General features: G+C 28.9%; 53 protein-coding genes, 6 tRNA genes and 3 rRNA genes (2 of these 62 only partly in view). 38 read left to right on the top strand and 24 right to left on the bottom strand.

Annotation, left to right across the window (positions count from 1 at the left end):
• The 17 genes from ACKU3H_RS15105 to rrf form a co-directional block, all read left to right on the top strand.
• Positions 1 to 1,308, top strand: the 3' portion of a protein-coding gene (locus ACKU3H_RS15105) for a deoxyribodipyrimidine photo-lyase (RefSeq protein WP_320034694.1). It extends 33 nt beyond the left edge of the window; 1,308 of the gene's 1,341 nt are visible here — the last part of the coding sequence; its start codon lies off the left edge, out of view; it ends in the stop codon at positions 1,306 to 1,308.
• A complete protein-coding gene (locus ACKU3H_RS15100) occupies positions 1,295 to 2,710 on the top strand; it encodes an NAD(P)-binding protein (protein WP_320034693.1) in 1,416 nt (471 codons plus the stop codon). Before ACKU3H_RS15105 ends, ACKU3H_RS15100 begins: the two co-directional genes overlap by 14 nt.
• A complete protein-coding gene (locus tag ACKU3H_RS15095; protein ID WP_320034692.1) occupies positions 2,703 to 3,695 on the top strand; it encodes a histidine kinase in 993 nt (330 codons plus the stop codon). The genes ACKU3H_RS15100 and ACKU3H_RS15095 overlap by 8 nt, the downstream gene beginning before the upstream one ends.
• 1 nt (position 3,696) lies before the next feature.
• The gene (locus tag ACKU3H_RS15090) at positions 3,697 to 4,407 is read left to right on the top strand and encodes a LytTR family DNA-binding domain-containing protein (RefSeq protein ID WP_320034691.1); all 711 of its coding nucleotides are present in this window, start codon (positions 3,697 to 3,699) and stop codon (positions 4,405 to 4,407) included.
• Positions 4,408 to 4,484: 77 nt separating this feature from the next.
• Positions 4,485 to 5,339 carry a TIGR01777 family oxidoreductase gene (locus tag ACKU3H_RS15085; protein WP_320034690.1) on the top strand — a complete coding sequence of 285 codons (855 nt, stop codon included), beginning with the start codon at positions 4,485 to 4,487 and terminating at the stop codon, positions 5,337 to 5,339.
• Between the two features lie 3 nt (positions 5,340 to 5,342).
• Complete coding sequence (locus tag ACKU3H_RS15080) at positions 5,343 to 5,798, top strand: SRPBCC family protein (RefSeq protein ID WP_320034689.1); 456 nt, start codon at positions 5,343 to 5,345, stop codon at positions 5,796 to 5,798.
• Positions 5,799 to 5,861: 63 nt separating this feature from the next.
• A complete protein-coding gene (gene hemH, locus ACKU3H_RS15075; RefSeq protein ID WP_320034688.1) occupies positions 5,862 to 6,803 on the top strand; it encodes a ferrochelatase in 942 nt (313 codons plus the stop codon).
• 64 nt (positions 6,804 to 6,867) lie between these two features.
• Positions 6,868 to 7,419, top strand: coding sequence for an OmpA family protein (locus ACKU3H_RS15070; RefSeq protein WP_320034687.1), 552 nt, complete (start codon positions 6,868 to 6,870; stop codon positions 7,417 to 7,419).
• A gap of 6 nt (positions 7,420 to 7,425) precedes the next feature.
• Complete coding sequence (locus ACKU3H_RS15065) at positions 7,426 to 8,397, top strand: tetratricopeptide repeat protein (protein WP_320034686.1); 972 nt, start codon at positions 7,426 to 7,428, stop codon at positions 8,395 to 8,397.
• A gap of 19 nt (positions 8,398 to 8,416) precedes the next feature.
• On the top strand, positions 8,417 to 8,995 hold the full coding sequence (locus tag ACKU3H_RS15060; protein WP_320034685.1) for a peptidylprolyl isomerase: 579 nt from the start codon (positions 8,417 to 8,419) through the stop codon (positions 8,993 to 8,995).
• A gap of 123 nt (positions 8,996 to 9,118) precedes the next feature.
• The gene (gene fabD, locus ACKU3H_RS15055; protein ID WP_320034684.1) at positions 9,119 to 10,051 is read left to right on the top strand and encodes an ACP S-malonyltransferase; all 933 of its coding nucleotides are present in this window, start codon (positions 9,119 to 9,121) and stop codon (positions 10,049 to 10,051) included.
• Position 10,052: 1 nt separating this feature from the next.
• Positions 10,053 to 10,748: a 5'-methylthioadenosine/adenosylhomocysteine nucleosidase gene (locus ACKU3H_RS15050; protein ID WP_320034683.1), complete on the top strand. Its 696-nt coding sequence runs from the start codon at positions 10,053 to 10,055 to the stop codon at positions 10,746 to 10,748.
• A gap of 451 nt (positions 10,749 to 11,199) precedes the next feature.
• Positions 11,200 to 12,717: ribosomal RNA gene (locus ACKU3H_RS15045) — 16S ribosomal RNA — on the top strand.
• Positions 12,718 to 12,820: 103 nt separating this feature from the next.
• Positions 12,821 to 12,897 (top strand) — tRNA-Ile (locus ACKU3H_RS15040).
• Between the two features lie 22 nt (positions 12,898 to 12,919).
• Positions 12,920 to 12,995 (top strand) — tRNA-Ala (locus ACKU3H_RS15035).
• 373 nt (positions 12,996 to 13,368) lie between these two features.
• A 23S ribosomal RNA gene (locus tag ACKU3H_RS15030) occupies positions 13,369 to 16,250 on the top strand.
• A 147-nt stretch (positions 16,251 to 16,397) separates the two neighbouring features.
• Positions 16,398 to 16,513: ribosomal RNA gene (gene rrf / locus ACKU3H_RS15025) — 5S ribosomal RNA — on the top strand.
• The 16S, 23S and 5S rRNA genes sit together here with 2 tRNA genes alongside, the layout of an rRNA operon.
• Before the next feature lie 252 nt (positions 16,514 to 16,765).
• On the opposite strand, the gene ACKU3H_RS15020 is transcribed toward rrf, so the two are convergent.
• A complete protein-coding gene (locus ACKU3H_RS15020) occupies positions 16,766 to 16,930 on the bottom strand; it encodes a hypothetical protein (protein WP_320034682.1) in 165 nt (54 codons plus the stop codon).
• A 137-nt stretch (positions 16,931 to 17,067) separates the two neighbouring features.
• On the opposite strand from ACKU3H_RS15020, the gene ACKU3H_RS15015 reads away from it, so the two are divergent.
• Positions 17,068 to 17,143: transfer RNA gene (locus ACKU3H_RS15015), tRNA-Thr, on the top strand.
• 3 nt (positions 17,144 to 17,146) lie between these two features.
• On the opposite strand, the gene ACKU3H_RS15010 is transcribed toward ACKU3H_RS15015, so the two are convergent.
• The 11 genes from ACKU3H_RS15010 to ACKU3H_RS14960 all read right to left on the bottom strand — a co-directional run bounded on the left by ACKU3H_RS15010 (position 17,147) and on the right by ACKU3H_RS14960 (position 26,368).
• Positions 17,147 to 17,590 carry a PAS domain-containing protein gene (locus ACKU3H_RS15010; RefSeq protein WP_320034681.1) on the bottom strand — a complete coding sequence of 148 codons (444 nt, stop codon included), beginning with the start codon at positions 17,588 to 17,590 and terminating at the stop codon, positions 17,147 to 17,149.
• Positions 17,591 to 17,974 carry a chaperone NapD gene (locus ACKU3H_RS15005; protein WP_320034680.1) on the bottom strand — a complete coding sequence of 128 codons (384 nt, stop codon included), beginning with the start codon at positions 17,972 to 17,974 and terminating at the stop codon, positions 17,591 to 17,593. It lies immediately after the preceding gene.
• Between the two features lie 10 nt (positions 17,975 to 17,984).
• Positions 17,985 to 18,926: a WD40 repeat domain-containing protein gene (locus ACKU3H_RS15000; protein ID WP_320034679.1), complete on the bottom strand. Its 942-nt coding sequence runs from the start codon at positions 18,924 to 18,926 to the stop codon at positions 17,985 to 17,987.
• A 9-nt stretch (positions 18,927 to 18,935) separates the two neighbouring features.
• On the bottom strand, positions 18,936 to 19,214 hold the full coding sequence (locus tag ACKU3H_RS14995) for a hypothetical protein (protein ID WP_320034678.1): 279 nt from the start codon (positions 19,212 to 19,214) through the stop codon (positions 18,936 to 18,938).
• A complete protein-coding gene (locus ACKU3H_RS14990) occupies positions 19,215 to 19,703 on the bottom strand; it encodes a ferredoxin-type protein NapF (RefSeq protein WP_320034677.1) in 489 nt (162 codons plus the stop codon).
• Positions 19,704 to 19,705: 2 nt separating this feature from the next.
• Positions 19,706 to 20,335, bottom strand: coding sequence for a nitrate reductase cytochrome c-type subunit (locus ACKU3H_RS14985; RefSeq protein WP_320034676.1), 630 nt, complete (start codon positions 20,333 to 20,335; stop codon positions 19,706 to 19,708).
• A 1-nt stretch (position 20,336) separates the two neighbouring features.
• Complete coding sequence (napH, locus tag ACKU3H_RS14980; protein ID WP_320034675.1) at positions 20,337 to 21,152, bottom strand: quinol dehydrogenase ferredoxin subunit NapH; 816 nt, start codon at positions 21,150 to 21,152, stop codon at positions 20,337 to 20,339.
• Positions 21,145 to 21,939 (bottom strand): ferredoxin-type protein NapG, encoded by a 795-nt coding sequence (gene napG, locus ACKU3H_RS14975; RefSeq protein ID WP_320036488.1) that lies wholly within the window; start codon positions 21,937 to 21,939, stop codon positions 21,145 to 21,147. The genes napH and napG overlap by 8 nt, the downstream gene beginning before the upstream one ends.
• 53 nt (positions 21,940 to 21,992) lie before the next feature.
• Positions 21,993 to 24,803, bottom strand: a complete 2,811-nt coding sequence (gene napA, locus ACKU3H_RS14970) for a nitrate reductase catalytic subunit NapA (protein WP_320034674.1) — start codon at positions 24,801 to 24,803, stop codon at positions 21,993 to 21,995.
• A gap of 185 nt (positions 24,804 to 24,988) precedes the next feature.
• Entirely contained in the window at positions 24,989 to 25,966 is a 978-nt protein-coding gene (gene moaA / locus ACKU3H_RS14965; RefSeq protein WP_320034673.1) for a GTP 3',8-cyclase MoaA, read from the bottom strand.
• Between the two features lie 66 nt (positions 25,967 to 26,032).
• Positions 26,033 to 26,368, bottom strand: coding sequence for a nitrous oxide-stimulated promoter family protein (locus ACKU3H_RS14960; RefSeq protein WP_320034672.1), 336 nt, complete (start codon positions 26,366 to 26,368; stop codon positions 26,033 to 26,035).
• Positions 26,369 to 26,463: 95 nt separating this feature from the next.
• Here ACKU3H_RS14960 and ACKU3H_RS14955 point away from each other — a divergent pair, with 95 nt between their 5' ends.
• Positions 26,464 to 27,126: a Crp/Fnr family transcriptional regulator gene (locus ACKU3H_RS14955; RefSeq protein WP_320034671.1), complete on the top strand. Its 663-nt coding sequence runs from the start codon at positions 26,464 to 26,466 to the stop codon at positions 27,124 to 27,126.
• Between the two features lies 1 nt (position 27,127).
• The gene (locus ACKU3H_RS14950; RefSeq protein ID WP_320034670.1) at positions 27,128 to 28,117 is read left to right on the top strand and encodes a type IV pili methyl-accepting chemotaxis transducer N-terminal domain-containing protein; all 990 of its coding nucleotides are present in this window, start codon (positions 27,128 to 27,130) and stop codon (positions 28,115 to 28,117) included.
• Here ACKU3H_RS14950 and ACKU3H_RS14945 read toward each other — a convergent pair.
• The 5 genes from ACKU3H_RS14945 to cmoA all read right to left on the bottom strand — a co-directional run bounded on the left by ACKU3H_RS14945 (position 28,114) and on the right by cmoA (position 32,721).
• Entirely contained in the window at positions 28,114 to 28,911 is a 798-nt protein-coding gene (locus ACKU3H_RS14945) for a YihY/virulence factor BrkB family protein (RefSeq protein WP_320034669.1), read from the bottom strand. The two genes, ACKU3H_RS14950 and ACKU3H_RS14945, sit on opposite strands and share 4 nt — an antisense overlap.
• Before the next feature lie 5 nt (positions 28,912 to 28,916).
• The gene (locus ACKU3H_RS14940) at positions 28,917 to 30,305 is read right to left on the bottom strand and encodes an FAD-linked oxidase C-terminal domain-containing protein (protein ID WP_320034668.1); all 1,389 of its coding nucleotides are present in this window, start codon (positions 30,303 to 30,305) and stop codon (positions 28,917 to 28,919) included.
• Complete coding sequence (locus tag ACKU3H_RS14935) at positions 30,305 to 31,384, bottom strand: plasminogen-binding N-terminal domain-containing protein (protein WP_320034667.1); 1,080 nt, start codon at positions 31,382 to 31,384, stop codon at positions 30,305 to 30,307. The genes ACKU3H_RS14940 and ACKU3H_RS14935 overlap by 1 nt, the downstream gene beginning before the upstream one ends.
• Positions 31,384 to 31,890: a peroxiredoxin gene (locus tag ACKU3H_RS14930; RefSeq protein ID WP_320034666.1), complete on the bottom strand. Its 507-nt coding sequence runs from the start codon at positions 31,888 to 31,890 to the stop codon at positions 31,384 to 31,386. The genes ACKU3H_RS14935 and ACKU3H_RS14930 overlap by 1 nt, the downstream gene beginning before the upstream one ends.
• Before the next feature lie 120 nt (positions 31,891 to 32,010).
• Complete coding sequence (gene cmoA, locus ACKU3H_RS14925; RefSeq protein ID WP_320034665.1) at positions 32,011 to 32,721, bottom strand: carboxy-S-adenosyl-L-methionine synthase CmoA; 711 nt, start codon at positions 32,719 to 32,721, stop codon at positions 32,011 to 32,013.
• A gap of 118 nt (positions 32,722 to 32,839) precedes the next feature.
• On the opposite strand from cmoA, the gene ACKU3H_RS14920 reads away from it, so the two are divergent.
• Complete coding sequence (locus tag ACKU3H_RS14920) at positions 32,840 to 36,193, top strand: ABC transporter substrate-binding protein (protein WP_320034664.1); 3,354 nt, start codon at positions 32,840 to 32,842, stop codon at positions 36,191 to 36,193.
• Between the two features lie 7 nt (positions 36,194 to 36,200).
• On the opposite strand, the gene ACKU3H_RS14915 is transcribed toward ACKU3H_RS14920, so the two are convergent.
• Positions 36,201 to 37,037, bottom strand: a complete 837-nt coding sequence (locus tag ACKU3H_RS14915; protein WP_320034663.1) for a bifunctional riboflavin kinase/FAD synthetase — start codon at positions 37,035 to 37,037, stop codon at positions 36,201 to 36,203.
• Positions 37,006 to 37,713 carry a TlyA family RNA methyltransferase gene (locus tag ACKU3H_RS14910; RefSeq protein WP_320034662.1) on the bottom strand — a complete coding sequence of 236 codons (708 nt, stop codon included), beginning with the start codon at positions 37,711 to 37,713 and terminating at the stop codon, positions 37,006 to 37,008. Before ACKU3H_RS14910 ends, ACKU3H_RS14915 begins: the two co-directional genes overlap by 32 nt.
• Positions 37,714 to 37,770: 57 nt before the next feature.
• On the opposite strand from ACKU3H_RS14910, the gene ACKU3H_RS14905 reads away from it, so the two are divergent.
• Together ACKU3H_RS14905 and ACKU3H_RS14900 are read left to right on the top strand one after the other, a co-directional pair.
• On the top strand, positions 37,771 to 38,346 hold the full coding sequence (locus tag ACKU3H_RS14905) for a YigZ family protein (RefSeq protein ID WP_320034661.1): 576 nt from the start codon (positions 37,771 to 37,773) through the stop codon (positions 38,344 to 38,346).
• 45 nt (positions 38,347 to 38,391) lie between these two features.
• Positions 38,392 to 39,834, top strand: a complete 1,443-nt coding sequence (locus tag ACKU3H_RS14900; RefSeq protein ID WP_320034660.1) for a secretin N-terminal domain-containing protein — start codon at positions 38,392 to 38,394, stop codon at positions 39,832 to 39,834.
• A 1-nt stretch (position 39,835) separates the two neighbouring features.
• Here the strand turns inward: ACKU3H_RS14900 and ACKU3H_RS14895 are convergent, their stop codons facing one another.
• The 3 genes from ACKU3H_RS14895 to murA form a co-directional block, all read right to left on the bottom strand.
• Complete coding sequence (locus ACKU3H_RS14895) at positions 39,836 to 40,456, bottom strand: hypothetical protein (RefSeq protein ID WP_320034659.1); 621 nt, start codon at positions 40,454 to 40,456, stop codon at positions 39,836 to 39,838.
• A 10-nt stretch (positions 40,457 to 40,466) separates the two neighbouring features.
• Complete coding sequence (locus ACKU3H_RS14890; protein ID WP_320034658.1) at positions 40,467 to 41,564, bottom strand: DUF5644 domain-containing protein; 1,098 nt, start codon at positions 41,562 to 41,564, stop codon at positions 40,467 to 40,469.
• Between the two features lie 63 nt (positions 41,565 to 41,627).
• On the bottom strand, positions 41,628 to 42,893 hold the full coding sequence (gene murA / locus ACKU3H_RS14885; protein WP_320034657.1) for a UDP-N-acetylglucosamine 1-carboxyvinyltransferase: 1,266 nt from the start codon (positions 42,891 to 42,893) through the stop codon (positions 41,628 to 41,630).
• A gap of 155 nt (positions 42,894 to 43,048) precedes the next feature.
• Here murA and ACKU3H_RS14880 point away from each other — a divergent pair, with 155 nt between their 5' ends.
• The 8 genes from ACKU3H_RS14880 to pyrF all read left to right on the top strand — a co-directional run bounded on the left by ACKU3H_RS14880 (position 43,049) and on the right by pyrF (position 50,212).
• Positions 43,049 to 43,933 (top strand): DMT family transporter, encoded by an 885-nt coding sequence (locus ACKU3H_RS14880; RefSeq protein ID WP_320034656.1) that lies wholly within the window; start codon positions 43,049 to 43,051, stop codon positions 43,931 to 43,933.
• Positions 43,934 to 44,011: 78 nt separating this feature from the next.
• The gene (locus tag ACKU3H_RS14875; protein WP_320034655.1) at positions 44,012 to 45,760 is read left to right on the top strand and encodes an FMN-binding glutamate synthase family protein; all 1,749 of its coding nucleotides are present in this window, start codon (positions 44,012 to 44,014) and stop codon (positions 45,758 to 45,760) included.
• Complete coding sequence (locus ACKU3H_RS14870) at positions 45,747 to 46,124, top strand: DUF6394 family protein (RefSeq protein ID WP_320034654.1); 378 nt, start codon at positions 45,747 to 45,749, stop codon at positions 46,122 to 46,124. Before ACKU3H_RS14875 ends, ACKU3H_RS14870 begins: the two co-directional genes overlap by 14 nt.
• Before the next feature lie 7 nt (positions 46,125 to 46,131).
• Positions 46,132 to 47,823, top strand: coding sequence for an NAD-binding protein (locus ACKU3H_RS14865; protein WP_320034653.1), 1,692 nt, complete (start codon positions 46,132 to 46,134; stop codon positions 47,821 to 47,823).
• Positions 47,820 to 48,620 carry a 3-deoxy-8-phosphooctulonate synthase gene (kdsA, locus tag ACKU3H_RS14860; protein WP_320034652.1) on the top strand — a complete coding sequence of 267 codons (801 nt, stop codon included), beginning with the start codon at positions 47,820 to 47,822 and terminating at the stop codon, positions 48,618 to 48,620. Before ACKU3H_RS14865 ends, kdsA begins: the two co-directional genes overlap by 4 nt.
• A 31-nt stretch (positions 48,621 to 48,651) precedes the next feature.
• Positions 48,652 to 49,122: a 6,7-dimethyl-8-ribityllumazine synthase gene (gene ribH, locus ACKU3H_RS14855; protein ID WP_320034651.1), complete on the top strand. Its 471-nt coding sequence runs from the start codon at positions 48,652 to 48,654 to the stop codon at positions 49,120 to 49,122.
• A gap of 2 nt (positions 49,123 to 49,124) precedes the next feature.
• Positions 49,125 to 49,523 (top strand): transcription antitermination factor NusB, encoded by a 399-nt coding sequence (nusB, locus tag ACKU3H_RS14850; protein ID WP_320034650.1) that lies wholly within the window; start codon positions 49,125 to 49,127, stop codon positions 49,521 to 49,523.
• Between the two features lie 2 nt (positions 49,524 to 49,525).
• The gene (pyrF, locus tag ACKU3H_RS14845; RefSeq protein WP_320034649.1) at positions 49,526 to 50,212 is read left to right on the top strand and encodes an orotidine-5'-phosphate decarboxylase; all 687 of its coding nucleotides are present in this window, start codon (positions 49,526 to 49,528) and stop codon (positions 50,210 to 50,212) included.
• Here the strand turns inward: pyrF and ACKU3H_RS14840 are convergent.
• Positions 50,198 to 51,676, bottom strand: coding sequence for a diguanylate cyclase (locus ACKU3H_RS14840; protein ID WP_320034648.1), 1,479 nt, complete (start codon positions 51,674 to 51,676; stop codon positions 50,198 to 50,200). The genes pyrF and ACKU3H_RS14840 overlap by 15 nt on opposite strands.
• A 147-nt stretch (positions 51,677 to 51,823) precedes the next feature.
• On the opposite strand from ACKU3H_RS14840, the gene ACKU3H_RS14835 reads away from it, so the two are divergent.
• The 6 genes from ACKU3H_RS14835 (at position 51,824) to ACKU3H_RS14810 (ending at position 56,047) form a co-directional block, all read left to right on the top strand.
• Positions 51,824 to 51,914: transfer RNA gene (locus tag ACKU3H_RS14835), tRNA-Ser, on the top strand.
• Between the two features lie 22 nt (positions 51,915 to 51,936).
• A tRNA-Ile gene (locus ACKU3H_RS14830) sits at positions 51,937 to 52,013 on the top strand.
• Between the two features lie 20 nt (positions 52,014 to 52,033).
• Positions 52,034 to 52,110 (top strand) — tRNA-Gly (locus tag ACKU3H_RS14825).
• A 100-nt stretch (positions 52,111 to 52,210) separates the two neighbouring features.
• Positions 52,211 to 52,774 carry an ABC transporter substrate-binding protein gene (locus ACKU3H_RS14820; RefSeq protein ID WP_320034647.1) on the top strand — a complete coding sequence of 188 codons (564 nt, stop codon included), beginning with the start codon at positions 52,211 to 52,213 and terminating at the stop codon, positions 52,772 to 52,774.
• On the top strand, positions 52,755 to 53,474 hold the full coding sequence (locus ACKU3H_RS14815; protein ID WP_320036487.1) for an ABC transporter substrate-binding protein: 720 nt from the start codon (positions 52,755 to 52,757) through the stop codon (positions 53,472 to 53,474). Before ACKU3H_RS14820 ends, ACKU3H_RS14815 begins: the two co-directional genes overlap by 20 nt.
• A complete protein-coding gene (locus ACKU3H_RS14810; RefSeq protein ID WP_320034646.1) occupies positions 53,471 to 56,047 on the top strand; it encodes a PAS domain S-box protein in 2,577 nt (858 codons plus the stop codon). Before ACKU3H_RS14815 ends, ACKU3H_RS14810 begins: the two co-directional genes overlap by 4 nt.
• Before the next feature lie 127 nt (positions 56,048 to 56,174).
• On the opposite strand, the gene ACKU3H_RS14805 is transcribed toward ACKU3H_RS14810, so the two are convergent.
• Positions 56,175 to 56,615 (bottom strand): hemerythrin family protein, encoded by a 441-nt coding sequence (locus ACKU3H_RS14805; protein WP_320034645.1) that lies wholly within the window; start codon positions 56,613 to 56,615, stop codon positions 56,175 to 56,177.
• Between the two features lie 102 nt (positions 56,616 to 56,717).
• Here ACKU3H_RS14805 and ACKU3H_RS14800 point away from each other — a divergent pair, with 102 nt between their 5' ends.
• Positions 56,718 to 57,671, top strand: partial view of a sensor domain-containing diguanylate cyclase gene (locus tag ACKU3H_RS14800; protein WP_320034644.1) — the 5' portion only. It continues 489 nt past the right edge of the window; only the first 954 of its 1,443 coding nucleotides appear in the window; its start codon is at positions 56,718 to 56,720; its stop codon lies off the right edge, out of view.

The following is a 57,671-nucleotide window of genomic DNA, read 5'->3' as shown; positions in this document are numbered from 1 at the left end:
AGAGTTGAAGATTCAGCTCTATTAGAAAATGCCAAGGGTGAAGTTTTACCAATATTCATATTTGATGAAGAGATATTAAAATCTTTACCTGCTGATGATAAAAGAGTTACTTTTATTTATCAGTCTGTAATTGATTTAAAATTAAAACTTTTAAAAATGAATTTAGATTTGGCTATTTTTTATGGAAAACCTAAAGAGATATTTTCAAAATTAAAAAAATTTGGTTTTGATGAAGTCTTATGCTCAGTTGATTTTGATTCTTATGCAAAAAAAAGAGATGATGAGATAGACAAAATAATTCCTTTAAAAAGATTCATTGATTCTTTTATACTAGATCCTTCAAAGCATTTAAAAAATGATGGAACACCTTATAAAGTTTTTACTCCATTTTATAAATCATTGAACCTATTAACTCAATCAAATCATATAGAACAAAGGGCTATTTCTGATAATATACTTTTATACCCTTTTGCTTATATTGAAGTTCCTACTTTAGAGAGTATGGGGTTTAAAACTGCTACTTTACCTGAAATATTAACTAAAGGTGTTAAAAAAGTATTAGAAGAGATTCCTAAAAAATTGAGTAATTATAAAGAAGACAGAGATTTCTTCTATAAAGATGCAACTTCAAATCTATCTGTTTTTTTACGTTTTGGTATTATTTCTCCTATTATGGTATTTAATTATGTAAGAAATATGAAAGATAGTGAGTTTTTTATAAGAGAATTGTTTTGGAGAGAGTTTTACAATTATATTTTATTTCATTTTCCTAATTCTGAATTTGACAATTTTAGTGGGATTGATATTAACTGGAATGAAAATGAAGATGATTTTATAAGATGGTGTGAAGGAAATACAGGAGTTCCAATTATTGATGCAGCTATGAGACATTTAAATGAAACTGGTTTTATGCATAATAGATTAAGAATGATTGTTGCTTCTTTTTTAACTAAAAATTTATTTATTGACTGGAAAAAAGGTGAAAAGTATTTTGCTTTAAAGTTATTAGATTATGAAGCTAGTTCAAATATAGGTTCATGGCAATGGGGAGCAAGTACAGGAGCTGATGCCGCACCATATTTTAGAGTCTTTAATCCTTATACCCAATCAAAAAAATTTGATGAAAAAGGGATTTTTATCAAATCAGTTATTAAAGAGTTAAAAGATTTGGATTCAAGATTGTTTCATATAGAAAATGGTGTGCATTCAGACCTATTCCTTTCATATCCTAAAGCTATGGTTGATATATCATTATCAAGAAAAAGAGCAATAGAAAAATTTAAAGAGGCTAGAAATGAAACTTTATGATTTAGCTGTTGTTGGCTCAGGTATAGGTGGAAGTATGATTGCCTCACTAAATAAAGATAAAAATACAATAGTTTTTGAAAAAGATAAAAATCTTGGAGGATGTGCTAGTACCTATAAAAGATATGGCTCATATTTTAATACAGGGGCTACAACATTTGTAGGTTATGAAGATAATCATCCTATAAAAGATATTTTTGATAAGGCAAATTATAAACCAGATATTATTAAAAGTGAAGTTGCTATTAGAATAATACAAAATAAAAAAATAATAGATAGGGTTAAAGATTTTGATAGATTTTTAGAAGATATAAATAAAGCATATCCAAATAAAAATAATAAAATCTTTTGGCAAAAGATTAAAGATATTGATGAAAAATTTTGGCAATTAAAAAAGCTCTTCTATTCAAAATACTCATTAAATGCATATATAAAAACAGCAAACTCTTTTATAGAGCTTTTTTTTAACTTTAATACATATACATTTAAAAGTGCAAAAAGTTTTATAAAAGAGATTTTAGGTGATATCTCTAAAGAGTATCAAGATTTTATTGATGCCCAATTACTAATTACACTTCAAACTACTTCAAAAGAGATACCAGTATTATCTTTAGCTTTGGGATTAGCATATCCATTTCATGATGTTTTTTATGTAAATGGTGGAATGGGAAGTTTATTTGAAGGATTGTTAAAAGATATTGAGCTAAAAAGAAAAGAACAAATCATAAAAGTAATAAAAGAAAAAGATAAATATAGACTCATATCAAAAAAAGATGAATATTTAACTTCAAATTTAATTTTAAATTCAACTGTATATGATAGTGCAAATTTATTTGAAGATAAAAAGATTCAAGAATATTATCAGCAATTCACTTTTAATAATCAAAGTGCCTTTGTTATAAATTTTAATTTACAAACTAGTGAAGAACCTCTTCATCATTATCAAATAATTTTAGATTCACAGATTCCAAATACAATTTCCAACTCTTTTTTTATCTCATTTTCTTCAAAAGATGACAAAGTGATGAGTAAAAATGGTTATAGCGTTACAATATCAACACACACAAATGCTACTTATTGGGAAAATATAAATAAAGATGAATATATAAAACAAAAAGCTGTTTGTGAAGAATTTATTATAAACTCTTTTTTAGAACATTTTGAGAATATTAATAAAAAAGATATAATTAATATATCAAGTGCCACTTCAAAAACTTTTAGAAGATATATAAATAGAGCAAATTGTGGTGGAAATGCAATAACAATTAAAAACATACTTAATTTACCAAGTTGTACAACTCCTTTTAAAGGTTTATATAATGTGGGAGATACAATTTTTGCTGGGCAAGGTTGGCCTGGGATTGCAATTGGTGTGAAAGTATTAAATGAGGAATTAAATGGATAGTGTAAAGTTGAAAATTTCTTATAAAGATTGGCTTTATATTATTTTAATTGGTGCACTTTTTGGATTTTTAATATCTTTTTTCTTTTTATTTTTAGATAAAAGTTTACGTGGGATAAGTACAGTAGTTTTTAGCACATGTAGTGCAATTAGTATCTCTTTTTTTGCTTTTATTTTTATAACTTTATCAAACGAATTAGTTTTACCAAAAATCAAAGAGAAATTTTGGATACTTATGAGTTTTATTTTCTCTTTTCTTTCAGGGTTTTTAGGTTTTTGTTTTAATTATTATTTATTTAGTAAAACTGATTTTACGATTATTGAGTATATCTCAGATTTTTGGTTTTATATAAGTATTATAAGTGGTTTTTTAACCTTTTTAATTGGTTTGATTCTTCATCAGTTTATAGCAATGAAATATAAAAATGAGAGTATAAATAGTGAAATTTTAGAGAGTAAAATAAAAGCATTAGAGAGTGAATTAAATCCACATTTTCTTTTTAATGCACTAAATTCCATATCAGAACTAATCTATCTTGATAAACAAAAAGCAGAAAAAGCAACATTAGATTTATCCAAATTTTTAAGAAATGCTATAAATAAAGATAGCTTAATACCATTAAAAACTGAACTTGAGATGGTAAAAACATATGTTGGTATTGAAAATATTAGATTTGATAATAATATTGAGCTTATAATTATTTCAAATATAAAAAATAAAGAGATAATAGTACCTAAATTTTCTATACAACTTTTGGTTGAAAATGCTATAAAACACGGATATGACTCAAAAAAGTTAAATATTGAGATAAAAATTGATAATGATACTATTATAGTACTAAATAACGGTAAAATAAGTGAAAAGCTTATATTTGGTACAGGACTTAGTAATTTAGAGCGAAGATTAGTTTTATTAAAAGTTGGAAAGTTAAGCTACAATACTAAGAATGATAAAATGAACTTTGTTATAAGTTTGGAGGGAAAATAGTTTGAAAGTATTAATTGTAGATGATGAAAAATTAGCTTTAAGTAGATTAAAAAGACTTTTAACTGAACAAGGAATAGATGATATAGTAGAGTGTGATTCTCCTATTAAAGCTATTACAGAAGTTGCTAAACAAAAAATAGATATAGCTTTTTTGGATATCTCTATGCCTTCAATGAGTGGTTTAGAATTGGCAAATAATCTTTTAGATATTAATCCAAATATTTTTATTGTATTTCAAACAGCTTATGAAGAGTATGCTTTAGAAGCATTTGAGTCAGGTGGAATGGGCTATATCCTAAAACCTATATCTAGTGAATCTATAAAAAGAAGTCTTGATAAAATATATAAATATACAAATGCAAAAGTTGATGAAACAAAAAAAATTGTTGCAAAAAGAGGAAATAAAATCTATTTGATAGATATTAATGATATATATTATATAAAAGCTGATTTAGATGAAGTGATAATAAAAATCAAAAATGCAGATGCTTACTTAAGAAAAAAAATTGGTGATATGGAAAATATATTAAAAGATAAGAATTTTTTTAGAGTACATAGGTCATATATAGTAAATGTGGATAAAATAAAATCAATGCAAAGTGTAGAACAATCAAAACTAGAGATTAGTTTTGAAGATATTGATGATGTTGTTACAAGTTCAAAAGATGGTGCAAAGGAATTTAGAGAATACATAGAAAGCCGAACACTTTAAGTATTAACTTACAGAAAAGATATACTAAATTATTTGGATAGATATATAATAAAATAGACCTAAAAAAGGAGTTTATTATGAAAACAATAGCAATAACAGGTTCAAGCGGATTTGTAGGAACAAGTCTTAAAAACTTTTTTTCAAATATAGGTTTTGAGGTAAGAGGAATAAAACGTGAAGAGTTAAAAGATTCAAAAAAACTTATTGATATAGTAGAAAATTCAGATTTTATTATAAATTTAGCTGGAGCAAATATTATAAATAGATGGACTGATTCATATAAAAAACTTCTTTATACAAGTAGAATAGATACAACAAAAGCTTTAGTTGAAGCTATGAAAAATGCAAAAGTAAAACCTGAGTTATTTATTTCAACTTCTGCTGTAGGAATATATAATAATAAAGCCTGTTTTAAAGAAGAAAATACAGAATACTCAGATGATTTTTTAGCTAAGGTATGTAAAGAGTGGGAAAAAGAAGCATTAAAAGCCAATGAAATTGGAATACGAACAGCAATCTTTAGATTTGGAATTGTATTGGGTCATGGTGGTGCTTTAAGTAAAATGTTACCTGCTTTTAAATTTGGTTTAGGGGGAAATATTGGAGATGGACAACAATATTTCTCATTTATTCATATTGAAGACTTATTAAGAGCATATAATTTCCTATATGAGAATAAAGATTTAGATGGAGTATTTAATCTAACTGCACCAATATCAACTACAAATGAAGGGTTAACAAAAGCTTTAGGAAAGGTTCTTCATAGACCAACATTTTTCACAGTTCCAGAGTTTGTATTAAATCTTGTATTTAGTGAAGGTTCAAAGGTTTTAACTGATGGACAGTGTGCAATACCGCAAAAGCTCTTAGATAGTGGATTTAAATTTAAATACGCATCAATAGAAAATAGTTTAGAAAACTTGGTTGTATAAATCATGAAAAGATTTGAAAAAAGTATTATTTTAAACTGCTCCTTACAAGAGTTATTTGATTTTCATTTAGATCTTAATAATTTAAAAAAGATTACACCTTCTAATATGAAAGTCATTTTACTTAATGAAGTATCAAAAGTAGAAACAGGTACTATTTTAAAAATAAAAAGTATAAAAAATTTTATACCGACATATTGGGAAGTTGAGATAAAAAAAATGGATTCTCCTAATATATTAGTTGATTATGCAATAAAATCACCTTTTAAATACTGGGAACATTCTCATATCTTTATTAAAAGAGGAAATCAAGTTGAATTAAAAGATGTAGTTGTTTATCAATTACCTTTTGGAAAATTTGGAAAATTATTTGATTTTTTTATAAAAAGAGAATTAGAAAATATGTTTGAGTATAGGCATCAAATAACAAAAAAAATATTGTCTTCCAAAAAACAAGATTAATTAACATTTTATTTCTACTAAAAAAACAGCTTTTTATATATGCTTTTTTAAAAAAGGTAACATATGAAAAAAGCTGTTGTATTGATGAATATGGGTGGTCCCAATAATTTAGATGAAGTAGAAGTATTCTTAAAAAATATGTTTAATGATAAATATATTATTGGTGCTCCTCAACCTATTAGAGCTTTAATATCATTTATAATTATTAGTATGAGAAAAAATGAAGCAAAAAACAATTATAAATTGTTAGGTGGAATCTCACCTATAGTTGGAAATACAAAAAGACTAGTTAGAAGATTAGCAAAAAGATTACAAAATATTGATGTATTTTATGAGATGAGATATACGCCACCATTTGCTAGTGAAGTCATATCTAAATTAGAAGATTATGATAGAGTCTTTGCAATTCCAATGTATCCCCATTATTCTTCAACTACTACAAAGTCATCTATTGAAGACTTTAGAAAATATGCAAAAAAGGCAAACTTAAAAGCAGAAATTAAAACTATAGACTATTACTATCATAATACAAGTTATAACAAAGCAATTGTTGAACGAATAAAAGAGGCTTTAAAAGATGATAGTGCAGAAGAGTTTGAATTAATATTTTCTGCTCATGGTTTAACCCAAAGAACTATAGATAAGGGTGATCCTTATCAAGAGCATATTTTAAAAAATGTAGAGTGTGCAAAAAAAGAATTAAAAAATCAGAATATAAATTTTAAAAATATACATGTTGCTTATCAGTCAAGAGTAGGGGCAATGGAATGGTTAAGACCATATTTAGAAGATAAATTAGAAGAAATTAAAAAATCGAAGAAAGTTTTAATATATCCTATATCTTTCACAGTAGATAATTCAGAAACTGATTTTGAATTAGATATAGAGTATAAAGAAGTAGCTGAAATACAAGGTTTTGAAGACTATAGAGTAGCAAAAGTTGTAAATCATAACAGTTACTTTTTGGATACATTAGAAGAAATTATAACTAGTCTTGATATTTAAGTAATTGCCGATTAAGTTTAACTTTTGTAAAATCTAAGCAAAATTTATTAAAGGAAAGCAAATTATGAAAAAGTTAAGCATTTACGCTTTTTTAGTTGCAGCTGTACTTTTTACTGGTTGTAGCCAAAAAGAAGTTGAAGTTACTAATGAACCGGCACCACAAAACTCTGAGAGTGCTTTAAATAATGTTGAAGAAACAAATGTACAACAAGAGGTTGTAAATGATGAATTGTTAGAAAAAGCTGACAATGGATACTATTATACAATAAATGGTGAAAAAGTTTTCATTGAAAACATCTATTTCGCTTTTGATAAATATGATTTATCAAGTGATATGAAAGAAGTTGCAAAAGCAAATGCTTCTAAATTAGCAGCTGTTCAAGCTGGTACAACTATCAAAGTTGAAGGTAACTGTGATGAGTGGGGAACTGATGAATATAATTATGCTTTAGGTTTAAAAAGAGCAAAAGTTGTTAAAGACTTTTTAGTTATGGATGGTATTTCAGAATCAGCAGTAACAGTTGTAAGTTTTGGTGAATCAAATCCAGCTTGTACTGAGAAAAACTCTGCTTGTTGGCAAAAAAACAGAAGATCTGAACATAAATTAGTTAAATAATAATTGATGTATAAAATTTTATTTATTACTCTTTTTATCGCTAGTACTTTTTTAAAAGCTGAAGAGATTTCAGCTTTTGGTGCTGGCGATTTAAATTCAAAAAATCCTTATGGATTAACTTCTACCGAAAAAAATATTTTAAATAACAAAAAAACACTTGGAACAATCGATTCTAAAGTAAAAGATGTTAAATTATCACTAGAATCTATAAGTGAAAGAATTGATGGTTTGGAATCAATCTATGAAGGTGATTCTCAAAAATTAAATGGTTCAGTATTAAAAATTAATGAAATAATTAAAAATGTTGAAGAAAATTCAACTTTATCTGAAAAACATACAAATGACATTGCAGACTTAAAAAATGTAATGGCACAAATTTTAACAATGCAAGAAGACTTTTCAAAAAGTTTAGAAAATCTTAAAAAAGCAGTTTCAAAAATATCAACTAATGTTAGTAAAATAAATAATAGTTATATCTCTGATAAAGAGTTTAAATCAAATATGAATCAATTTATTACTAGAGCTGAATTTGAAGCTTTAAAAAAATCTTTAGGAATTCAAACTAGTGGTAAAAGTACAGCTAAGAGTAAATCTAATAAGGTACTATCACAAAAAGATAATGGTGAGATCTTAGATGAAGCAATTGCCTTGTTTAAGAAGGATTATTTTACAAAAGCAATACCAATGTTCGAACACTTGGTAGCTGAAAACTATAAGCCTGCTACAAGCAATTTTTATTTAGGTGAAATGTGGTATTACAGAAAAAAATATGATGATGCAATTTCATATTTTAAAACTTCGGCAATGTTATATGATAAAGCTTCATACATGCCAAAGCTTCTACTACATAGTGCTATATCTTTTGAAAAAATAAAAGATTTTAGTAATGCAGCTAATTTTTATAACTCTTTAATTGATATCTATCCAGATTCTAAAGAAGCTAAAGTAGCTGTTAAAAATTTAGCAAATATAAAATAAAATTAATAAAAGGAATAATATGTCAAAAGTAATTGGTTTTGAATATAGTTTAAAAGATGCAAATTCAGGTGAGCAACTAGACTCAAATGTTGGTGCAGCACCATTAGAGTTTGTTTCAGGAAAAGGTCAAATTATTGCAGGTTTAGAAACTAAACTTGTTGAGATGGCAGAAAATGAGTCTGCTGATGTAATGGTTCAACCTGCTGATGCTTATGGTGAGTACAATGAAGAAGCAATGCAAACTCTTCCAAAAGAGCAATTTGCTGGTATTGAATTAGCTGAAGGTATGACTTTATATGGTCAAGGTGAACAAGGTGAAACAGTTCAAGTTACTGTAAAATCTTTTACAGATTCTGATGTTACAATTGATTATAATCATCCAATGGCTGGTAAAACTTTAATGTTCTCTGTAACTATTAAATCTTTAAGAGATGCAACAGAAGAAGAGATCCAAACTGGTGTTGTTGGTGGAATGGCAGCAATGGGTGGTTGTTGTGGTGGCGGTGGCCACGGAGAAAGTGAAGGTGGTTGTTGTTCAAGTGAAGGTGGACACGATCATGGGCATTCTCACGGTGGTGGAGGATGTGGTTGTCACTAATCACAAACTAAATTTTATAAAAAGCCCAAAAGTATCCCTTTTGGGCTTTTTTATTTTATAGAATATAAAAAAATAGTATAATACTGCTCATTTTTAAACAATCAAATTATAAAGGGTAATGATATGAAGAAAGTTGCATTTATTTTTCCAGGTCAAGGAAGTCAGTCAGTTGGTATGGGAAAAGACTTCTTTGAAAATAGTGATATTGCAAAAGAGATGATCCAAAAAGCTAGTGATAGATTAAATATTGACTTTGAAAAACTACTTTTTGAAGAAAATGATAAATTAGGATTAACAGAATATACTCAACCTGCTATTTTATTAGTAAGTTCAATCGCAAATAAAATATTTAAAGATAAATGTGATATTCAGCCAGAGTTTGTTTTAGGACATTCACTTGGAGAGTTTTCAGCATTAGTTGCTGCTGGGGCTCTTGATTATTTAGATGCAATTGAGTTAGTACATAAAAGAGGTCAGTTTATGACTGAAGCTTGTTCAGATGGTGGAGCAGGGATGATGGCATTAGTTGGTATTGATGATAAAGTTGCAGAAGATATTTGTGAAGCTCAAAGAAAAGAGGGTAAACAAATCTGGCCAGCTAACTATAATCAAGATGGACAATTAGTTCTTGCAGGTATTAAAGCAGATTTAGAAAATTCAGTTGATATATTTAAAGAAGCTGGAGCAAAAAGAGCTATTGTATTAGATATGTCTGTTGCAAGTCATTGTGAATTACTTACAAGTGCAGTAGAAAATTTAAGACCATATTTAGATGAATATTTAAAAGATGAATTTTTACCAGTTATCTCAAATGTTACAGCAGAACAATATACTACTAAAGATGAAGCAATAGAGTTATTATCTTCTCAATTAACTAGTCCAGTTAAATATAAACAAAGTGTTGCAGCAAATGCTCAAAATGTTGATACATTTATAGAGTTTGGTAATGGAGTTGTTTTAAAAGGATTAAATAGAAAAATTTGTAAAGGTACACCAACACTAAATGTAAGTGATATGGCATCTTTAGAAAAAGTAATTGAAGAGGTAAATGCATAATATGAAAAAACTAGCAATAATGGGAGCAATGGAGGAGGAGATTGAACCTCTATTAGCTCATTTTGATAATGTAAAAGTTACAGATTTTGCAAAAAATAAGTATTATGAAGTAACTTATAATGGTTTAGAGATAGTTATTGCTTACTCTAAGATAGGAAAAGTATTTGCTAGTTTAACAGCTAGTACACTAATTGAGAAATTTGGATGTGATACACTTTTATTTTCAGGAGTTGCAGGTGCTATAAACCCAAAACTTAAAATTGGGGACTTAATCATTGCCGATAAATTATGTCAGCATGATTTAGATATTACAGCTTTTGGTCACCCTCATGGTTTTGTTCCTGGTGGAGATGTATTTATTGAAACGACAGAAAAACTAAGAGATATAGCAAAAGAGGTTGCAGTAGAAAACTCATTAAGTGTATTAGAAGGAACAATAGCAACAGGAGATCAATTTGTACACTCTGTTGAAAGAAAAGAATTTATAGAATCTACATTTAAAGCAGATGCACTAGAGATGGAAGGTGCAAGTGTTGCAGTTATATGTGATTCTTTAAGTGTACCATTCTTTATATTAAGAGCTATTTCAGATACAGCAGATGGTGGAGCTGATATAGATTTTGATGAATTTTTAAAATCTAGTGCAAAAGAATCAGCTGATTATCTTATCAAAATCGTTGATAAATTAAATAAATAGGTTAATTCCTATTTATTTGAAATTAATTTTATTTTATATAAAAAACATTAAAAAAACCAAAAAACTCACATAAACCCCCATAATAAAGCCACTCTAAGCCAGTTTTAAAATAATATCTTTAATAATATTAAAAATCTCAGTAAAAGAATTTAAAAATTTAAGCCAGAAATAAGAATAAACCCTTGACAAGTTTAAAAAAATCTATTATAATTCCCGTCCAATTTCAGAGGAACGACACAAAGTTTTGAAGAGATGGATGATCTTTAAAAACGAAGGTTTGTTAAGAGAATATAATCTTTATAAACCGAATATGATAAACAAAAATATAACAACAAGAATATAAGTAAATTATATCCTTGTCTATTTTAGAAACATAAAGCTAAGCTTTACAAATGAGATTTAATATTTGTTACATAAGTAATAAAATATAAGTCAGAGAATCAAATTTTTTATTATGGAGAGTTTGATCCTGGCTCAGAGTGAACGCTGGCGGCGTGCCTAACACATGCAAGTCGAACGAGAACGGACTTAAGCTTGCTTAAGTTGTCAGCTAAGTGGCGCACGGGTGAGTAATGTATAGTTAACCTGCCCTCTAGAAAGGAATAACAGATGGAAACGTCTGCTAATGCCCTATATGCCCATAATACAAAAGTATGCTGGGGAAACGCTTTAGTGCTAGAGGATGGGACTGTATGGTATCAGATAGTTGGTGAGGTAATGGCTCACCAAGTCAATGACGCCTAACTGGTTTGAGAGGATGATCAGTCACACTGGAACTGAGACACGGTCCAGACTCCTACGGGAGGCAGCAGTGGGGAATATTGCACAATGGAGGAAACTCTGATGCAGCAACGCCGCGTGGAGGATGACACTTTTCGGAGCGTAAACTCCTTTTATATAGGAAGATAATGACGGTACTATATGAATAAGCACCGGCTAACTCCGTGCCAGCAGCCGCGGTAATACGGAGGGTGCAAGCGTTACTCGGAATCACTGGGCGTAAAGAGCGTGTAGGCGGATAGATAAGTCAGAAGTGAAATCCTATGGCTCAACCATAGAACTGCTTTTGAAACTGTCTATCTAGAATATGGGAGAGGTAGATGGAATTTCTGGTGTAGGGGTAAAATCCGTAGAGATCAGAAGGAATACCGATTGCGAAGGCGATCTACTGGAACATTATTGACGCTGAGACGCGAAAGCGTGGGGAGCAAACAGGATTAGATACCCTGGTAGTCCACGCCCTAAACGATGTACACTAGTTGTTGCGATGCTAGACATTGCAGTAATGCAGTTAACACATTAAGTGTACCGCCTGGGGAGTACGGTCGCAAGATTAAAACTCAAAGGAATAGACGGGGACCCGCACAAGCGGTGGAGCATGTGGTTTAATTCGACGATACGCGAAGAACCTTACCTGGACTTGACATTTACAGAACTTTCTAGAGATAGATTGGTGTCTGCTTGCAGAAACTGTAGGACAGGTGCTGCACGGCTGTCGTCAGCTCGTGTCGTGAGATGTTGGGTTAAGTCCCGCAACGAGCGCAACCCACGTCGTTAGTTGCTAACAGTTCGGCTGAGAACTCTAACGAGACTGCCTACGCAAGTAGGAGGAAGGTGTGGACGACGTCAAGTCATCATGGCCCTTACGTCCAGGGCTACACACGTGCTACAATGGGGCATACAAAGAGCAGCGATACCGCGAGGTGGAGCAAATCTCAAAAATGCCTCCCAGTTCGGATAGTAGTCTGCAACTCGACTACTTGAAGTTGGAATCGCTAGTAATCGTAGATCAGCAATGCTACGGTGAATACGTTCCCGGGTCTTGTACTCACCGCCCGTCACACCATGGGAGTTGAACTCATTCGAAGCGGGGATGCTAAAGTAGCTACCCTCCACAGTGGATTCAGCGACTGGGGTGAAGTCGTAACAAGGTAACCGTAGGAGAACCTGCGGTTGGATCACCTCCTTTCAGAGAAGAGAAGTTGGATTCGTTTCTAACTTCCAAAGCTATCAAAGATAGCAAGTTTATCATGTTCGGTTTATAAAGATTATTTCAATAATAGGTGAAGAAAGGGCCTATAGCTCAGCTGGCTAGAGCGCTCGACTGATAATCGTGAGGTCCCAGGTTCAAGTCCTGGTAGGCCCACCATATAATAATCTGATTAGTATGTGGGGATATAGCTCAGCTGGGAGAGCGCCTGCCTTGCACGCAGGAGGTCAGCGGTTCGATCCCGCTTATCTCCACCATCTATTAAGAACAGATCAAGTTAAAAAGTTTGATAAAAAAATCAAATATAAGTTCAATAAAAGAATTGAATTTATATTTGACTTTTAAAGTCAAAATGATATTTAAAAACATAATGTTAAAGTCTTTAATTTTTTCGTTTAATAATCTTTCGTATGAAGATTGTTAAAAAAACAAAAAAATTTCATATCTAAAAATGATTATGTTAATAAAGAGATTTATTAATATAAAAAGTATAGATAGACACAACTATGTTATTGAAGTAAATTCAATAAGATAGTAGCCAAGGAATAATTATTCAAAAAAGGTAGAATAACGAAAGTTATTTTATTCTCAGAATTGGTCCCTTTAAAAATGCAAATTTTTAAAGGAGATTAAAAAGCTATAAAGGGCTAATGGTGGATGCCTAGACTGTAAGAGGCGATGAAGGACGTACTAGACTGCGATAAGCATCGGGGAGCCGTCAAGAGGCTTTGATCCGGTGATTTCCGAATGGGACAACCCAGCATGTTAAGCATGTTATCCTTTCGAGGAGGCGAACCTGGTGAAGTGAAACATCTCAGTAACCAGAGGAAGAGAAATCAATTGAGATTCCCAAAGTAGCGGCGAGCGAAATGGGATTAGGGCATTAAGTGATAGCATTTTAAATAGGTGAATTACCTGGAAAGGTAAAGCATAGAAGGTGAAACTCCTGTAACCGAAATTTTTAATGTGGTACTAGGCTTAAGAACGAGTAGGACGGAACACGTGATATTTTGTCTGAATATGGGAGGACCACCTTCCAACCCTAAATACTACTTACAGATCGATAGTGAACAAGTACCGTGAGGGAAAGGTGAAAAGTACCCCAGTGAGGGGAGTGAAATAGAACCTGAAACCATTAGCTTACAATCATTCGGAGCCCTATGATTTATCAGGGTGACGGACTGCCTTTTGCATAATGAGCCTGCGAGTTGTGGTATCTGGCAAGGTTAAGCCAAGTGTGAAGCCGTAGCGAAAGCGAGTCTTAATAGGGCGAATTAGTCAGATGCTGCAGACCCGAAACGAAGTGATCTATCCATGAGCAGGTTGAAGCTGGTGTAAGAGCTAGTGGAGGACCGAACCGGTAGGCGTTGAAAAGTCTTCGGATGACTTGTGGATAGGGGTGAAAGGCCAATCAAACTTCGTGATAGCTGGTTCTCTCCGAAATATATTTAGGTATAGCCTTATGTAGTAACATATAGGGGTAGAGCACTGAATGGGCTAGGGCTGCTTACCGCGGTACCAAACCCTATCAAACTTCGAATACTATATGCGTAATCATAGGAGTCAGGCGTAGGGTGATAAAATCCTATGTCGAGAGGGGAACAACCCAGACTAACAGCTAAGGTCCCTAAGTTACATCTAAGTGGAAAACGATGTGGAGTTACTGTGACAACCAGGAGGTTGGCTTAGAAGCAGCCACCCTTTAAAGAAAGCGTAACAGCTCACTGGTCTAGTGATTCTGCGCGGAAAATATAACGGGGCTAAGATGTACACCGAAGCTTTAGACTTGTACTTGTACAAGTGGTAGGAGAGCGTTCTATTCAGCGTTGAAGATGTACCGGTAAGGAGCGTTGGAGCGGATAGAAGTGAGCATGCAGGCATGAGTAGCGAGAATTAAGGTGAGAATCCTTAACGCCGAAAACCCAAGGTTTCCTACGCGATGCTCGTCATCGTAGGGTTAGTCGGGTCCTAAGTCGAGTCCGAAAGGGGTAGACGATGGCAAATTGGTTAATATTCCAATACCAACAAATAAGCGCGATGTGGGGACGCATAGAGTTAATCGAGGTCACTGATGGAAGTGTGGCTCGAAGGACGTAGGTTGTTACTTAGGCAAATCCGGGTAACGTTAGACCGAGATCTTACAGGCTCTTGACACTCTTCGGAGGAGATAGAGAATCGATGATACTGTCGTGCCAAGAAAAGCCACTAAGTATATTATTTGTTGCCCGTACCGTAAACCGACACAGGTGGGTGGGATGAGTATTCTAAGGCGCGTGGAAGAACCCTGGTTAAGGAACTCTGCAAACTAGCACCGTATCTTCGGTATAAGGTGTGCCTACCTCTGTATAGAGACTTGCTCTCGAAAGCGGAGAAGGTTGCAACAAAGAGTCCCTCCCGACTGTTTACCAAAAACACAGCACTTTGCTAACACGTAAGTGGATGTATAAGGTGTGACGCCTGCCCGGTGCTCGAAGGTTAACTGATGGAGTTAGCATTAGCGAAGCTCTTGATTGAAGCCCGAGTAAACGGCGGCCGTAACTATAACGGTCCTAAGGTAGCGAAATTCCTTGTCGGTTAAATACCGACCTGCATGAATGGCGTAACGAGATGGGAGCTGTCTCAACCAGGGATCCAGTGAAATTGTAGTGGAGGTGAAAATTCCTCCTACCCGCGGAAAGACGGAAAGACCCCGTGCACCTTTACTACAGCTTGACACTGTAGCTTGGATATTCATGTGCAGGATAGGTGGGAGGCTTTGAAACTTGGACGCCAGTACAAGTGGAGCCAACCTTGAGATACCACCCTTGAATATTTGAGTTACTAACTGCGAGAAGTTATCCTTCTTCAGGACAATGTCTGGTGGGTAGTTTGACTGGGGCGGTCGCCTCCTAAAAAGTAACGGAGGCTTACAAAGGTTAGTTCATGGCGGATGGAAATCGCCAGTTGAGTATAATGGCAAAAACTAGCTTGACTGTGAGACATACAAGTCGAACAGAGACGAAAGTCGGTCATAGTGATCCGGTGGTTCTGTGTGGAAGGGCCATCGCTCAAAGGATAAAAGGTACGCCGGGGATAACAGGCTGATCTCCCCCAAGAGCTCACATCGACGGGGAGGTTTGGCACCTCGATGTCGGCTCATCGCATCCTGGGGCTGGAGCAGGTCCCAAGGGTATGGCTGTTCGCCATTTAAAGCGGTACGCGAGCTGGGTTCAGAACGTCGTGAGACAGTTCGGTCCCTATCTTCCGTGGGCGTAGGAAAGTTGAAGAGATTTGTCCCTAGTACGAGAGGACCGGGATGAACGTACCACTAGTGTACCAATTGTTCTGCCAAGGGCATCGTTGGGTAGCTACGTACGGATGTGATAAGAGCTGAAAGCATCTAAGCTCGAAGCCAACTCTAAGATGAACTTTCCCTGAAGATCCCAGCAAGACTAGCTGGTTGATAGGCTAGATGTGTAAGCGTTGAAAGACGTTTAGCTGACTAGTACTAATAGATCGTTTGGCTTTTTTATATAATTTCTTGGTTTACTATCTTATTGAGTTTAACTCAGTATTGTGTTCAAGACGTTAGAGATAACGCAAAGACTTAACATTAATTTTTATAACTCATAAATGTGAGTAAAGAGATATATTTTTAAAATACTTTCTTTACTCATATTGCTGGTGGTTATAGCGAGGTGGAAATACCCGGCTCCATTCCGAACCCGGAAGTCAAGCACCTCTGCGCTGATAATACTGCAGGTTTCACTTGTGGAAACGTAGGCCGCTGCCAGCTCTTGAGTATTTAACAAGCTTCATTCAATTCAACATCGGTTGTATTTGATGAAGCTTTTTTTTTAGCCTCTTCTTTTACTCTGAATTCTTCGCTTATTATTACCTTCTATTTACTTGTTTCATTAGTTTTTATTTATTACTATAGTTATGTTTATTTACTCTTGAGGCTTTATATATTTTTTTAGGTGCTTTTTTACTTGTATTTTTATGTTCTTGCGGCTTTCTTTTATATTCTTATCATTTATTGCCTTTTTTACTTACTTACCTCTCTTTGCTCTTTATAGCTATATAATTGGCTTCTTATTCCTCTTAGCTCTTTTATTATATCTTTATGTGTTTCTTCTTTCTTTTTTAGCTCTTTACTGAATCTTGATAGTATATCTTTTATATCTTTTATATTTTTGTCAATAGTTTCCATAAAGTTCCTTTTGTAAATAAATTTTACTAATTGAAACTTAAATATAAATAATAATAAATTTTAGGATAAATGATTTTTATATTTCTATTAAGTATAAACTAAGTAAGTCAAGGTTAGAATTTCCAACTTAATTTATTGCCCGCATAGCTCCAACGGTAGAGCAATCCCATGGTAAGGGAGAGGTTACAGGTTCAAATCCCGTTGTGGGCACCATAATTAAGTGTAGATGATTTTTCTTATATTTTCTTTATCTATGTTTCTATATGAATCATATAATCTTTGGAATTTAATTTTTTCTGTATGTGAAATTGGAATTCTTATTGATTTATATTCAACTAGTTTATCATCTTTATATACTCCACTTATAGTTGCATGTACCCAATAAAACCCAGTATCTTTTCTTAGGTTTTTTACAACACCTTCCCATTTTTCTTTTCTTTGAAGTTTTTCCCACATCTGTTTAAAGACTCTTTTCGGCATATCTGGATGTCTAACTATATTATGTGGTTTACCTATTAACTCTTCTACAGTATAACCACTAATATATGCAAAAGTTTCATTTGCATATGTGATATTACCTTTTAAATCTGTTCTTGAAATAATTAGTTCATCTTCAGGTACAATTGTTTCTATTAAAAATTCACTTTGTAAAAATTCCATTTAATCAACCTTATCAAATTCTTCTGCAAAGCCTTCTAAGTCTTTTCTTTTTAAATCGCCTCTATAGATTATTTTATCTGGATCGATATTATCATCGTTTAACATTTTTGGAACTGCATCTGAGTTTTCTAAAACTTCAATATGCTCATCTAATTCATCTTCACTATAAGCCATTTGCATATCTGCTGATATAACATGTGGTATTGCTTCTATTACTCTTAATTTTTCTAATTCTTCTTTAACACCATTTCCTTCTATTGTTATGATGATTCTTCCTTTTTCATCATGTATATGATAATCACATGCTTTACAGTTTTTTAAATCTTCCACTACTTGTTCTAAATACTTTGGTGTAGTCTGTACTACAATACTTGATATATTCATTTTAAACTCCTTAAAAATTATAATAGTTTATTTTATTGCTATCGCTACTAACAAAAACTTGATTTTTTGTATTAAATAGTATTTTTGTTACTGTAGCTTCTTGTCCTGTTAATATTTTTAGATATTCTTTTGTATCTATGTTAAATATTAATACTTCATTTTCTTCATTGAATGCTATTGCACCATATTTACCATTTTTATTCAATGCACAACTATATAATAAAAAATCAAATTCCAATTTGTAACTTGACTGATTTTTATATATAGATGATTTTCTATCTTGTCCAGCGGTTATTACTACATTGTTTTTAAAATCCAATTGATATATTTTATCAAGGTTCAATGTTTTATATTGTTTTATAACACTGCCTTCATTTATATTTATCTCTTTTACAATTCCACTTTCATCAGTTGTAACAATTGTTTGTTTATTTTGATTTATAACAAAATCAGAAAATGAAGATGCACTAATTTGGATTAGATATTTTAATTTTTGAGAAGTGAAATTATATAAACCTATTTGGTTACTTAGTAGTGCAAAAATTATATTGTTATCATCCACAAAATATGCTTTTTGCAAGTAGTATTTTTTTTCAATGTCTATAATCTTTTTTAAATCACTATTTTCATATATAAAAATATTTCTATATCCATTCATTCCTTGTGATACTATTAATATTTTATTATTAAGTATATCAATTGAATATATTTTTGCAGGAATTGTATCACCCATAAAGTCTTTTATGTCAGGTATTTTTATCTCTTTTAATTTCTCATTTGTATTTATATCAAAAATCTCAACTGTTCCATTACTTGTTCCAGCATAAAGAATATTATCTTTTAGTTTCATATCTTGTACATCACCAGATGTAGTAAGAACTTTTGAAGGAGTTATTTTATCTACAGCATATAAATTAAAACAAAGAATAAATAGCAAAAATATTTTTAACATGAATCTACCTTACTTTTTATTTAATTCATCAATCTCATTTTCATATTCTTTTTGTAAAAGAGCCATTTTTTCATTTAAATCTTGATAGTTTTTTATAGAAAGAGTTTTTGATTTTGTCCATACTACTTCTATATCATATCCGTACTCACTTGAGTATTCTTCCAATTTCTCTTTATATTCCTCTAAATTGTTACATATTGCATCTTTGTCACTCAATGTATCTGTTAGTTTTATAAACCAATTTTCATCTTTATCTTCATCTACATGTGATATAAATTTTACAGGCATTTAATTCTCCTTAATAATAGTAATAGCTTCTGTTGGGCATTTTGAAATACAAAAACCACAATTTGTACAAATATTTTCATCTATAGAGGGTCTAAACATCCCTAAAAATTTTATGGCATCATCTAAACATGGGTCTTTACATGAAAAGCACATTGTATTATGCCAACTAATACATTTTAAAATATCAATCTCAATTTTAGCGTCAATTCTTTTTTTGTTTTCTATAGTTAATACATCGTTAGGACAATTTATTGCACACTCATCACAATATGTGCATCCTCCTAAACTAAAATCAATTATTGGAGTATTATCTTTTCCAATTATAATTATATTTTCTTCACAAAAAGTGGCACACTCATTATCACAGTTAGTACACTCTTTATGAAAAGAATCTAATTCTTTATAATATGGTGGTCTAATTTGAGTCTCTTGCTCCTCTTTTTTAGAAAAAGAGTTGGCAAGAGAGCTAAAAAGCTCTCTTCTTTTCATAATTATTCCATTAATGTGTCTAAACCCTCAGTAAGTTTAGAACCTGACCAACTAGATTTTTTCATACCATCTTCATTTGTAAAATCTGGTTGAAAAGTATTTCCTACTAATTCACCTTCACTTTGTGGAGCATGACATTGCGAACAGTTAAATCTTGCTCCATTTAGTTTATTTATATTTTTGATTGTAACATATTCAAGTTTCTCACTTGATGTATTATCAATCTCTTTTCCATTTTTTACTATCTTACCATCTTTAGCCAATGATGTTTCTGGTCTAAAATTAATCATATGTGATTTAGGGTATGGTAACGCTCCAAGTGATGGTGCAACTTCTGGAGCATGGCAACTTACACATTGATTATTGTTCACAGTAATTGGTAACATTCCTTCAACATCGTGTGGAATCATTGGTGGTGCATCTTGAAAAGCTCTATTAATTGTTTTAGAACTACTAGGTGCAGCTTTATTGTATTTAGTTTCTTCAGGTACTACTGTATCTTCACTATAAAGATCAACTTTTCTTAGTCCTAAAGATTCTTCTGAAATTGTTGGTTGAGCTTGAGAACAACCTATAAATGCAATAAATGAAGTTACTGCTAAACCAAGCCCAAGTTTAGTAACAAGTTTCATATCAATTCTCCTTCTTTTTATTATCTATCAGATTTCTTAATGAGAAGTTTAGTGCATCATCATCACAAACTTCTACGCATCTTGCACAGTTTGTACATTCTCCTGAAAGTATTTGTTCTGTTGATTTTCCAACCATAAACAATACTTGACTTTCTGGACAAACCTCTTTACACTTCATACAAAGTGTACATTTTTCTTCTTCGTGTTCTACTCTAATAAGACTAAATTTTCCTACTATTGAATAGAATCCTCCTAAGGGACAAATATGTCCGCACCAACCATTTTTTAAAATAAAAAGGTCAAATAAAAATATAATTAGAATAGCCGACCAACCAAAACCTAAACCAAAAATTATTCCTCTATGTACCATTGATATAGGAGAAATAAATTCAAAGGCTGCTACTCCAAAAATAAAAGAAATTATTAAACTAACTGCTATTGTCCAGTATCGGATATTTCTTGTAGCAGGTTGTCTTTTTTGAATTCTATTAAATTCAAGTTTTCTTCTAATATAGTTTGCCAAATCTGTAATAATATTTACAGGACAAACCCAAGAACAAAATGCTCTTCCTCCAATTATTGAATAAAATATAACAACAATTAATGCTCCTAAAAATACATCTGATGCTATTATTGCCCCTGAAACAAACATTTGCAATACTGCATAAGGATCACTCATTGGAATTAAATTCATGATTTTTGATGAACTTAAATTTCCAATTAAAATATTCCATCCCCAAGCATTAGCACCAAAATATAAAACCATTATAGATATTTGAGTTAATCTTCTAAGGATTAGAAATTTATTCTTAATCATCTAAAAGTCCTCCCATATCATTTAATGAATCAACAGCTTTTTGTTTACTTATTTCAGTTTTTGTTGTTTCACTAGTTGCATTTTCAAGTCTTTTCTCATCTGTTTTATCCCAACCTTTAATATAATAATCTCCAGCACGTCCTAGAGCTACCTCTTTAGGTAAAACAAAAATAGATGCTTTTTCTGTCACACAAGCTCTTTCACAAAGCCCACAACCAGTACAAAAATCACTATCAACAATTGGTTTTAAAAAAGCGTGTTTTCCTGTTCTTTCATTTTTTGTATATTCTAATTTTATAGCAACATCTAATAAGGGACAGGCTCTATAACATGCATCACATTGAATTCCCCAAAAGGCAATACAATTTTTTGTATCCACTACTGCAACACCCATTTGAGCTTGATTTATGTTAAGCTTTCCATTTGTACTTACTTTAGTTATATCTAATGCATCTGTTGGACAAACAGGAACACATGGTATATCTGTACACATATAACAAGGCACATCTCTTGGCTCAAAAAAAGGAGTTCCCAAAGGTTTATTATCTCCTGGTTTTGCTAATTTAAGTGTGTCATATGGACATGCTTCTACACACATTCCACATTTGATACATGTTTTTAGAAAATCTTCTTCATCTAATGCACCAGGTGGTCTTAGAGTTAGTTCTGATGCTGTTACTTCATCAATATAAGCACTCCAAATTAATCCACCAAGAGCAGCAATTCCTGCTGCTCTTGCTAAGTTTAAAAAAAATTTTCTTCTGTCACTTATCTCTTCACTTTTCATTTTATTTTCTTTCAAAGGATTATTACTGTTCAAAGCAGTACTCCCTTTTTTACTTATGCTTTATAAATCTTAACTGCACATTTTTTAAAGTCTGTTTGTTTTGACTGCGGACAAGTTGCATCTAAACATACTTTGTTAATAAATACTTTCTCATCAAACCAAGGTACAAATACTAATCCTCTAGAAGGTCTGTTTCTTCCCCTTGTTTCAACTCTAGCTTTTACTTTTCCACGTCTAGATTCAACCCAACATAATCCACCTTGTTTTAGGTCATGTTTTTTTGCATCTTCTGGGTGCATATAACAAAGTGCTTCCGGAACAGCTCTATAAAGTTCTGGAACTCTCATTGTCATAGTTCCACTATGCCAATGTTCTAAAACTCTACCTGTACTTAACCATAATGGATATTCTTCATTTGGTACTTCTGGTGGATCCATATATGGTCTAGCAAATATTTTTGCTTTGTTTTTTAATGCAGTTTTAGTTTTATTTTTAACACCTAAAAGGTCTCCACTAGGAAGAGCTTTTGCAAGTTTTCCATAAAATGCGAAATCTGTATGTCCAGTCTCTTTTCCATATTTTTTTGCATATGGGTCATATTTAGTATTAAATCTCCATTGAGTCTCTTTACCATCTACAACTGGCCATTTAAGTCCTCTTACTCTATGATAAGTATCAAAGTCAGCTAAATCGTGTGCATGACCTCTACCAAACCAAGCGTATTCTTCAAATAGATATTTTTGGATAAAGAAACCATAACCTTTCCAAACTTCTCCATCACTTCCAAGAACATTTCTGTTATCACCAAATCCTTCAGTATTATCAAATCCTTTTTGGATAGGATCTTCAGCATTTAGTTTATAGCTTTTTGCTTCTTTGTTTGCAAAAAGGATATCATACATAGTTGTATTTTCATCATATCCCATCTCTTTAGCTTTTGCAATTACATCTGGAAGTTTTTTACCATTTCTTAGAGTGTATTCACCCCATAAATCTTTTATTTTAAATCTTTTTGATAATTCAACCCATTGCCAAGTATCAGACATAGAATCACCTATTGGTAATACTTGTTGTCTCCAGTGTTGAGTTCTTCTTTCTGCATTACCATAAGCTCCCCATTTTTCATAAATCATTGCTGAAGGTAAAATAAGGTCAGATACTTTTGCAGAAATACCTGGATACCCATCTGAACAAACGATAAAATTATCCATTTGTCTAGCTGCTTTTATCCAGTGGCTTGCACTTGCAGTATCTTGATAAGGATTACAAACATTAACCCACGCAAATTTTACTACACCATCTTCAATATCTCTATGGATTTTCATAATGTGTTGATTTCCAACTGGGTTTAATGTTCCTTCTGGAATTTGCCATTTATTTTCAACAATTTTTCTATGAGCACCATTTGCAACCATCATATCAGCAGGTAATCTGTGACAGAATGTTCCTACTTCCCTTGCTGTACCACATGCACTTGGTTGTCCAGTAAGTGAAAATGCTCCAGAACCAGGTTTTGCTTGTTTATTTAATAAGAAGTGTACGTTATAAGCTAAAGTATTAACCCATGTACCTCTTGTGTGTTGATTCATACCCATTGTCCAGAATGAAACAACTTTTCTGTCTTTTTGAATATATAAAGAAGCTAAATCTTTAAGTTTTTTCTTAAATACTTCAATATCTTCATCTGGATTACCTTTAGATATTTTTGCTACATAGTCTAAAGTGTATGGTTCAAGGAATTTTTTATACTCTTCAAAAGAGATTTCCCAGTGTTTTAATCCTGCTGGATTATTTTCCATAACATCTCCAGCTTTATAACCATATGGAGCTAATGCTGGTGCTTCAGTTTCTGATACTGTTTTTTTCATCTCTTTAGAAATAGTTTCCATCTCTTTATCAGAGTATTTACCATCTTTTAGAGATTTTTCTCCAGTTCTTCTCATACCATAACCCATATTAACTGGACTTGCTGCAAAAATTATATGTTTTTTAACAAAATCCCAATCAATAGCTTCTGGATGATTATAAACTATTTCATGGGCAATATAGTTCCATAAAGCTAAGTCAGTATTTGGAGTAAATATAATCTCCATATCTGCTAAATCAGAAGTTCTATGTCTATAAGTTGAAATATTTACAACTTTTACATTGTCTGGGTTTGATAATTTTCTATCTGTAACCCTTGACCATAAAATAGGGTGCATTTCAGCCATATTTGAACCCCATGATACAACTGTATCTGTAAGTTCAATATCATCATAACAACCACTAGGTTCATCAATTCCAAATGTTTGATAAAAACCAACAACAGCTGAAGCCATACAGTGTCTTGCATTTGGATCAATAGCATTTGATCTAAATCCAGCTTTCATCATTTTTTGAGCTGCATAACCTTCCATAATTGTATATTGCCCAGATGCAAATACACCAACACCTTCTGGTCCTGAAGCTTTTAAAGCTTTTTTGATATGAATCTCCATTTCATCAAAAGCTCTTTGCCAAGATACAGGAGCAAATTTTCCATTTTTGTCAAACTCACCTTTTGCATTTACTCTTAAAAGTGGAGTTTTTAATCTGTCTGCACCATACATGATTTTTGCATTAAAGTATCCTTTAATACAATTTAATCCTCTATTTACTGGTGCTGCTGGATCTCCTTTTACTGCAACAATTTTTCCATTTTTTGTTGCCATCATGATTCCACAACCTGTACCGCAAAATCTACATGCAGCCTTATCCCATCTCCATCCAGCTTCAGCTGTTTGAGTAGCTGCACTTAGATTACTAGGTACACTCATGCCAACTGCTGCTGCGGCAGATGCTGCAGCAGAGCTTTTTAGAAAATCTCTTCTTGAAAGTGACATCTTTCTCTTCTCCTTCTAAAATTTTTCTTTTCTAACATGATAATTTTAACACTAAAAAAAATTTAAAACTTTGACTTAAGTCAATTTATTAAAGAAAAATTTATTTTTAGATATAAGGCTTATGTATAGGACTATTTGGAGATTATATAATTTAAAATATTTTTATTTAAAGGGAAGAGTTAATATTATCCACCAGTAAAATAAAAGGCTCTAGATGATATCTCTTTTTCTACTTTTTCAAGTTTATTTGAATAAGACCATTTATTTTTTTCAGGTCTTTTTGCTATGACTTCTTTTATAATATTTACTATTTTTTTATCATCTTCTAATGAGTTTTTGATATTTGATGAGTCTTCATAATATAGACATGGAATCAAGTCGCCATTCGCACTAAGTCTTATTCTATTGCAAGTTTTACAAAAAGAATCATCATAAGGTTCTATAATACCAAAACAATATCCATCCTCATCTTCGTAAATTTTTGCAGCAGAATTTACTTTTGAATCTACTTCTTTTATATTTGTAATATTTTTAATTGTTTTAAGTATCTCTTTACTTGATAGGGTTTTTAAATTTGAATAGGCATTTTCATTTTCCATATACTCAATATATCTAATTTGAATATTTTTATTTTTTGCAAAATTATATAGGTTTATAATCTCATTTTCATTTATGTTTTTTAAGATTACACTGTTTAGTTTTACTTTTATTCCTGAATTAATTGCCAAATCAATACCTTCTAAAACTTTTGATAGTACATCTTTTTTAGTAAGGTACCCAAAAGTCTCTTTTTCTAGTGAATCAATTGATATATTTACCCTTTTTAATCCAGCTTTTTTTAATTTTGGTATTTGTTGTTTTAGTAAGTATCCATTTGTTGTAAGAGCTAAATCAATATCATGTTTATAAGAAGATATCATCTCTATTAGTTTATATAAATCATCTCTTACTAATGGCTCACCACCTGTGATTCTTATTTTTTTTATTCCATTGTCTATTGAAATTTTTATAAATTTAAACATCTCTTCATAAGTTAACAAATCCTCTTTAGGAGTCCATTCAAAAGGTTTTTCAGGCATGCAGTATTGGCATCTAAAGTTGCATCTTTGAGTGACTGAAATTCGAAGATAATCGATTTCTCTATTGTATTTATCAATAAGCATAGCTTCTCCTTTTTTTGAAATTTTACATAAAAAATAAATTTATTAAATTGATTTAAATCAAGTGCATTAAGAAAACAGATTTTTTATTTTTAGTAATCCTAACTTTAAACCACTACTTCTCATGATTTTAGCTAAAGCTTTCCATTGATCTTTTTCATAACATGGATTGGGACATTTTCTACATCTTGGTTTTTCTTCATGGGGGCAATTTTGTAGTTTATTTACACTATAGTCAAATAATTTTTTACAGTCATTACATAGTGTAATCTCATTGTTTAAAGTAAAATCTTGATATTTAATAATATTATTAAAACTATTTTGAGCTTTATGATTTGTTTTACAATAAAGTTCAAAAAAAATTTTTAAAGTGTTTATCTCTTTTTTAAATTTATCTTTTTTCATATATCTTTTTTTTATTCTAATTGTAATAAAATAAAAAATATTTTAAATTGATTCAAATCAATAAAAGTTTCAGTTTAATTTTATATAATTGTACGATGATTAAAACAAAAGAAGCAATAAAATCAATAAGTTTATTTTCACATTTGTCAGATAGTGAGTTAGATTTAGTAGCATCAATGTCAGAAATCTCTTCATATAATGCAAAAACAGTACTTTTCTATGAAACTGAAACTACAGACAGATTATTATTTTTAATTGATGGACTTTTAAAAGTTTATAAAATAGATAAATACGATAATGAAATATTTTTATATTATGTTTATCCAAACTCTATGATATCTGAATTATCTAATTTACAAGATAATAAAATAAACTGTTTTTCAAATAGTGAATTTTTAAGAGATAGTACCATTTTATCAATTGATTTTAACAGGTTTAAAAAAGAGTTTTTGGCACAAAATGAATTAATATTAAAATTTATTAATGAGTTGATTTATAAAAACCAACAATTACAATGTATTATAAATAGGGAATTGGTTTTTGATGCAACTTCAAAAGTTGCCTTTATGTTAATAAATGATTTGGATATGTTTAACCAATTAAAAAGAACAGAAGTTGCATTGCTTCTTCATATTCAGCCTGAAACCTTATCAAGGGTTTTAAAAAGATTAGTTAGAAATGAAACTATAATGGTAGAAAAAAGTAATGTTGTAATTTTAAAAGAAGAAGAATTGAAAAGTATATACTTAGGGATATAAAATGAAAAAAATAGGTGTAAGTCAAAAAATAAAGATTTTAGGTGCATTGCTCTTTACTTCAATATTTTGTGTAATTGTCATAACAATATATTTAAATCAAAAAAATATAAAAGATGCCACAATTGTAAATATTGCAGGAAAACAAAGAATGTTAACCCAAAGAATTACAAAAAATATTTTTTATCTTTATCAAACAAGAGCAAACAATTTCTCAGAAATTGATAATGCAATTGATGAATTTAAATATGGTTTGGATACTTTAAAAAATGGAAATGATTTGCTAAAAATTTCAGAAGCACCAACTGCAAGTTTGGCAAATCAAATCTCAAAAGTAAGTGTAATGTGGGCAACTTTTGAAAAAAATACAATTGAGTTTAAAAAAGCAGTATTAACTAATGATATAGAAAAATTAAACTCTATATTGGAGTATATATATCAAACTAATAACAAGCTTCTTGAAGAGGTAGATGAGATTGTAACTTTATATACAGAATATATAGAGCAAAAAACTGCATTTATCAAAAACTTTCAATATTTGGCATTTTCATTTTTATTTATATTCTCTTTATATTCTTTAATTCAGTTAAGACAAATAGAAAGTCATGCAAATGAGTTTCTTGAAAAATATAAAAAAATTAGTTCTTCTGATATAACTGAGATAGAGCCAATTGAGATAGAATCTGAAAAAGAGTTTGTTGAGATGGCAGACAATATTAATTTCTTTATTAATAAAGTTAATTCAGCTATGAATTACTCAGAAGTTGCTTTAGAACAATCTAGATTAGCTTCGGAAAAACTTCAAGATTTAACTGATGAGTTTGAAAATATTATTGATGATTTAGAAAATAAATCTGATATCATAAAAAGTATTGATAGAAGTGAAGATATTGCAATTGAGTCTTCTGATAACTTAATAAAAACTACAAAAAAATTAAATGATTTAAAAAAGCAATTAGATAGTATTTTAAAAGAAGTAGAAAATAAAAGTTAATTTTTTAATTTTTTACTCTCTTCTAGAATATTTAGTTTATGGCACATTTTTATCCCATAAAGATATATAACCCACGAAATATAAATCCAGAAAAAAGAAAACAATAAAATAGCCAAAGAACCATAAATAGTTGAATAAGTTTTATTATAAACCACATAATACACAAATAAATTTTTAGTAATAGACAATACTATTAAAGTAAATAGTGAAGATATTGCAGCAGCTTTTGATGAGATATATTTGTTTACACTCAATTTAAATAAACCAAAAAAGATAAACCAAGCAAATATAAAAGTGATAAACCAGTTAAATATTGTATTTTCATAAAATGATAGTGCGATATTAAGTGCAGCTAACATAAGTGGAAGTGTAACTAAAAAAATAAGATAAAAGAAAAAAGATTGTAATAGAGGTTTTCTTTTTGCTTTATGTATTTTATTTACTATATATTCATAATCTTTAAAAAACATAATAAATACAAATAACATATAAAGTACACCAATAATACCTAGTTTATTTGAGTTTGAAATATAGTTTTTAAAAGCTTCTAAGAACTCTTTTGAATGGGTAGGGTTTAAAATATCAAATATATAATTGATAAATACATCTAAATACCCTTGAATTAATTCTAAGCTTGAGATTATATAAATAAGTAGGGCGATAATTGGAAGTAAAGAGAAGATTGTAAAGAAACTAAGACTTGCTGCATAATATGTAGTATCATCATTAAAAAAAGAGTCTAAAATTTTTAATAGACTCTTGATTGGTTTTTTTACAAAATCATTCTCTTCCATATCTTTTAAAGACCCATTTTAAATGGATTTAAAATGTTATTTGGGTCAAATGCTTTTTTTATACTTTTAAATAATTCTATTTCTGCTTCATTAAAAGCAATATTCATAAATGGAGCTTTTGATAAACCAATTCCATGTTCACCTGATAAAGTTCCACCCATATCAACAACTAATTGGAAAATCTCTTCAATAGCTTTGTGGCCATCTTCCATCTCTTTAGAGTTGTTTTTATCTTTTACCATTACATTTACGTGAATATTTCCATCACCTGCATGACCAAAACATGGAACATTAAATCCATATTTTTCACCTATTGCATAGATTGAATCAAGAGCTTCTGGAAGCTTAGATCTTGGAACAGAAATATCTTCATTTAGTTTTTTTGTTCCATAGATTGCTGTGGCTGGACTTGCATTTCTTCTTGCAAACCATAGAGATTTTCCATGTTCTTCATCTTTTGCAACTATAAAGTCAATTGACCCATTGTTTGCAAATGATTCTTTTAATGTTTCAAGTTGAGCATTGATTTCAGCTTCTGAAGAACCATCAACATCTCCAACTAAAACTCCACCTGCATTTTCAGGAAGTTCAACTTGTGGAAATTTTTGTTTTAAAGCTTTGATAACTAAAGTATCTAAGAACTCCATTGCAACTGGATTTGCTCCACTTGCTAGTGATTTAAATACTGCATTCATAGCTTTATTTACATCAGGAAAAACACCCATATATGTTTGTTTGAACTTTGGTTTTGGAATAAGTTTTAAAGTGATTTCTGTAATAACAGCCAGTGTACCTTCACTGGCAATTAGGATACCAGCGGTGTTATATCCTGCAACATCTTTAATAGTTTTTTTACCTGCTGTTATTATTTCACCGTTTGGTAATACAGCTCTTAATGCAACCACATAATCTTTTGTAATACCATATTTCGCAGCTCTCATCCCACCTGCATTTTCAGATACATTTCCACCTAAAGTTGAGTATTCTTCACTTGCTGGATCTGGTGGGTAAAATAAACCAACCTCTTCAACTGCTTTTTGAAACTGCATATTTATAAGTCCTGGTTGAACAACTCCAACCATATTTTCCATATCAATTTCTAGAAGTTTATTCATATGTCTTTCTAATGATAATATAATTCCACCATTAGATGGAAGTGCTCCACCTGTGAAGCCACTTCCTGCTCCTCTAGGAACAATTACTATTTTTTCTTCGTTACAATATTTAAGTACTTTTGAAATATCTTGTTCATCCCTTGGAAAAACAACTGCATCAGGTTCAAATCTCTCTTTTGTTGCATCATAACAATAAGCTATTTTATGTGCTTTATCACTATAGACATTCTCTTTTCCAACAACATCTACAAAGTAGTCAATATGTTTTTGTTCTATCATTATTTTATACCTAAAATTGTTTTATAGTAGTTTGCATAGATTGCAGCATCAATTTTTAACTCTCCAGAAGCGATTTGATCTTCTAATAAAATCTCCTCTTCTGTTCTATTGTCAGCACCTAAAAACTCTTCTATTTTTCCAAGCCAGCTTTTATAATCTAAAACTGAGTTTATAATATTGCTCTCAATTTTTTCAATTCTTGTATAAAATGGCATTTTTTTATTTTCTACAAAATTATATGCAATAGTGTCTTTTTGTAAAATTGCAAAAGTTTTAGCATCTACAATATAAACTGTACTATCTATTATAAAAAAGATAGTTCCTAAGTTTTGAGAAATAGCATAATCTTGAATAACTTTCTTAGATGGTAAAGGGATACCTTCATTTTTTAAATATACTGCAAATAAATCAGAGTGGATAAAGTTGTTATCTCTAAATTTTTCCCTTGTTGCTGTAAATGCATCTTGAGATGGAGCAACAATTAAAGAAGCGTTGTAAAGATAGTTTACTATAGCTACATCTCCATTTTGAGGTTTTCTATTTGAAGTTGGTAAAGCATTTTGTTTAATATCTAAAAAGGGGATAAATTTGATTGTTGAGCTAGTCTCGTTTGAATCTATTACATATGCATTTGAAACTATAAGGGATTGATTATTCTTATAAAAATGTTGAATAATTGCACTTTGTCCAACTCTTAAGTTTCCAATATCAATTTTAGCTGTTTCTTCATTTACATCACTGATTCTTGAAGCTATTGCTCTATAATCTAGTTTTTGATATTTGTTATTTAATAAATCACTATTGTTTATACTTACTATCTCTTTATCTGAAAATACATAAATATAATTAAGTCCTTTAGTTCCTTTTTCAATTTTAATATCTTTTAAAAACCAACCTTGACTTAACATATCTTTATAAGATAACTCATTTTTACACTCACCACCATCTAATTTTGTTGTTTCAATAGTAGCAGGAGATTTCCAGTCTTTTTTATAACAAATTGTTGTTTTTGCCAATAAACCTTGTGAAAGGATTGATGTTGCAAATAAAGCAAATAGGGTTTTTGTTAAAAGTTTCATTATTTTCCTTGTAACTCTTCTAATTTTTCTTTAACTTCATTAGCATGAAGTATTTCTATTTTTTCACCTTTTACAGTTTTTTTCTTTCTAACACTTACTTTATCCCATAAAGCAGCTATTTTACCCTCAGGATTTATTATAAATGTAGTTCTAACTACACCCATAAACTCTTTTCCCATAAATTTTTTAAGTTGCCAAACTTCATATGCTTCACACATTTTTTTCTCAACATCAGCTAAAAGTGTAATCGATAATTCTTTTTTCTCAATAAAATTTCTGTGTTTTTTCGTGTCATCAGGGCTTACACCTAAGATTATTGCATCTAATTTATCAAATTCTGGTTCTGCTGCTGTAAAATCACAAGCCTCATTTATACAACCAGGAGTCATATCTTTTGGATAAAAATATAAAACAATCCATTTTCCTAATAGGTCTCTTGAACATATTTCTATATCATCTTGATTTAAAGCACAAAATTCTGGTGCAGTTTGACCAACTTCTAACATATAATTTCCTTTTTATTAGTCCCTATAAAAAAGGGGATCTTATTATTTTTTTCTTCTTTTTAGTTTATGAAATAAATTCCTAATAAAAGAAGCAAAACCTAAAGAGCCTCAGAAGAGGCTTTATTTTTTTATTGCAATAAAGGTGCTGAAGTTTACCCACTTAAAAAGTGTTTCACAATGGCTAAATCCAGCATCTAAAATCATTTTTTTATTTTCTTCTTCAGTATAAGGTATTAAAACATTTTCTAAAGCTTCTCTTTTTTGTGCAATCTCAAATTCACTATAACCTTGAGTTTTTTTAAATTCATAATACTCATCTATATATTGTTTTCCAAGTATTTTATCTGAAGAGATAACTTTTTCACAAAAGATAAAAATACCATTTTCTTCAAGGCTATCATAAATTTTTTTAACTAACTTTTCTCTTTGTAGGGGTCTGATAAATTGAAGTGTATAATTAGAAATGATTAATTTTGCATTATCATAAGAGATATTATGTAAATCCTCATTTATAAGTTTAATATCTACACCAAATGCTTTAGCTTTCTTTTTTGCACGAGAAAGCATAGCTTCAGAGTTATCAATTCCTATTAATTCAAGAGGAAAAGGGGAGTGCTTTGCAAGTTCAATTAGTGTTGAAGCTGTAGAACATCCTAAATCATAAACTTTATCATCTTTTTCTAGAAAATTTAGACCAAAATTTATTGTTAGTCTTTGCATCTCTTTATAAAATGGAACTGAACGATTTAGCATATCATCAAATACTGATGCTACCTCTTCATCAAATTCAAACTGTTTGTTAATTGTTTTTTCAAATACCTTATCTGTCATAAGAGATATTTTATCTAAATGAATATTAATAATGATTTACAATAATTTAATATGATAAAAAAGAATTTGATATTTTTTAGATATAATTTATAAAAGAGGGAAATAAAAAGAGAGTATCATGTTACGATTAATTTTTATAATATTTTTTTTAGTTGGTTTTTTATATTCAAATGAAAAAATTACTTTACAATTAAAATGGTTTCATCAATTTCAATTTGCAGGTTATTATGCAGCAAAAGAAAAGGGTTTTTATTCTGAAGTTGGTCTTGATGTAGATATAAAACAAAGGGATTTAAAACATAATAATATAGAGCAAGTGATTAAAAATGAAGCTCAATATGGAGTTGCAGATTCTATACTTTTTTTATATAAATCAAAAAATGAACCTGTTTTTTTAGTTGCTCCTATTTTTCAACACTCTCCAAATGTATTAATAACTCTAAAAAATAGTAAGTTAAACTCTATTTATGATTTTGATAAAAAAAATATGATTTTTTATGAAAATGATACTGATGGTTTTTCAATCTTAGCTATGCTTAAAAAATTTAATGTAAAACCTAATCTTATTAGAAAAAGAGAAGCTAATGATTACTTAAAACTTATAAACAATGAAGTAGATATATCTCCCGCATATTTAAGTAATGAGCCTTTTTATTTTAAAGAAAGAAATATTGATATAAATATTATCAATCCTACAAATTATGGTTTTGATTTATACGGAGATATGTTATTTACAAACCAAAATGAAGTAATTAATCACCCAGATAGGGTTAATAGGTTTAAAGAAGCGACTTTAAGAGGTTGGGAATATGCTTTAGATCATAAAGAAGAGATAATTCAATTGATTCATAAAAAATATAATTCAAGTAAATCTTTAGAACATTTAAGATATGAAGCTAAGATAGTAAATAATATGATTGACAGGGATTCTTACCCTATTGGTTTAATAGACAGAGGTAGAGTTCAATATATAAATAATTTATATAAAGAGTATGGTTTAACAGAACATACATTTAATGTTAAAGATTTTGTTTTTGAAGATTACAATGAAAAATATATAGATTTGAGTTTTACTGATGAAGAAAAAGATTTTTTGAAAAATAATCCTACTTTAACAGTGCAAAGTTTAGATGATTTTCCACCTTTTAATTTTAAAGAAAAAGGGGAATTTAAAGGTTACTCGATTGATTATTTTAAGCTTATAGGAAAATATTTAGGAGTAAATATAAAATTTGAAACTGCTTTATGGAATGAGCATTTAGAAGATATGAAAAGTGGAAAATTACATATTATGCCCCATGTTGCTATAAGTAATGCAAGAAAAGAGTATATAGAATATACGGATATTAAAGATATTGATTATATACCAACTTTAGTTGTAAGAAAAGATTTAAATATTAATTCCTTTGAAGATCTTAAAGGAAAAAAAGTGGCAATGCTTAGAAAATCATATCTTGAAGGGATATTTAAAAAATATTACAGTTCTATAGATTTAGTATTAGTTGATAGTATTTCAGAAGCAATTAGTGATGTATCAAATGGAAAAATTGATGCAGCATTTGGAGGTTTAACTTTAATTCAATATTTAATTAAGAAAAATTGGTTTGTTAATTTAAAAACAATAAATATTAATGATATGAAGTATTTAGAAAAAATAGGTTTGTATGTTGGTGTATCTAAAAAAAATAGTATATTAAAATCGATTTTGGAAAAAGTTGAAAACTCAATACCTGTTTATGAAAAAATAAAATTAAAAAGTAAATGGATAGATGTAAAAAGTGAAGAGTTAAAAAAGTTTATTATAAATCAAGAGGAGATAAGTTTTTTAAAAACAAAAAAAGAATTTAATATGTGTATTAATCCAAATTTTATGCCTATTGAAGGGATTAAAAATGGAAATTATATAGGTATAAGTTCTGAATATATAGATTTATTTAAAAGTGAAGTTCCTATAGAAATAAATCTAAAAAGAACTACTTCTTGGAAGGAAACTTTAGATTTAATAAAGCAGGGCAAATGTGAAATTATGCCTGTGTTTTTTGATTCAAAAGAGTATTCTGAGTATTTTAATTTTACAGATAGATATCTGGATTTTCCACTTGTTATTGCAACTAAAACAGATAAACCTTTTATAAATGATATTTCTACTTTAGATAAACAAAAAATTGGTTTATTAAAAAACTCTTTTTATAAAAAATATTTAAAAGAAAAATATCCAAATATTGATATTGTAGAGATTGATAACATACAAGAGGGGCTTAGCAAAGTTGATAATAATAAATTATATGCAGTGATTGATTCTTTACCTATTATTGGATATGAGATACAAAAAAACTATATAGGTAATTTAAAAATTACAGGGAAAGTAGAAGGTGATTGGGGATTGTCTTTTGCTACAACTGTAAAAGAACCTCTTTTAAATGTAATTTTTAATAAACTAATTAAAAATCTATCAAATGAACAAAAAAATGAAATATCAAAAAAATGGTTATCAGTAAAATATCAACAAAATATTGATTATCAAAAAATTTTATGGATTGTTTTATTTTTTACTTTTATTATTGTAATAATTGTATATAAAAATAAAAAGATTAGAGAAGTTAATGAGAAGATGCAAAAAAATTTAGATTTAATTAATGAAAATGTAATTATTTCAAAAACTGATAAAAATGGTATCATAACTGAAGTTAGTAAAGCTTTTTGCAATATATCTGGTTATTCAAAAGAGGAGTTAATTGGTCAATCTCATAATATAGTAAGACATGAAGATGTGCCAGAACAAGTATATAAAGAACTTTGGCAAACAATTAAAAAAGGTAAAACTTGGAAGGGTGAAATAAAAAATAAAAATAAAGATGGTCATACTTATTGGGTCTCTACTACTATAACACCTCAATTTGATAAAAATGGAAATATTATAGGATACAGTTCTATTAAAAGTAATATTACAGATAAAAAGAGAATAGAGTATCTATCAATAACAGATGAGTTAACAACACTTTATAATAAAAGATATTTCAATATTATGTTTGATAAAGAGATAAATAGAATAAAAAGATCTAATCAAATATTTGCATTTGTGATTTTTGATGTTGATCATTTCAAACAGTATAATGATAATTATGGACATCAAAAAGGAGATGAGGTTTTAATCAGTATTGGTAAAAAAATAAATAGTTTATGTAAGCGTTCATCTGATATTCCATTTAGAATTGGTGGAGAAGAGTTTGCGATAATTTTTCAAGCAAATACCAATGAGGGAGCTCTTACTTTTGCTGAAATGATTAGAAAAGAGATAGAGATGCTAAATATTGAACATAGATATAATTCTGCAAGTTCATCTATTACAATTTCTGTAGGTTTATATACAGCAAAAGCAGATGAAATTAAAACAAGTAAAGAGTTATATAAAATAACAGATGATAAGTTGTATAAAGCCAAAGAAAAAGGTCGAAATAGAGTAGAGTATTAAATTTACTCTACTTTAATAGGTCTTTTGCCATTTTTAAATCAAGTTCTATTTGTTTTTTTAACTCTTCAAAAGAATTAAATTTTTTATTATCTCTTATTTTATCAATAAATTTTATTTGTACTAAAGAGAATCTATTTTTAATATTTTTGTCTATAATATGTGTTTCTACTGCAAAACTTCCATCTGTTGTAACTCTATGCCCTAAAAAAGTTACTGATGGTAATTCCTCTTCATTTATAATTGTTTTTGTAAGATAAACACCTTCTGTTGGAAGAATAAAATCTTCTATATTTAGATTAATTGTCGGAACAAAACTTTTAGAGCCTAATCCTTGCCCTTTAATTTGATTACCAAATATTTTATACTCTTTTCCTAAAAGTCTATTTGCTTGTTTTATATCACCATCTTTTATATAATCTCTAATTATTCTAGAGTGAACAGGTATCCCATCAAGTTTTATTTCATCTACAACTGTAACTTCACCATGAAATAGATTTTTTAATTCAGAAATACAATTTTTTCTATTTTTACCAAAACAAAAATCGAAACCTACAACTATTTTTTCTAAATTTGGAAACTCCTCTTTTAATAAAGAGATAAACTCTTCTCCTGATAAGTGTTTTATATTTTCTAAAATATAGTAATAAATTGGATATTTACAATACTCTTGTCTATATGTTTTTGGAGTTAGATTTGCATATTCTGATTCTATTGAAACAACAGCTCCCTTATCTCCTAAGTGATTAAATAATTCTTGATGGGCTATATGCATCCCATCAAAGCCTCCAAGTGCTATTGCTGTAATATCTTTTTTATTTACTAAAATAGAAGAGCTCTTCTTCATTTCCATCTTTTCCTTCTAACCTGCTAGGTGAAAAATAATTTAGTTTCCAATCTAATAATTTGCATTGGTCTAAGAATTTTTCTCTTGCTTTAACTATAGCTTTTTTATCTTTTACAACCCCTTTTTTGTCTCTTTTTATATTTGTACCAACTTCAAATTGAGGTTTAAAAAGGATTATAATTTTATCTTTTGCTAATCTGTCAATATCATTTATAATATTTAAAACTGAGATAAATGAAACATCACAAGTGATAATATCAAACTTTTTTTCTGAGTTAAAAGTTCTAATATCTTGATTCTCAAAAAATATTATTCTTTTATCATTTTTTATTTTTTCATGTAATTGGTTTGACCCAACATCAACACAAGTTACACTTTTAATATCTGATTCTAGTAATATTTGGGTAAATCCACCAGTACTACTTCCTATGTCAAGTCCATCTAAAGCTGATAAATTAATATTTATTTCATTTAAAAAATATTTTAATTTATAAGCTGCACGACTTACATAAAAATCCTCTTCTAAAAGTTCTATCTTTGAATTTTCATCTACTATAAAAGAGGGTTTTGTTACAGTGTTTCCATTAACTTTTACTTTTTTAGCTTTTATTATTTCGTGTGCTTTATTTCTACTTTGTATATCAAAGTTTTTTGTTAGATAAATGTCTAATCTCATACTTGCAATTATAATAAAAAAAAGCTCTAAATCAGATTATTTTAGTAAAATTAAAAAATGTATTTTATTAATGAGAACTATACCCAAACTTTAGAAGAAAAAAAATCAAAGTTTATTGCTTATTTAACTCCATACGAAAACTTTGATTTAATGATGGAAAAAATTAGAAAAGAACATCCAAAAGCAAGACATTATGTTTATGCATATAGATACTTAAATGAATTTGACCAAGTAGTAGAAAACTCTAGTGATGATGGAGAGCCAAAAGGTACAAGTGGAAAACCATCTTTAAATGTATTAGCTGGTAATGAACTTATAAATTGTGGCGTAATTATTGTAAGGTATTTTGGTGGAATAAAACTTGGTACTGGTGGTTTGGTTCGGGCTTACAGTGATGCAGTCAATTTAGTTATCAATTCTTCAAATTTAATAAAATATGAAAAACTAAAAAGTGAAAAATTAGAGTTTGATTATAGCTCTTTATCTTTAGTTGAGTATATAGTTAATAACCTTCAAATTCAAATTAGCAATAAAGATTTTAGTGATAAAGTGAAATTAACTTTAGATGTAACAGATGAACAATATGATCAATTAAAAAAACAACTTCCAAGAGAGATTGCAATACAACTTTAAGATAGATTAAAATATAATTAAAAAAATTATTATAAAAGTTGTGTTATGAAATATGCTTTTTTATTATTACTTTTCATATGCCAATGTTATTCTTCAAACTTAATAAATATAAATTTTAAAGATTTAAGTATTGAAGAGTTAATTACAATTACTTCTAAAAAAATAGGTAAAAATATACTTTTAACTGAAAAAATTGAAGGAAGTGTAGATTTTATATCAAACTCACCAATAGATGAAAATCGTCTTTTAGATATTTTAAAATATAGTTTAAAACCTAAAGGTTATATTCTTATTGAGGATAATAATATAATCAGAATTGTAAAAAGGAGTACTTTAGTTAAAAAAACTATAAATAAAAAGAAAAAAGTTTTTTTTAAAAAGGAAAAAAAGAATAAATCTTTTAATGAATTAATTTATTTGGAAAATAATGATGCCACAAGTGTAGCTAAAACTCTTGATTTAATAATTTCAAAAAAAGATTATAAAAACAAAGTTAAACCAGTAATCGCAATTGATGAGCTAACAAATTCAATCATTATTAATGCTAACTTATCACAAATAGAAGAGTTAAAAGATTTAATATTAAAGCTTGATAAGCCTAAAAAACAAGTATATATTAAAGCTTTAATTATAGAGTTAGATAATGATTTGATTGAGGAGATTGGGATTAGTTATGGGATATTAGGTGGCAAAAGTTATTCGGGTGGTTTATATACTTTTGCATCAAATCTAAATGGTGGAGATGCTATTGCAATTGATACCTCTGCAATTGGTTTAAATATTCCAAATGTTAGTGAAACTATTGCTTTAGGAGCATCTTTAAATTTGTTAAATAGAACTTATGGTCTTGATATAATATCTGAACCCTCAATTCTTTGTGTAAATAATAGTGAAAGCTCAATATATGTAGGAGAAACCATCTCAATACAAACAGGAAGAACTGTTACTGATGGAGGAAACACTAGTATCACTTATGAAAGGGAAGATGTAGGGCTTAGCTTAAAAGTAAAACCTAGAATTTCAAAAGATGAAAAAGTCTTTTTAGATGTAATAACATTAGTAGAAAATATAAAAAATAGAAACAGCTTTAATGTTAATCCTGATACTTCAAAAAAAGAGATTAATACAAAAGCTATTTTAAACAACGGAGAAAGTGTAATAATAGGTGGACTTATAGAAAAGAAAAAAGAGAATAGTATTCAAAAAATCCCTCTAGCAGGAGATATCCCTTTGATTGGTGAATTATTTAAAAATAGGCAAAATAATTCTCAAAATAAAAACCTTGTAATAGTTATCACCCCATATATTATTCCTGAAAATAGAGATTTAACATATATAAGAAAAGAGTTATCAAAACTTAAAAGTTTAGAAGATGAATTTTTAGAAAAAGTGTTAATTAAATTAAGAGAAAAAAGTACTAAAACAGCAGAGAAAAAAGATAAAAGAGATCTTCATCAAGAGATGTATAACAAATATTTTAATATGTAATTTACAGATGTATCTTTTTTATAAGTTTATCTAAAAGGTTTAAATCTGTTCTTGTTCTTTCAAGATTTGAAGATTTTATGATTTTTGTACAATCATGGCATAAAACAACAATATTTTCAAGATTGAATCCACCGCCGTCTTTCATCTGTTTTACTAAGAGTGCATTTGCATTAGATAAGTCTATTTTTAAGCCACATCTATTACATCTACCATCATCTCTCATCCAAGCAGTTTTTTTTCTTTGTGCCCAATCTGTTGGAAATTTATTATCTTTTAGTAATTTTGAATTTTGGTCATAACTACTCCAAAGTTTTTCATGGGGAACACTATTTTGAGTACTAAGTTCATACTCAAAATAGGTAAATTGTTTGACAAACTCTTCTGCAATAAGAGTTTCTTTAACTTTTATATCTTCTTCATTTTCAAATTTTTTTAAAATATCAAAATTAAATTGAATTTTTGGATAGCTACTAATTAGATAGTTTTTTGTATCGTTAAAAAAAGTTTTTATATCACCTTTTCTACTAAGTTTTCTATAAATCTCTTTTCTATAAATATAAAGTGGTATTAGTGATACAATTATCAAACATCCAAAAATGATGAAAGTTATATCTAATACCATTTTATCTCATTTATATAATTTCTGGATCAACTATATGTTTTTTTAGTTGCTCTTTTAGTGATTCATGGTCTCCTGATACAAGTTTTTGAAGTTCATTTTTATGTATAACTGGAGTTAAAATTGCTCTACCTGAAACTTTTTCCATAGCTTTTCTATTTGAATCTAAAAGATAGAAAATCTCATCATTATCAACAATTAGTAAGTCTGCATTATTATCAAAAGCTTCTAACATAACAGTTGAAGCTAGTTTCATAGAGAAATCAGAATTGATATGGAAAGTTTCTAAAGCTAAATCAGTGTTCATAGAAGGTGTATTTATGATTTTTGCACTTAATTTTTCTAATAAAGAACTAACTTGTGTATCCTCTTTTAAACCTTTATAATATGCAAGATTAAAATCTTCAAAGTTATGTTTAATTGTATAATTCTCGTCAAAAGTTCCAAAATCAATTTTATTCTTTTTATCTAAAAATAGGTTTTGTTCTTTTATAGGTTTTGTGATTTTTAGTTTTTCTTTTATTGTATTAATTTTTTCTATTACTTTAGAGTCAAGCATATAAACTCTGTTTTTTAGGCTAGTATTATATTCAATAGAAGTATCATAATCATTTATTGCTTCTAAAATATCATTTTCTAAATTTGGATTTTTTTCAATTAAGTCATAAGCTAATAATAATATAGAATCTCCAATATAATCATATTCATAGTTAATTGTATTTGATGCGTAAAAATATATTTTATAGTTTTCGTAATTCTTTTTATCTTCATCTGTAATAAATTCTGATAATACTTTTAATCTTTCGTGAAAGTCTGCATCATTTATCATTAAGTCTGTATGTGCTCTTCTTATAGATATTGGTTCAATAACTAAATCAGTTCCAAAAGTATTTACTAGTTCATCAATACTTATTGAAGCATATGTATAAATACCATTTATCACTAAAGGAAAATGTGGTGCACTTCTAAACTCAAATGGATGTTCAATATTGATATTATTTAATATATCAAGAAGTGATTTTTCATTTTTTATTTTTACATAGTTTTTTGTGTAATATGGTAAATAATCTGACTTGTAATCAAATCTAAACAATGAGATTTCTAATTTCATATAATAACCTTTAATCTTCTTTAAATCTATTTTATTAAATTATTTCTTAAATAAGATAATAAACTATTCTTTATATCTAGCTACTTTTGCTCCGATTTTGTTTAACTTCCCTTCTAGGTTTTCATATCCTCTATCTAAATGATAAATTCTATGAATTGAAGTTTCTCCCTTTGCTACAAGTGCAGATAAAACTAATGCTGATGATGCTCTTAAGTCTGTTGCCATAACATCAGTACCATTTAATGTCTCTTTTGCTCCATTAATTGTCGCAATATTTCCATTTAAATGGATATCAGCTCCTAATCTTAATAATTCACTAACATGCATAAATCTATTTTCAAATAATCTTTCATCAATAGTACTAGTACCATTTGCTTGAGTTGCTAGTGCCATAAATTGGGCTTGCATATCTGTTGGGAAACCTGGATATTCACTTGTAATAATATTTACAGGTTTAATCTCATCTGTTGGTAAAATAGTTACAGAATCATCATCTTGAATAATCTCAAAGTTCATCTCTTCTAGTTTTGCTATTACAGCTTCTAAATGAATAGGTTTCACTTTTGTAATCTTAAGTTTCGAATTTGTAATTGCTGCGGCACACATATATGTTCCAGCTTCAATTCTATCTGGAATTACATCAAAGTTTTTCATATTTAGTAGTTGCTTATTTGACCCATGTATTACAAGTTTTGATGTACCAATCCCTTCAATTTTTATTCCTGCATTCCTTATAATTTCGCAAAGTTGTTGTACTTCTGGTTCTTTTGCTGCATTAATAATTGTAGTAGTACCTTCAGCTAAAGCTGCTGCCATAACTGTATTTTCAGTTCCTCCTACTGTAACTTTATCGAATACAATTTTTGTTCCTTTCAGACCATTTGGTGCAGTAGCTTCAATATATCCATGATTGATATTGATTTTTGCTCCCATAGCTTCAAGTGCTTTTAGGTGTAAATCAACAGGTCTTTGTCCAATTGCACAACCACCAGGAAGTGAAACTTCACAGTGTCCAAATCTAGCTAGAATAGGGCCTAAAACTAAAATAGATGCTCTCATCGTTTTTACAATATCATAAGTAGCTGTTGTTTTATTTAACTTTGAAGTATCAATCTTGATACAATCATCACATTTTGTAAATTTTCCACCTAGTTTATCTATTAATTTTAAAAGTGTATTGATATCAACAACATCTGGCAGATTACATATAGAAAGTTCATTTTTTGCTAAGATTGTTGCTGCAATTAGAGGTAAAGCTGCATTTTTTGCTCCAGAGATTTCTACTTCACCATTTAATTTTGATTCGCCATTGATTTTTAAATATTCCATTCTTTTCCTAATAGAGCAGAGCTCATTGTTTATACAAATTGTCAGAATTCTATCTAAAAATAGCTAAAAATATTAATTTTATAATTTAAGTTTATTAATAATCTTTATTTAAAAAGAAAAGCTATAAAATGCCATCTTTATTTTAAGGATTTTTAATGACCAATGATGTAACTTTGGGTATTAAATATATGCTTTTTGCTTCTTTTTGCTTCGCTTGTATGGGAGCCTTTGCAAAACAACTTAGTGGTTCAATGAGTTCAATCGAAGTTGTTTTTTTTAGAAATGTTTTTGGCGTACTATTAATACTTATTTCAATTTATAAATCACCTTTAAACCAAAAAGGTGGAAAACCAATGCTACTTGTTTTTAGAGGTTTAGCAGGTTTTATAGCACTTTTATTCTTTTTTTATAATATTGCAAACATACCTTTAGGGGAAGCTATGACTTTCTCTAAAACTTCTACAATCTTTAGTGCAATATTTGCTTATTTTTTCGTAAAAGAAAAATTAGGATTAAAAGGTTGGCTAGGAGTTTTTATAGGCTTTATAGGGATTTTGTTTATTACAAAATTTGATGGAAGCTCTTTAGATAAAACTGATTGGCTAGGGATTTTATGTGGTGTCGGTGCTGGTTTAGCGTATACTTCTATTAGAGAACTTAGAAAATATTATGATGGAAGAACCATAGTTTTATCTTTTATGGGAATAGGTACAGTTGGACCTCTTCTTTTGATGTTGATATCTGAATTTTATATAAATGAACAATACGATTATATTTTTGCAAAATTTGTTATGCCTCAACCTGGTGATTGGATTAATATTATATGTTTAGGCGGTGTTGCAACTTTAGCCCAAGTTTATATGACTAAGGCTTATTCTGTTGCTAAAGCTGGAATTATAGGAACAATCTCTTATGCTAATATTGCTTTTTCAATTATGATTGGACTTATATTAGGTGATGCTTTTCCTGATATTTGGATTATTTTAGGTATCTCACTTATTGTTGTAAGTGGATTTTTTGTTTCTTCAAAAAAAGAGTAGATTTGAAAAATTTAGTTTCTTAGGATATAATTTTTAATATTACGCTTTGTAGTATAATATTAATAAGAAGGATTCATTTTGGAACTAAACAATCTACCTTTATATATTGAGATTGCCATTGCAGTATTTGTACTTATCATTATAGCATGGTATGTACATGATAAATATGTTCAAAGAGATCATCAGTTATTGGTAAACTATCCAATTATTGGTAGACTTAGGTTTGTTCTAGAAGAGTTAAGAGAGCCTTTTAGACAATATTTTGGTGATGAAAAATTTTATGAATCAAAAGATAAACTTGATTGGGTTGCAAAAGCTTCAAGAAACCTTCCAAACTATAGTTCTTTTTCACCTTCTCAACCTTTACCTGTACCAAAATTTATGATAAGACATGCAAATATTGTTTTAAATGAAGATGAGGTTGATACTGAGTTTAGTGTTACATTTGGTGAGAATAGAAAAAAACCTTATGTTTCAAAGTCTATTATTTCACGTTCTGCTATGAGTGATGGTTCTATCTCACCTGAAGGAACTAGAGCTTTTGTTATAGGTGCAAATGAAGGAAAATTCCCAATAAACTCAGGTGAGGGTGGATTAACTTCAAACTTTTTTATAACTCACCAAAATTATGATAAAAAATATATGAAAATGGTTGAAGGGACAAAGTTTCAAATAGTTGTAAGAGATATAGTTAAAAAACTATTTAATGGAGCCCTTGCAATTGATGCCTATAGAAAAATGATATTTAAAAAAGACCCTGAGGCTGAAACTTATATATTCGATTTAAAAACAAAAATTTTTCATAGACCAGATTGGGAAGCACCTTTAGAAAACTTTCCTAAAGATGTTCCTGAAGATATGCCAGATATTATTTTACAAGTTAGTTCAGGCTTATATTCAGTTCGTACAAAAGATGGAAAGTTTGATCCAGTAAGATACCAAAAAGTTATGAGATTCTGTAAAATGACAGAACTAAAAATAGCTCAAGGTGCAAAACAAACAGGTGGAAAATTAACAGCTGAAAAAGTAAGTCCGGCAATTGCTTATTATAGAAATGTTGAAGCCCACAAAGATTTATTTTCTCCAAATAGATTCCCTTTTGCAAACTCTGTTGAAGAGCTTTTTGATTTTGTTGGTCAAATGCAAAATCTATCAGAAAAGCCTGTTGGGATTAAAATAGTTATTTCAGATTATGAAAACATAATCCCTTTAGTTGAAGAGATTAAAAAAAGAATAGAAGCTGGAAATGATGCTTATCCTGATTTTATATCTATTGATAGTGGAAGTGGAGGAAGTGCTACAGCTCCTATTGAAATGATGGAAAGAATTGGTTTAGATATCAAAGACTCTGTTTATTTAGTGGATAAAGTTTTAAAAGATTATGGAATCAGAGATAAAATAAAAGTTGTTGCTAGTGGAAAGCTACTTACACCTGATGATATTGTTATTATTTTATCTTTGGGTGCTGATTTTGTACAAATAGCAAGAGGATTTATGATGAGTGCAGGCTGTATCCGTGCAAGATATTGCTCTGGAACAAATGGACACGATTGTCCAGTAGGTCTTGCAACTCAAAATAAAAATAAAAGAAAAAAATATTTTGTTCATAAACAAGCAAAAAAAGTTGAACATTATCATAACAACTTATTAAAAGGGATTAGAGGTTTATTAGCTGTAATGGGACTAAAAAATGTTAATCAATTAAATAAACATAGAATCATGTTTTTAGATAAAGATTCGAGAGTACATGATAATATTGATAAAGTATTTGGTAGAATACTAGATATAGGAAAAGATATGGAGGATGAATTTCATGAATCTAGATAAGGTAATTTCAGGATTTTTTATAATTTTAGCTATGACACTTAATTTTGGTTTTTTTTATGGAGATATGAGCTCTTTAGAGCATCATAGTAAATATGAGCTTTTAGCTGCAATTATTGTAAATATAATTGCTACAACACTAAAACTTGGTGATAAAACACAAATGGGTTCTGTTCTTTTAGCAACATCTTTGGTTGCTGATATTCAACTTATTGCTTCTGCAATCATTTGGGCAGTTGCATATTATGCTTATAGTATCAATCAAGAGGTTGTTGGATTGATTGTTTCTTTATCGGGTGGAGCATTATTAGCAAACATAGTTTCTGTTGCACTTTATGTTGGAGACACTTTAAAGTCAAGAAGGTAAGAAAATAGTGAAAAATAGTTCATTATTTATCATCCTTCAAAGGATGAGAAGACCATTTTTAGTTATTGTTATCTCTTACACAATAGCTATTGTTGGCTTACTTATTATAGATGGAGTAGATGATAAGGGGCAACCTTATCATATGAGTATTTTTGATGCTTTTTATTTTGTAACTTATACAGCTACAACTATTGGTTTTGGTGAAACACCTTATGCCTTTACTTATCCGCAAAAACTTTGGGTTACATTTTCTATTTATTTAACTGTCCTTGGGTGGTTTTATGGGATTGGTTCTTTAGTATCTCTTCTTCAAGATAAACTTTTTTTAAGAGAGATGGAAAAGTCTAGATTTAAAAGACAAGTAAAGGGTTTAAAACAAAAGTTTATTATAATCCTTGGCTACAATCAAATCACAAATGAGATAATAAACAGAGCAATACAACAAGAGATAAGAACAGTAGTAATTGAAAGAAGTGAAGCTAGAGCAAATGAGTTGATATTAGAAAATTTTACTCCAACTGTTCCAGTATTAGTTGCTGATGCATATACTCCAAATGCACTTATTGAAGCGGGAATAAAAAAGCATAACTGTAAAGGTTTAGTTTCAATATTTGATGATGATTCTTTAAACCTTAGAATTGCACTTACTTCAAAACTTTTAAACCCTTATGTACGACTTGCTGTAAAATCAACAACTATAAACCATACTGAAAATTTAAAAGATTTAGATGTAGAAATTATTGCTAATCCTTTTTCTATTATCTCAAATGAGATAGCAATGGCCTTAAATGCTCCAAATATTTTGAAACTTGAAAAATGGGTATATCAAATAGACAATCTAAATGCAAGACTTCCATCTTTTCCAAAAGGTAAATATATAGTTTGTGGATATGGAAGAATGGGACAACACATATATGAAAATCTAAAACTTAGTAGTGTTGAAGCAGAATTTGTAGAGTTGGATAAATTAAAGGTTGATAAGTTTCATTCAAGTGATTCTCTAAAAATAACTTATGGAAATGCAGACGATAAAGATATGTTATTGAGTGTAGGTATTTTAGATTCTGTTGCAATAATCTCTGCAACAAATGATGATACAACAAATCTATCTATTTTGGCTACTGCAAAAAAACTTAATCCAAAAATTATGACAATAGCTAGAGAAAATGAGATGGATGATTTTTCAATATTTGAAAATGCAAAAGTTGACCATATTTTTATGCCTTCAAGAATACTTATAAATAAAACAACAAACGCTTTAATAAGTCCACTTTCTGATAAGTTTATTAGACTTTTACTTGGACAAGATGATACTTGGGGTTCTAAACTTGTAAAAAATTTACTTCAAGTAATAGATGAAAATCCTTTATTGTATGAATTAAAAATAGATAACAATCATGCGCCAATGATAACTGAGAGTTTAAAAGAGAATAAAGAGGTGTTTTTAGAGATTTTTAATCGCTCTTTATACAATAGAGAACAAAAAAACAATATAATACCACTTTTAATTCAAAGAGAAGAGGAAGCCATATTACTTCCTAGCTTAGAAGTATCCCTAAAAATGGGTGATGAAATACTTTTTGCTTGTGATGAAAGTGCAAGAGATGATATAGAATATATAGCACAGAACTTTTATGAGTTTTATTATGTATACACAGGTAAAGAGAGAAAAACAATTTTTTTAAGGAATAAACAATGATTATATTAACTGGACCATGTGTTTTAGAAGATAGAGACACAGTTATGAAAATTGCAGAGATGCTAAAACCTTTAAGTGAAGATAAAAGAGTAGATTTTTATTTTAAAGCATCTTTTGATAAAGCAAATAGAACAAGCCTAAGCTCTTTTAGAGGACCAGGACTTGATGAGGGACTAAAAATGTTCCAAGAGGTAAAAGAGCAATTTGGATATAGACTTATTACTGATATTCATGAATCATATCAAGCTGCTCCTGCTGCTGAGGTAGTTGATATTTTACAAATCCCAGCATTTCTTTGTAGACAAACTGACCTTTTAGTTGCAGCAGCCAAAACAGACTGTAAAGTTAATATCAAAAAAGGGCAATTTTTAGCGCCAAATAGTATGAAACATCCAGTTGAAAAGGTTTTAAAAACTAGAGGTGTAGATGAGGTGAGTTATGAGGCTTCAAAAGAAAAAGGTGTTTGGCTTTGTGAGAGGGGAAATACTTTTGGATATGGAGCATTAGTTGTTGATATGAAAAACCTAATAGCTATGAGAGAGTATGCACCAGTTATTTTTGATGCAACACACTCAGCACAAGTTCCAAGTACTGGTGAAACAACAGGTGGAAACAGTGCTATAGTTCCAAGCTTGGCTAAAGCAGCAGCTGCTGTTGGAGTTGATGGATTTTTCTTTGAAACACATTTTGATCCTTCAATTGCATTAAGCGATGGACCAAATATGCTTCAAATAGATAAGCTATATGAGACAGTAAATGACATTTTTGCTATTAAAGATGCATTAGGGTATAATTAATACCTTATAATAATTTTTTGGAGAAAATTAAATGAATATTTTAGAAGGTAAATTAAGATTAAAAGGTGATGAAAAAATCGCTGTTATCAATGGAAGATTTAATCATATTATTACAGATAGATTAGTAGAAGGTGCAAAAGATGCATTTATTAGACATGGGGGAAATGAAGAAAATTTAGACCTTATTTTAGTGCCTGGTGCATTTGAAATCCCTTTTGCTTTAGAAAAAGCACTTGCAACTGGAAAATACGACGCAGTATGTTGTGTTGGAGCAGTTATAAGAGGTGCAACACCTCACTTTGATTATATCTCAGCAGAAGCTACAAAAGGTATAGCAACAGTTACTCTTAAATATGGTAAACCAGTATCAAATGGTGTTTTAACAACAGATACTATCGAACAAGCAATTGAAAGAGCTGGAAGCAAAGTTGGAAACAAAGGTGCAGAAGCTATGGTTACTATTATTGAGATGTTAGATTTATATAGCGAAATGGAGAAATAAATTTGGCAACTAGAACACAAGCAAGAGAGTCTGTAATTGGATTACTTTATGCCTATGATTTAGGAAATGAAGGTATTGTAAAGTTTGTTGATGAGATTTTAGAAGATAAAAAGATTAGAAACAAACAAAAAGAGTTTGCTCTTGACCTTTTCAATGGAGTTATTGAAAATATTGAAGCTATTGATGAAGAGCTTGTAAGCCACTTAACACAAGGTGGAATAAAAGACATTGGAAGTGTTGAGAAATCAATTTTAAGACTTGCTATATTTGAGATTATGATAAAAGGTCTTGAAAAAGCAATCGTTATAAACGAAGCAATTGAATTATCAAAAAAACTAGCTTCTGATGGTGCTCCAAAATTTATCAACGGTCTTTTAGACAAAGTTAGCAAAAAGGCTTAATAGTGAAACTTTGTGTATCTTTAGATTTACCAAGTGCAAAAGAGAATCTTGCAATAGTTGAACAAATAAAAGACTACGATGTTTGGTTAAAAGTTGGACTTAGAAGTTATACTAGAGATGGTAAAAAGTTTTTAGAAGATTTAAAAGCTATTAATCCTAGTTTCAAAATATTTTTAGATTTAAAACTTTATGATATTCCAAACACTATGGCTGATGCTGCTGAAGAGATTTCAAGGTTTGGACTTGTAGATATGTTTAATGTACATGCAAGTGCAGGTAGTAGAGCCATGAAAACAGTTATGGATAGAATCAAAGATATTCCAAATAAACCTTTAGTTTTAGCTGTTACTGCTCTTACATCATTTGATAATGATGAGTTCAAAGCTGTATATAATGAAGATATAAAAACAAAAGCAACTAAGATGGCAGTTGATACTTTCCAATCAGGTATTGATGGTGTTGTTTGTTCTGCTTTTGAGAGTCTTGATATTAAAACAAATACTTCAGATGAATTTATAACTTTATGTCCAGGAATCAGACCTTTTGGTGAAGATTCAGGTGACCAAAAAAGAGTTGCAGATATACCATTTGCAAAAGAAAACAAAGTTGACTTTATAGTTGTAGGTAGACCTATCTATAAAGCTTCAAATCCAAAAGAAGTTGTAGAGAAGATATTAGATAACATCTAAATCTTCTTTCACCGTTTGATCTCTTCCTTCATTTTTAGCCTTATATAAAAGCTTATCAACATTTTTTAATATAGAATCATAATCATCTTCATCTTTTAAGAAATAGCAGCCAATACTAACAGTTAAATTGATATCTGTATTTTTTATTTTTATTTGATTAATTAATTTTCTCAATCTTTCAGCCATAATAAAAGCTTCATTTATATCTGTATTTGCTAAAGTAATCAAAAACTCTTCACCTCCATATCTTCCTGCAATATCACAAGCTCTAATGAGTTGCTTAAAAAGTTTTGAAATTTCAACTAATACTAAATCTCCTATTTGATGACCATAATTATCATTTACTTTTTTAAAGTAGTCTATATCAATTAGTAAAAAAGATAAAGGTTGATTATATCTTCTACTAATTTTTATTTGATTCTCAATAGCTTCTTTCATAGCCCTTCTATTAAGTATATTAGTCAAAGAGTCTGTATTAGCAAGGTTTTGAACTTTTATTAAAAGATTTTTTAAATACAGTAATATAATGCTAATAATAAAAATTAAAAATAAAATAAAAATCTTCCCTAAACTTTTATAAAATGCTTCTTCTCTTATTTTCTTTTCATTAAGTGGATAAGCAATATATAACTGATTTTCAACAATCTCTTTTTTTATTAAAAAGGATTTGTTAAACTGATTTTTTTTATTTAATTCTTCATTAAATTTTGATGCAACAGAATTGTTATTTTCATCGATAATATAAATATTTCCTTTTAAAGGGATTTTATTTATATAAGAGACTAAAGTGTCTAATTTTATGTCAATAGATACTATTCCTAAAAAATCTTTATTTTTATAAATAGGAAGAGAAAGTGTAATTAATTTTTCTTTTGAAACATTGTTAATATATGCTTTAGTAATTATAAACTGTTTATAGGAATCAATTTTATTTATAGAATCTATCCATGAAGGGCAAGTGTATCTAAAGGTTAATTCTTTATTGTTATTTATATTCATACCAGGTGATACAAAAATAAATTTATTTTTTGACTTGTAATAAATTTTTTTTAAATCTGGTAATACTTTTTTTGCTGCTAAAAAAATAGGTTTTAAATAAAGTGAGCTATTTATTTCATTTTTAAATAGTTCTGTTGAATCATAATTGTTAATTCCCACTAAAATTGAATCATTATCTTTCAAAGAAAAAATATCTGAATTTGTATCTATTTGTTTGTATTTTGGATGATTGCATGGACAGTGATTATTTAGTTTATCTTCTATGGTATATTTCATTGCAAATAAAAAAGATTCTGATATTGAAAAGTATTCTTTAAAATGATATAAACTATGATTTATGCGATTATATGAGTATTCTTTTATATTAACAATCTCATTTTTATATAAGATATATGAACCAAATATAAAAAATATTGTTAAAAGAATTATTAAAAATGGAACTATTTTTTTGAATTTATTGTCCATAATATTTCCCTCTTTAGAAAATTATACTACCCACAAACTTAAACTAAATAATGAAATTTCTATAATGAATATAATTATTCGCAAAAAAAACTATAAAATTAAGATGTATTTAAGTACAAAGGAAGTAAAATTACAACCCTAAAACGAGGACAAGTGGGTGAGTTGGCTGAAACCACATCCCTGCTAAGGATGCGTACTGGCAACGGTACCGAGGGTTCGAATCCCTCCTTGTCCGCCATTTTGAGTTTGTTTATACAGTTGGGTCATTAGCTCAGCTGGTTAGAGCACTCGGCTCATAACCGAGTGGTCGAAGGTTCGAGTCCTTCATGACCCACCACCTTATAAATAAGCTCTATTGCGGGAATAGCTCAGTTGGCTAGAGCCTCTGCCTTCCAAGCAGATTGTCGCGAGTTCGAGTCTCGTTTCCCGCTCCACTTAATTAAATAATCAAATTTTTAGCTAATTAATTCAAATATAAATCAACTATTTTATGGTATTCTATTATTATAAATTTACTTTATAAAAGATTTTAAAATGAATATTAAAAATATAAATAATTTTACTTATCTAGTCTTATCCTTACTTATTATAAATTATTCTTTTATATTTCCTTCTTTTGCAAAAGAGATTAAACCAATTATTATTGCACATGTTTCTCCTTCAACAGGGCGTTTTAGTATCCATTCTGAAGCAGATTGGCGTGGAGCACAAATGGCTGTAGATGAATTTAATAATTCAGGAGGAGTTTTAGGTAGGAGTATTATTCTTGTTCAACAAAATCCTACTTTAGATACAGAAAAAGCAGCAAAAGTTGCAGAAGACTTAATAACTATTAATAAAATTAGTTTTATGCTTGGTGCCGTGAATTCTGGAGTTGCTACAAGTATGTCAGATGTTTGCCAAAAATATGGAGTTATTTTTATAAATACTAACTCTTCTGCTCCTTCACAATCTGTAGAACATGCCCATAGAACAAAATTTGTATTTGATGCAAATGCAGCAAATTACAATAAAACACTACTTAAATTTGCATTAGAAAAATCAAAAAGAAAAAAAGTAATATTATTATCAGAAGACAATAATTGGGGGAAGAAGTAGTGCTAGTGCTTCTAAACCTTATATTTATGAATATGGAGGAAAAATAGTATCAGAGATATATGTAAATCCCTCTTTTAATGATCCACAAATCATAGTAAATGAGATTAAATCTATCGATGCAGATGTAGTTGCTGTTAATATTAGTGGCAATAATCAAGTGAAGTTATTTGCACAAATTGAACCAAAAACTTTTGAAGAACAATATTGGGTTGTTGGTGAAATAGATTGGGAAGATTTGTATTTAGCTCCTGGTAGTATTCGTCCTTTGTTTGGTGTTAATTGGTCTTGGAATCTAAATACAAAAGGAACAAAAGATTTTGTAGAAAAATATAGAAAAAGATATAAAAAAACAAAATTAGATTATCCAGGTCATGTTACTTATTCTTCATATCTTGCTACAAAAGCTTTATTAAATGCAATTAAAAAGGTTAATTCAACTAATAATCATTTGATTATAAAAGAGTTAGAAAACTATAAAGCTAGTGCAGATGAAAGGATGCAAGATTCTGCTGCTTTTATGGATCCTATTAGTCATCATTTACAACAAAGTACATATGCTGCAACTTGGAAACCAAATATAAAAAATCCTCAGGATAGTATAGAAATTTTAGGTCATATTGCACCTAAAAATTCTAGATATGAAAAAGAAGATTTTACAAAATTAGAATCTTTTGAAGATACACCGGTTTATGAACCATGAAAAAATTTAGTATAGGTTTTATCATAAAAATTGCCACAATAGTTGGTATTATAGAATTTATCTCTTTTAGTATTATGGGATATGTATATTCAGAAATATATACATCTACAATTAAAGCTAATATTAAAGATAGAATACACCTTATAAATAAAATGATTGCAGAAGAGGAGATACCTATTAGTTCAATCTCTAGAAAGGATTATATCTCTAGATTAATTGGACAAGAATATAAAAAAGGATTTATTGTTGGAAGTAATGAGCTAATAATAGTATCAAGTGACACAACTTATCTTGGTAGAAAAATTCAAGAAGTTCCAGATTTTGATAAAACTTGGTTATTTAAAAAAAATGAAGAAAAATTTATTTATAAAAAAGCTACATTAATCTCTATTGGTAATCTTAAAAATAGTACTTCAAATAATTCTCTTTACAGAATTGTATTATCAATAGATACAAAAAAACTAGATAGAATTGAACAAAAAATTATATCTTATAGTATTTTGGGATCACTTCTACTTGCTTTTTTAACTTCATTTTCAATTATATTGTTTACGCAAAAACTAGTTGCAAATAGAATCCAAAACTCTTTAAAAACATTGCAAGAGGCTGAAAAAGGTAATTTAGATACGCAAATAATCATTTCTGATAATGATGAAATAGGCCAAATGCAATCTGGAATTAATTCTATGATTAAAAAAGTTGGAAGTTTATTATTAGAATATAAAAATAGTATAAAAGAAGTTAAAAAAGCAAATATAAAATTTAGTTCTTTATATAACTATTCTCTTGATGCAATAATCTTAGTTGATAGGAAAAATAAAAAAATAGAAGATGTAAATCCTAAAGCTTGTAATCTATATGGCTATGAAAAAGAAAAGTTTTTAACTTTACATATAGATGATTTGGATTTTTTTTCTAATGAAAAATCATTTTTAGAAATTGAAAAACACATTTTAGAAAATGGATGGGATACTTTTGAAACAAGACATAAATTAAAAGATGGAACTATAATTGATGTAAAAGTAAATGCAACTGCTATAAACCTTTTTGAAAGGGATTATTTATATTTAACAATTAGAAATATTACTAATGAAAAAGAATTAGAAAATCAGATAATAAAACAAAGAGATTTCGTTTCTACAATTATAGATAATTCAAATGCTATTACTGCTGTTATAAACAAAGAAGGTGTAATGTTCAGGGTTAATAAATATACAGAAGAATTTACTAAGTATTCAAGTGATGAAATTGCCAGTGAACCTTATTTTTGGTCGAGGTTTTTACCTGAAGATAAAAGAGGAAAAGTTGTAGAGATTATAGAAAAAGCAAAAAAAGGTGAACTTATAAAATCTTTTAAAAATAGTTGGCTATCAAAAGATGGAGAAGAAAAAATTTTTCAATGGTCAAATATGCTTGTAAATAAGCCAGATGGTACAATGGACTATTTAGCAACTATAGGTGTAGATGTTACACAAAAAGAGCAAATACAAAAACAAATTATTATGCAAAAAATTGAGTTTGAAACAATATTTAATTATGCACAAGATGGAATAGCCATTGTTGATTTAGAGTCTAATTTTTTAAAGTTTAATAATGCTTTTATGAAGTTGACAGGCTACTCAAACAATGAATTAGAAAAAAAATCTTGTATTCAACTAGCTTCTTCTGAAGAAAAAGATAAAGTTAAAGAGATTTTTTTATCTTTGTATGAAAAAAAATATTTAGAAAACATAGAAATTACTTTTTTAATTAAAGATGATAAAAGAGTAGATATAAATATGAGTTTATCTGTTTTACCTGATAATAATAGAGTTTTAATATTAGCAAAAGATATTACTTCTTTAAAAATAATTGAAGAGCAATCAAAATTAGTTTCAATGGGTGAAATGATTGGAAATATTGCCCATCAATGGAGACAACCTTTATCTATAATAACAACTAGTGCTTCAGGAATGAAGCTTCAATCTATGCTAGATACTTTAGACAAAGAAGAGTTGGATCATGCTAATGATGTAATTATTAAGCAAGCTAAATATTTATCTGATACTATTGAAAATTTTAGAGATTTTATAAAAGGGGAATCTATCTTTAAAGAGATATTTATTAAAGATCTAATAGAGCAAACACTCTCTTTAGTAGAAGCATCTTTAAAAAACAATTATATTAAAACTGTTTTAGATATTGATGAGTCAATAAAAATTTATGGAAATATTAATGAGTTGTGTCAAGCTTTAATTAATATTATTAATAATTCAAAAGATGCAATTAAAGAAAAAATTCATACTGAAGAAAATAGATTTCTATTTATTTCTGTTAAAAAAATTGATGAAAAGTTTGCCAAATTAGAGATAAAAGATAATGCAGGGGGAATAGAAGATAATATAATAAATAGAATTTTTGAACCATATTTTACAACTAAGCACCAATCAATTGGTACAGGCTTAGGACTTTCTATGGCTGATAAAATAATTAGAAAAAGACATGGCTTTGATATTGATGTTTATAATAAAGAGTTTAAATATGAAAATCAAAAATTCAAAGGTGCATGTTTTTCTATTACTCTAAGTATTTGAAAAAGTCTATTTTTTGTACAGTAAAAGGTAGAAGAAAATTTAATTCTCAGCTATACTTACTTTAAGCATACATGTCAAAGTAAATTCTAAAAAGGAAGATTAACCGCTTTCTCTAATCTTCCTTTTTTTAGTGTGCACTACAAGGACTTAATCCCGTTTTTAAAAACATCGCAGTTACTGTATCCATAGTTTGAATATGATTTATTAACCATTTTGGTAATTCGCCTGTTAAATATTGTTTTAATATTTGAATATCTTTTGTTTCTTGCCATTGTTTAAAAACTTGATTCATAAGATTTAATGAGTTCTCATGTTCTGCTTTATGTATATGATAAGGTGGAAAACCTTTTTCAAGCATCTCTATCTCTTCCCCTTCAAAATGCTTTACTGTATGATTGTACCATTGCATATATTTTTTATTTATTTTGTTTTCATTATCTATATTTTTTTCATTTTCATATTTTATAACTAGTTCATACAGCTCATTTATAATAGCTAGGTCCTCAAAGTGTACTTCATTCATAAATTCCATTGATACTAAAGGTAGTTCATTTTTATCGAGCAACATTAGATTCCTTAAATTTTTCTTTTATTGTAACTAAAAATAAAATCATTATTATTGATTGTAATCAAGAAATAGCTACAATAAGAAAAATATAAAAGAGAGAATATGATAATAAAATCAAAATATAAAATTGTTTTTATAATTACTACTTTACTTATAGCTTTATCAGTATCAATTTCTGTAATAAATTATGTAGTGTCTTTAAATAATGCACAAAATCAGTTAAAAAATCAATCTTTACCTTTATCTTTAGATAACATATATACAGATATTCAAAAAAGTATTATTCAACCATATTTAGTATCTTCTTTAATGGCAAATGATACATTTGTACAAGATTGGTTAGTAAATGAAGAAAAGAACAGTGATAAAATCATAAGATATCTTGAAGCTATTAAAAATAAATATAATATGTTTAATGCATTTTTAGTATCAGACAAAACTAGAAATTACTATACACAAAATGGTTTTATTGAAACGATAGATGAAACAAATAAAAATAACCAGTGGTATTTTCAATTTAAAAATATTGAAGAGAAGCATGAAATAAATTTAGACTTTAACGAGCATCTATCAAACAATATGATTATGTTTATAAATTATAAAATATTTGACCACAACTATCACTTTTTAGGTGCAACGGGTGTGGCATTAAAGATTTCATATATAGATGATTTACTTAAATCTTTTAGGCTTAAACATAAATTTATTGTTACATTTTTTAATGAAGATGGAAAAATTGTTTTATCTGAAAGAAATATAAATAAACACAGAAATATTAATGATTATAAAGTATTAAAAAACTATAAAGAGTTTATTTTATCAAAAAAACCTAATACTATAGAGTATGAGAAAGAGGGGCATAAATATATTTTAAATACAAAATATATTTCTGAATTAAATCTATATTTAACTGTAGAAGCAAATTTGGATGATTTTACACAAGATGTACAAAAGGTATTTTATTTAAATCTTTTTGGTTCTATATCAGTTACTTTTATCATCTCTTTATTTATATTTTTTATTATAAAAAACTATAGTAAAAAACTTGAATATCTT

The organism is Halarcobacter sp. (assembly GCF_963675975.1).
GTDB lineage: Bacteria > Campylobacterota > Campylobacteria > Campylobacterales > Arcobacteraceae > Halarcobacter.
This window is presented reverse-complemented; position numbering and strand designations above follow the sequence as displayed.

Bases quoted from the DNA above. Each gene is read 5' to 3' on its own strand.
- ACKU3H_RS15100 (WP_320034693.1), top strand. From the start codon at position 1,295: ATGAAACTTTATGATTTAGCTGTTGTTGGCTCAGGTATAGGTGGAAGT.
- ACKU3H_RS15095 (WP_320034692.1), top strand. From the start codon at position 2,703: ATGGATAGTGTAAAGTTGAAAATTTCTTATAAAGATTGGCTTTATATT.
- ACKU3H_RS15085 (WP_320034690.1), top strand. From the start codon at position 4,485: ATGAAAACAATAGCAATAACAGGTTCAAGCGGATTTGTAGGAACAAGT.
- ACKU3H_RS15080 (WP_320034689.1), top strand. From the start codon at position 5,343: ATGAAAAGATTTGAAAAAAGTATTATTTTAAACTGCTCCTTACAAGAG.
- hemH (WP_320034688.1), top strand. From the start codon at position 5,862: ATGAAAAAAGCTGTTGTATTGATGAATATGGGTGGTCCCAATAATTTA.
- ACKU3H_RS15070 (WP_320034687.1), top strand. From the start codon at position 6,868: ATGAAAAAGTTAAGCATTTACGCTTTTTTAGTTGCAGCTGTACTTTTT.
- ACKU3H_RS15065 (WP_320034686.1), top strand. From the start codon at position 7,426: ATGTATAAAATTTTATTTATTACTCTTTTTATCGCTAGTACTTTTTTA.
- ACKU3H_RS15060 (WP_320034685.1), top strand. From the start codon at position 8,417: ATGTCAAAAGTAATTGGTTTTGAATATAGTTTAAAAGATGCAAATTCA.
- fabD (WP_320034684.1), top strand. From the start codon at position 9,119: ATGAAGAAAGTTGCATTTATTTTTCCAGGTCAAGGAAGTCAGTCAGTT.
- ACKU3H_RS15050 (WP_320034683.1), top strand. From the start codon at position 10,053: ATGAAAAAACTAGCAATAATGGGAGCAATGGAGGAGGAGATTGAACCT.
- ACKU3H_RS15020 (WP_320034682.1), bottom strand. From the start codon at position 16,930: ATGGAAACTATTGACAAAAATATAAAAGATATAAAAGATATACTATCA.
- ACKU3H_RS15010 (WP_320034681.1), bottom strand. From the start codon at position 17,590: ATGGAATTTTTACAAAGTGAATTTTTAATAGAAACAATTGTACCTGAA.
- ACKU3H_RS15005 (WP_320034680.1), bottom strand. From the start codon at position 17,974: ATGAATATATCAAGTATTGTAGTACAGACTACACCAAAGTATTTAGAA.
- ACKU3H_RS15000 (WP_320034679.1), bottom strand. From the start codon at position 18,926: ATGTTAAAAATATTTTTGCTATTTATTCTTTGTTTTAATTTATATGCT.
- ACKU3H_RS14995 (WP_320034678.1), bottom strand. From the start codon at position 19,214: ATGCCTGTAAAATTTATATCACATGTAGATGAAGATAAAGATGAAAAT.
- ACKU3H_RS14990 (WP_320034677.1), bottom strand. From the start codon at position 19,703: ATGAAAAGAAGAGAGCTTTTTAGCTCTCTTGCCAACTCTTTTTCTAAA.
- ACKU3H_RS14985 (WP_320034676.1), bottom strand. From the start codon at position 20,335: ATGAAACTTGTTACTAAACTTGGGCTTGGTTTAGCAGTAACTTCATTT.
- napH (WP_320034675.1), bottom strand. From the start codon at position 21,152: ATGATTAAGAATAAATTTCTAATCCTTAGAAGATTAACTCAAATATCT.
- napG (WP_320036488.1), bottom strand. From the start codon at position 21,939: ATGAAAAGTGAAGAGATAAGTGACAGAAGAAAATTTTTTTTAAACTTA.
- napA (WP_320034674.1), bottom strand. From the start codon at position 24,803: ATGTCACTTTCAAGAAGAGATTTTCTAAAAAGCTCTGCTGCAGCATCT.
- moaA (WP_320034673.1), bottom strand. From the start codon at position 25,966: ATGCTTATTGATAAATACAATAGAGAAATCGATTATCTTCGAATTTCA.
- ACKU3H_RS14960 (WP_320034672.1), bottom strand. From the start codon at position 26,368: ATGAAAAAAGATAAATTTAAAAAAGAGATAAACACTTTAAAAATTTTT.
- ACKU3H_RS14955 (WP_320034671.1), top strand. From the start codon at position 26,464: ATGATTAAAACAAAAGAAGCAATAAAATCAATAAGTTTATTTTCACAT.
- ACKU3H_RS14950 (WP_320034670.1), top strand. From the start codon at position 27,128: ATGAAAAAAATAGGTGTAAGTCAAAAAATAAAGATTTTAGGTGCATTG.
- ACKU3H_RS14945 (WP_320034669.1), bottom strand. From the start codon at position 28,911: ATGGAAGAGAATGATTTTGTAAAAAAACCAATCAAGAGTCTATTAAAA.
- ACKU3H_RS14940 (WP_320034668.1), bottom strand. From the start codon at position 30,305: ATGATAGAACAAAAACATATTGACTACTTTGTAGATGTTGTTGGAAAA.
- ACKU3H_RS14935 (WP_320034667.1), bottom strand. From the start codon at position 31,384: ATGAAACTTTTAACAAAAACCCTATTTGCTTTATTTGCAACATCAATC.
- ACKU3H_RS14930 (WP_320034666.1), bottom strand. From the start codon at position 31,890: ATGTTAGAAGTTGGTCAAACTGCACCAGAATTTTGTGCTTTAAATCAA.
- cmoA (WP_320034665.1), bottom strand. From the start codon at position 32,721: ATGACAGATAAGGTATTTGAAAAAACAATTAACAAACAGTTTGAATTT.
- ACKU3H_RS14920 (WP_320034664.1), top strand. From the start codon at position 32,840: ATGTTACGATTAATTTTTATAATATTTTTTTTAGTTGGTTTTTTATAT.
- ACKU3H_RS14915 (WP_320034663.1), bottom strand. From the start codon at position 37,037: ATGAAGAAGAGCTCTTCTATTTTAGTAAATAAAAAAGATATTACAGCA.
- ACKU3H_RS14910 (WP_320034662.1), bottom strand. From the start codon at position 37,713: ATGAGATTAGACATTTATCTAACAAAAAACTTTGATATACAAAGTAGA.
- ACKU3H_RS14905 (WP_320034661.1), top strand. From the start codon at position 37,771: ATGTATTTTATTAATGAGAACTATACCCAAACTTTAGAAGAAAAAAAA.
- ACKU3H_RS14900 (WP_320034660.1), top strand. From the start codon at position 38,392: ATGAAATATGCTTTTTTATTATTACTTTTCATATGCCAATGTTATTCT.
- ACKU3H_RS14895 (WP_320034659.1), bottom strand. From the start codon at position 40,456: ATGGTATTAGATATAACTTTCATCATTTTTGGATGTTTGATAATTGTA.
- ACKU3H_RS14890 (WP_320034658.1), bottom strand. From the start codon at position 41,564: ATGAAATTAGAAATCTCATTGTTTAGATTTGATTACAAGTCAGATTAT.
- murA (WP_320034657.1), bottom strand. From the start codon at position 42,893: ATGGAATATTTAAAAATCAATGGCGAATCAAAATTAAATGGTGAAGTA.
- ACKU3H_RS14880 (WP_320034656.1), top strand. From the start codon at position 43,049: ATGACCAATGATGTAACTTTGGGTATTAAATATATGCTTTTTGCTTCT.
- ACKU3H_RS14870 (WP_320034654.1), top strand. From the start codon at position 45,747: ATGAATCTAGATAAGGTAATTTCAGGATTTTTTATAATTTTAGCTATG.
- kdsA (WP_320034652.1), top strand. From the start codon at position 47,820: ATGATTATATTAACTGGACCATGTGTTTTAGAAGATAGAGACACAGTT.
- ribH (WP_320034651.1), top strand. From the start codon at position 48,652: ATGAATATTTTAGAAGGTAAATTAAGATTAAAAGGTGATGAAAAAATC.
- ACKU3H_RS14840 (WP_320034648.1), bottom strand. From the start codon at position 51,676: ATGGACAATAAATTCAAAAAAATAGTTCCATTTTTAATAATTCTTTTA.
- ACKU3H_RS14820 (WP_320034647.1), top strand. From the start codon at position 52,211: ATGAATATTAAAAATATAAATAATTTTACTTATCTAGTCTTATCCTTA.
- ACKU3H_RS14810 (WP_320034646.1), top strand. From the start codon at position 53,471: ATGAAAAAATTTAGTATAGGTTTTATCATAAAAATTGCCACAATAGTT.
- ACKU3H_RS14805 (WP_320034645.1), bottom strand. From the start codon at position 56,615: ATGTTGCTCGATAAAAATGAACTACCTTTAGTATCAATGGAATTTATG.